This window comes from Marinococcus salis (assembly GCF_054971365.1).
The window spans coordinates 57,672-115,342 of the sequence record NZ_JBQOJB010000008.1; the positions used below are offsets into that span (position 1 = coordinate 57,672).

Here is a 57,671-nt window from a genome sequence, read left to right on the forward strand (position 1 = left end):
GAAATCTTTCCCCGTATTATGTATGACATGGCGATCCGCATGAAAGAAGAGTATGGAAACATCGAATGGTTTATTGCGGAAAACGGGATGGGGGTCGAAAACGAACAGCGATTCAAAAATGAGGAAGGCATTATTCAGGATGATTACCGGATTGCGTTTATTACCGAGCATTTATCGTGGCTGCTGGCGGCCGTCAACGAAGGCGTGAACTGCCGGGGATATATGCTGTGGGCCTTTTCGGACAATGTCTCTCCAATGAACGCGTTTAAAAACCGGTACGGCCTCGTTTCCATCGACCTGGATAACAATCGGGACCGAACCATGAAAAAGTCTGCCTATTGGTTCCAGGATGTAATTAAAACCCGTAAACTTAAGGTGGAAGAAGAACCTTACAAATAAAAAGAACGGGGGATAAAATGAATACGTATCTGGCGGTGGATCTGGGCGGAACCTTTATGAAGTATGCTTTAATCACAGAGGAGGGCACGATTCAATTAAAAGAAAAAACCAAAAGCCCCGTTAGTATCGATGATTTAGTGGAAACAGTGGGAAGGCTCTCAGAAAAATTATTTCCCGTAAAGGCAGTCACGATGAGCTCGCCTGGGGCAGTAACCGAAGAAGGGGTGGTGCAGGGATCCAGCGCTCTTCCCTATTTACATGGTCCGAACATAAAAAACCTGCTGCAGAAACGAGTACAGCTGCCGGTATATATGGAAAACGATGCGAATTGTGCAGCATATGCGGAAGTGTGGAAAGGAGCAGGGTCCGAGGCCCGGAATATGCTGTCGGTAGTTATCGGTACAGGTATTGGCGGGGCGATTATTAAGGACGGGGTGCTGCACCGGGGAAACCATCTACATGGAGGCGAGTTTGGCTACATGCTGTTAAATACAGAGGAGCCGGGGTTTAACCAGACGTGGAGCGGGCTGGCCTCGACACAGGCCTTAGTGCGCCGTTTTGCGAATGCTAAACAGAAAAATTCTGAAGACTATACGGGAGAAGATATCTTTCGGCTTGCAGATGAACACGATCAGGAGGCGGTTGAGGCTGTAGAAAAGTTTTATTATTATGTAGCGGCTGGGATTTACAACCTGCAGTATATGTATGATCCGGAATTAATTACTATTGGTGGCGGCATAAGCGCACGTGAAGACCTCATTACAAAAGTGAATGAAAAATTGGATGTGATTATGGCATCCCTGCCATTGGGAAAAATCAAGCCCGCTATCGCGGCTTTTAAATTCCGGCAGCATTCCAATCTTCTCGGAGCAGTTTACCATGGTCGGCTAGAGGAAATGAAAAAAGAGTAGCTGAAAAACTCCTTAGTATAAAATGTCGGATGTTCGGCAAAAGCAACTGTATAATATTAAAATAAATTGAAGAGCCGGGGAAGGGTTTATTCTCTATCCGGCTTTTTAGTGTATTTGATAAACAGGAGTTTAGGTTATTAACTATTCCAAAAAGGGAAAATAAGTACCGGGTAAAAGCATAACCATATTTCAAGCTGCTATGGAAAGGATGAGTAACTGATGAGCAACTCTATTCCGGAGATCCGCCTGAATGATGGCCTGACGCTTCCGGCTATCGGATTTGGAACATACGCGTTAAATGGAAATGAAGGAGCCAACGCTGTAGACCGGGCGATCCATGCAGGATATCGCCTGCTCGATACGGCCTACAACTATGAAAATGAAGGGACCGTAGGAGAAGCTGTGCGGCGAAGCTCTGTTCCGAGACAGGAGCTTAGGATCACATCCAAGCTGCCCGGGCGTTACCAGGAGTATGAAAAAGCTGTACCAGCGATTCAGGAGTCATTGTACCGCGCGGGGCTGGATTATTACGACCTGTATTTGATCCATTGGCCCAACCCGAAGCAGGGACATTACGTTGAAGCGTGGCAGGCGCTGATTGAGGCGAAAAAATGGGGGCTTGTCCGTTCCATTGGAGTATGCAACTTTTTGCCAGAGCACCTGGAGCACCTTGAAAAAGAAACGGGCGTGAAGCCAAGCATTAACCAGATTGAGCTTCACCCATATTTTAATCAGGAAGAGTCAAGAAAATGGCATGAAAAGCATGATATTCAAACCGAATCCTGGAGTCCACTGGCAAAGGCCAGTGATGTGCTGCAGGATGAAACGATCCGTAAAATAGCAAATAATCATAATAAAACAGTCTCTCAAATTATTCTTCGCTGGCATTACCAATTGGGTACGGTACCGATACCAAAATCAATGTCCCCCCGCCGGCAGATTGAAAACCTTTCGATCTTTTCCTTTTCGCTCGATGAGCAGGAAATGGAATTGCTTGCATCACTAACCCGCCCGGACGGACGTACAAACGATCAGGACCCGGCGGTGTACGAAGAGTTTTAAATCCACGTCATAGAGTAAAAAAGCCGGGAAGAGGATCTGCCTCTTTCCGGCTTTTGCGTAAGAATAGAATTAAACGGTTTTTGGCACCTGGTGGAAGCAGCGCTTGTAGATCCATTCATAGTCGGATACGTTTAAGTCGCGAGGGTTGCCTTCTGTCTGCGGATCGTTCATTGCTTCTTTGGCAAGACGCTCGGTCATGTCAGGATTTACGCCCTGTGCTTCGAGAGAAGGAATATCGAGCTCTTCTGCGAGGTCATATATATACTGAACAGAAGCTTTAGCTGCTTCTTCAGTGCTCATCCGGGCCGTGTCGATGCCAAAGGCCTGGGCAACACGTGCAAAACGCTCGGGTGCACCTTTCCAGTTGTATTCCATGACCGGCCCCATCATAGCTGCTACGCACTGGCCGTGGGCTACTGGAATGATACCGCCAAGTGTCTGGCTCATGGCATGAGCAGCACCTGCAGATTCACTGCCGTAGGAAAGCCCTGCAAGCATTGCTGCCTGGGCCATGCCGTAACGGGCTTCAAGGTCTTCGCCGTCGGCGTAGGCACGGCGGATATATTTTGCAGCGTACTCAATTGCAAGCAGCGCTACTGCGTCTGTGACAGGCTGGGCGAATTTCATTGTATAGCATTCAACCGCGTGAGCTATCGCATCAATACCGGTCATTGCAGTTACATGCGGAGGCATGGAAACATGCAGCTCCGGATCGATAATAGTGACGTATGCCGGAATGAGCGGTCCGCCGGTGTTAAATTTAAATTCGCGGTCTTCGTCTGTGATTACCGCCCACTGGGTTACTTCAGAGCCGGTGCCTGCTGTTGTTGGTACGGTGATGAATGGAGGAATGCGGCGCTCGAGCGGTTTTTTGCCCTCGGCAGCTTCGTAATCGAGAATCGAGCCTTCGTGGGTAGCTTCAACACCGATAGCCTTTGCAGTGTCCATCGAGCTTCCGCCGCCAACAGCGACCAGGCCGTTGCAGTTTTCTGCTGTGTAAAATTTGGATCCTTCTTCAATCAGGCGTACGGGAGGGTTTGGCTCTACTTTGTTGAAGAGAACGATCTCTACACCAGATGCTTCAAGATTTTTGATGACAGGCTTTGTTACACCTGCATTATGGATGCCCGGGTCTGTGACGAGCAGTACTTTGTCAGAGCCGAAGGCTTTGATTTCTTCCCCAATATGTTTAATGGCACCGATGCCGTGTTTGATTGCCGTGGGTACTTCAAATGTATGATAGCTTAACATGCTTTCGACTTTCATATTCATGCTCATGGGAAAAACCTCCTTAATGAATGAAAAAATCCTTTTTTCCAAAGCAAGGGCTTTTACAAAAAGCTGCGCTGGATAAAAAGAATCCTTTTTATATTTTATTTTAGGACTTAATTGTCCCTGCATCCGACGGATCAACACCGTGACGATAAAATTTTGTATTCATCGGTTCGAGCGGCTGTTGCTCAAGAATTAGATCCGCTGCTTTTTCAGCGATCATGAGTACTGGTGCATGGATGTTTCCGTTCGTCACATAAGGCATGACGGATGCATCTACTACGCGAAGATTTTCGACTCCATGCACTTTCATCGTCTTCGGATCAACAACTGCCATTGGGTCTGAAGCAGGTCCCATTTTCGCAGTACCGCTCGGGTGCAGCGCCGTTTCGGCATCATTGGCAACCCATTCCAGAATTTCTTCGTCTGTCTGTACAGCGTCCCCTGGAGCAATCTCTCCGGAATTAAATGGTTTCATGGCTGGTTGTGCCATGATTTCACGGGAAATACGGATCGCTTCAACCCACTCGCGTCTATCCTGTTCCGTGGAAAGATAGTTGTACACCATGCTTGGATGCTCCTTTGGATCCCTGGAGCGGATCTTCAAGCTTCCTCGTGCATCAGAATACATTGGCCCAACGTGCACTTGGAATCCGTGCTTCGTATCTGCTTTCTTGCCGTCATAGCGTACTGCTACTGGGAGAAAGTGGAACATTAAATTCGGATAAGGAACAGTTTCGTTAGAGCGGACAAATCCTCCTCCTTCAAAATGATTCGACGCTGCGGGACCTTTACGGCCAAGAAGCCACTGCAGACCTATCCAAGGCATTTTCAACTTATTCAAGCTTGGCTGCATGGAAACCGGCTGTGGGCAGGAATACTGAATATATGCTTCCAAATGGTCTTGCAGATTTTCACCGACACCCGGCAGGTCAGCTACCGGCTCGATTCCAAGCGAACGAAGGTGTTCTGCGTCTCCGACTCCGGAAAGCTGAAGCATCTGCGGAGAATTGATCGCGCCACCGGAAAGAATGACCTCTCCTGCATTCACCTTCAGCTTTTTGCCATTGTGTTGATATGTTACACTTTCTGCCTTTGTCCCGTTAAAATCTATGCTTTCAACAAACGCACGGGTTCTTATAGTAAGGTTTTTCCGATTCATAACCGGGTGTAAAAATGCACGGGAAGCAGACATTCTTCTGCCTTTATGGATATGCTTGTCAAACGGTCCGAATCCTTCCTGACGGTAACCGTTCACGTCCGGTGTGCGCGTATAGCCTGCTTCTACAGCTGACTCAAAAAACGCTTGGAACAACGGACTCGTTGCTGGCCCCCGTTCCAGCTTTAGCGGACCTTCCTGCCCGCGGAATTCGTCATCTTTTTCAGCCGCTAGCGTGTTTTCCAACCGCTTGAAATATGGAAGACAGTGCGCGTAGCTCCACTCATCCATACCTTCATCTGCCCCCCATCGTTCATAATCGAGGGGATTTCCGCGCTGGTAAATCATTCCATTAATAGAGCTAGATCCGCCGAGTACTTTTCCTCGCGCATGCTTAATGCGGCGACCGTTCATGTATGGTTCCGGATCAGACAGATACTTCCAGTCATAGAGACTCTTTCCTGCTGGAAACGGCAGTGCCGCCGGCATCTGAATCAGTAAGTCCCAAGCATAGTCACTTCGCCCTGCTTCTAGTACAAGCACGCTATTATTTTTATCGGCGCTTAACCGGTTCGCAAGTATAGATCCTGCACTGCCTCCACCAATAATTACATAATCAAATGTTTCACTCATATTGTGCACCCCCAAAGATTTTCTTTGTGTAACGATGTGTGTGAAGCTATATAATAACTTTTGCTCCAACTATGTTATTTCGTAGAGAGTTATTAATAAAATGACACTTACTCAACGGAAAAAACGAGAGATTATTTAGGGAGTTTGTGTGTATTTATTTGTTGCTGTTGATCTAGAAAAAATTCAGAGCTTCCGGATTAGTGTTACGGAAGATGTGTTTTGTTTCGGTATACTCTTCCATGCCGACCTTGCCAAGTTCACGGCCGATGCCGGACTGCTTGTAGCCGCCCCAAGGAGCCTGGGCAAAGTAAGGATGGAAGTCGTTGATCCAGACAGTACCAAGACGAAGACCGGAGGCCACTCGCTCGGCTTTGCTGATGTCTGTGGTAAACGTAGCACCGGCAAGACCGTAAACCGTATCGTTCGCTTTTTCCACGGCTTCTTCTTCAGAGGTGAAGGTTTCCACGGTGAGTACCGGTCCGAAGATTTCTTCCTGCACGATTCTCATGTCGGTGCGGCAGTCGGTAAAGATCGTCGGCAGAAGGAAGAAACCTTTTTGGAGTGTTTCGTCGTTCGGGCGTGCGCCGCCAACAGCAACTGTTGCTCCTTCTTGTTTACCGATTTCGATATAATTTTCGACCTTGCTCAGGTGCTCTGCGGAAATAAGCGGTCCCATCTGTGTTTCTTCATCCTGTCCACTGCCGAGACGAATGTTTTTCACCCGGTCGACGAGCGCGTTGACAAAATCATCATGGATGGACTCCTCCACCAGCAGCCGTGCTCCAGCGGAACAAACCTGGCCGGCATGGAAGAAAGCAGCGTTTAGGGCCTGATCCACGGCAAGGTCGAAATCAGCATCGGCGAAAACAATGTTAGGGTTTTTGCCGCCAAGTTCAAGCGCGATCTTTTTCATATTGGATGTAGCGGACTGCATAATTTTACGTCCGGTCTCAATACCGCCTGTAAAGGAAATCAAGTCCACGTCTACGCTTTCGGAAAGCTCTGCCCCTGCGTCTGTGCCTTTTCCGAGTACAAGGTTGGCAACTCCCGCCGGAAGGCCGGCTTCCTCCATCAGCTGAAATACCTTCACGGTCGTAAGTGGCGTAATCTCGCTTGGCTTCACAATGATGGTGTTTCCGGTCGCAATAGCCGGCGCGATCTTCCATGCTGCCTGCAGAAGCGGGTAGTTCCAGGGGGTGATTTGACCGCATACGCCGACAGGCTCGCGGACAATTTTGCTGTCGGAGTCCGGAAGCGGAGAAGCAATATATTCACCCCCATCTTTGTCGGCCAGGCCGGCAAAGTAATGGAATACCCCGGCGATATCATCCATATCGTCACGGCTTTCACTCATAGTTTTTCCAGTATCGAGCGTTTCGAGTTCTGCGAGTTCTTCTTTATCCCGCTCGATGAGCTGGGCAATTTTTAATACATACGCTCCGCGCTCCGAAGCGGGGATAGAGGCCCAGGTGCCTTTATCGAATGCACGGCGGGCAGCCTGTACTGCTTTTACAGCGTCCTCACGGGACCCTTCCACTGCCTGTGTAATAATGCTTTGGTCAAGCGGGTTAATGATGTCCCGGGTTTCGCCGTTAGCAGCTTCTACCCATTCGCCGTCAATGTACATGCGAATATCCATATATATTTGCCTCCTATGTATTAATTTTGTTAAAAAAATATTTAACGTTTTGAACAAGTTAAATCTAACAGCTTTCAATCATCTTGTCAAAGAACTGCTTGGAAACCTTTTAAAAACGCCGGAAATTGTTACCCTGAAATAAATTTAAAAAAGATTTATGAGGCTCTCTCGCGCGCGTGCGAAAATATCCGAAGGCTTTTTATTTCCCCGGGAATAAACATAAAAAGCACAGGCCAATATTTTTGATTAGGCATTTGACAAGAAATTTTTATACGTTAAGATTAGAGACTGTGAAGAAAATATTTAACAAATTGAATTTTTTTAATAGAAAAGGAGGGGCCCATGACGGATTCTCATCACCAGGATGAATGGAGGGAGTCACTCGAAAGCGCCAAAGACATTATCATTGATTCCCTGGCAGAGACCATGGATTTGTACGGTGTTACAAGAAGCGTTGGCACTTTGTATGGGACAATGTATGTTGAAGGCGATATGACGCTAGATGAAATGAGAGAAAAACTCGGAATGAGTAAACCGAGTATGAGTACCGGGGTGCGGAAGCTGCAGGAGTTTAACGTCGTAAAAAAAACACACCGGCGCGGAAAGCGAAAGCAGACCTACGTAGCCGAAAAGGATTTCTTCCGTTTTTTCAGCAACTTTTTTACCCAGCAATGGGAAAGAGAAGTACGGACAAACTTGAGCGCCATCGAAAGCGCCTGGGAACAACTAGACATGCTGATTCAGTCGGAAGAAGCAGAAGATTCCATAAAAGAAGAAGCCCGGGAGATTCAGCGAATTCTCAGCCAGTCGATTAAGTACTATAAATGGCTGGGTCGTCTCGTGGAGTCTATTGAAACGGGAGAGCTGTTTAAATATATTCCAGTTGAAGAAGACGATGAAAAAGAGAGATAACAGCTTTACATTATCTCTCTAGGGATACTTTTCAAAATATTTAGAATTTTATAAAAAATTGAGGTGTTGCTTGTGATAGAGAAAAATTTAAACTTAATAAAGAGTCTGGGATTCGTCCTTTTGGTAGCAGCGGTACTGATTTACATAATTGCTACTGGTGACGAAGTGATGTGGAGCGGCTTTATTGCCATGCTTGTTTTCTATGCTTTGATGTATTATGTCGGCGCCTATTTTGCCGCTAAAAAATCTGATTCCCTCGACGACATGATGGTGGCCAAACGCAGTCTACCGCTTGTAGTCATGATTTTCACCATGGCTGCCACCTGGGTAGGCGGTGGTTATATTAACGGTACCGCAGAATCAACATACGTTGACGGCCTCGTATGGGCCCAGGCGCCCTGGGGTTATGCCCTCAGTCTTATTATTGGCGGTATTTTTTATGCCAGAAAAATGAGGCGCTACGAATTCAAAACCATTATTGATCCGCTCGAACAGCGGTTTGGGAAGAAAATGGGTGGTCTGCTGTATCTTCCGGCGCTCCTGGGGGAAGTGTTCTGGAGTGGCGCGATTCTAACAGCACTAGGCACTACATTTGGTACTATTTTAGGGATCAATTTTACGACGTCGATTGTTATTTCAGCCATTATTGCGATCGCCTACACCGTATTTGGCGGCATGTGGGCGGTTGCTTATACAGACCTTTTACAGATGATTCTGCTGTTGGGCGGTTTGTTTCTAGTGCTGCCGTTTGCCTTTGGCAGCACCGGCAGCTTGAGCGTAAACTGGAACGAGTATCAGGCAGATCTTGGGTCCTATGCGAACCTTTTTCCGCCGCTTGACGGGTGGAATCATCCGGAATGGGGCAACTATTTCTGGAACTGGTGGGACTATGCCTTTCTATTGATTTTCGGCGGCATTGCCTGGCAGGTATATTTCCAGCGCGTGCTTTCCGCTAAAGATGAAAAAACGGCGATGTGGTTTTCGATCATTGCCGGTGTCGTATGTATTATTGCGGCTGTCCCTGCTGTTCTTATTGGTATAATCGGCTATAATGTTGACTGGGCATCCTTTGGCACTTCAGCTCCGGAAACAGGGGCCATGGTACTGCCGGAGGTGCTCCAGCATCTGACGCCGGGATGGGTAGCAGCGATTGGCCTCGGGGCTCTTGCCGCAGCTGTTATGTCCTCCATGGACTCTTCGATTCTATCCGCATCGTCGATGGCTTCATGGAACATATACCGTCCGCTGATTCGTCCGGAAGCATCCAACGATGAACTGAAAAAAGTGATTAAGACCTCGATTGTGATTATCGGGGCGGCTTCTACCCTGATTGCTTTAAATGTTGGAAGTGTATATACCCTGTGGTACCTTGCATCGGATTTGATTTTTTGTATTTTATTCCCGCAGCTGACTATGGCGCTGTTTTATAAAAATGCGAATGTGTACGGTTCTCTTACGGCATTTATCGTATCTGTCTTTTTACGTCTTGGTGGCGGGGAGCCCGCGATCGGCCTGCCGGTCTTCCTTCCGTACCCAATGATTGAAGACGGGATTGTGCTTTTTCCTTTCCGTACGGTGATTGTGATCATTGCTTTTATTCTCATATTTATTGTTTCTGAAGCTACGAAGAAAAAGGCAGTTCCGAAGCCGCTTCTCATGCCATATGAACGAAATGACAACGAAGCTTTGGAAAAACAGCCATCCAAATAAAATCAAAAAAAAGAGCCTGGAAGCAGCAATGCTTTCAGGCTTTTTGGCGTACAGCGCCGCATATACAGAGAAAAACAGCTTCTACAGCTGTATACTGAAGCTTAGGAAGTTTTCGGGAAGGTCAACATACCTAACGGCGTTCAGTGCATCTATATTAACATATTTCCTTTATTTGTCCATTAAACATAAAAAAGAATAGCTATAATTAATGCTGTTTTTTAGCTGATATGTGCTTTTTATGCCGATGAGAGCCTGTTTTCATATTATTTCATGATTATTTTCATTATATGGAAATATGAAGGTAGAAAATGATTGAATTTCATCAGCATTTCTATAAAATAAGAGAAGTATTTCTACGTGAATTTGATTAGAAGAGGAGACTCTGATGCTTAAACGTTTTTATTCCTATTACCTTCCTCATAAACAGCTGTTTTTCATTGATTTTTTCAGCGCGATCGCTGTTGCGGCTTTGGATCTGGTTTTCCCGCTTGTGGTCCAGTGGTTTATTGATTCCCTGCTGCCTCAGGAGGATTGGAATCTGGTGGTATGGGTGTCGGCCGGTCTGCTTGCTGTCTATCTGTTCAGTGCCTATCTGCAGTATATCGTCAATTATCTTGGGCACAAGCTGGGTATTAATATTGAAACAGATATGCGGCGGGAGCTGTTTAAAAGCGTGCAGGGCCAGTCGTACCGTTTTTTTGATAATACAAAAACCGGCCATATTATCAGCCGGATCACCAATGACTTATTTGATATTGGAGAGCTTGCCCACCACGGGCCGGAGGATTTATTTATTGCCGTTATGACGTTTGCGGGCGCTTTTACGATTATGTTTTCCATTAACCCGCAGCTTGCGCTCGTAGCTCTTGTTTTTGTACCGTTTTTGATTGCGCTTATTACCTATACGAACATTCAGATGAACAAAGCGTGGACAAAAATGTATGCAGAAATTGGCGATGTGAATGCCCGGGTGGAGGACAGCGTCTCCGGAGCAAGGGTCGTGCAGTCGTTTACAAATGAAGCCTTTGAAATCGACCGGTTTGCTAAAAACAACAACCGTTACCGCCAGGCCAAGCTGTCGGGTTACCGGACGATGGGCCACACCACAGCGACTATTTTTTTAACGACCCGTCTCATGATTCTGGCTGTGCTCGTTTACGGCGCTTGGCTCGTTTACACAGGCGCTATTACAAACGGGGAGTTCGTCGGCTTTATTTTGTATGTGAACGTGCTGTTCAAGCCGATCGAAAAAATCAGCGCCATTTTAGAGCTGTATCCAAAGGGCATGGCCGGATTTAAACGGTTTGTACAGATGACGGATGCAGAAAAGGATATTGTCGATCATCCGGAAGCAACAGAAGCTCCGGTACTTACAGGCGACATTAAGCTCGAAGGCGTGACGTTTGGCTATCATCAAAACCAGCCGGTGCTCCGGGATATGAACGTGACGGTCGAGGCGGGGAAAACCGTTGCCTTCGTCGGCTCCTCCGGCGCAGGGAAGACGACTATCAGCTCGCTGATTCCGCGGTTTTACGATGTGGATGCCGGAGCTGTGACCATTAATGGGATAGACATACGTAATATGACAAAGGAATCCCTCCGTTCCCAAATCGGCATGGTCCAGCAGGATGTATTCTTGTTTAACGGTACGTTAAAGGAAAACATTGCGTACGGGCGCTTAACGGCTGAAGAAGAAGAGATTGAAGAAGCTGCCCGGCTGGCGAACCTGGACGGCTTTGTGAAGGAGCTTCCGGACGGGTATGAAACAGAGATCGGCCAGCGTGGGCTGAAGCTTTCCGGAGGCCAGAAGCAGCGGATTGCAATTGCCCGGGCTTTCTTGAAAAATCCGCCGATTTTAATTTTGGATGAAGCAACCTCAGCACTTGATACGGAAACTGAAGCATTGATTCAACAGTCGCTGACACAGCTCGCAGAAAACCGGACGACCATTGTAATCGCCCACCGGCTTGCGACCATCCGGCACGCCGATAATATTGTGGTAGTAACCAGCGGGCGCATTGCGGAGCAGGGAACATACGAAGAGTTGATTCATAAAAATGGTGTTTTTGCTTCATTAAACAGTGTGCAGCTTGAATATCAATAACATGCTTTCCTCTCCTATATACACGGAGAGGATTTTTTTATACCAGTGTGAATGAGAACGATTTCAACACCAAAGAATCACTAGAATACGCCGATAATAGTAGAGGGCAGACATTACATAAAAAAATTATCTAGAAAAAGGGGGACGCCTATGCTGCCATCATTAACATTCCGAAAAAAATTATACGTGTCATTCCTTCTTGTGCTGCTGGTGCCTAGCCTTATTATCGGCTTCAGTGCCTACACTTCTGCCAAAAATGAAGTCAGAAGCCAAATGAACAGCAATGCTGGGGAAAGCGTCAGCTTGATCAATCAGCAGATTGACGAAGAAATGAAAGCAAGAATTGCTGATATTAGTCATTATGCCGGTCTTGTCACCGAAGAATCATTTACTGACGCTGAAGCCGAAGAACGTATGCTCAATACCTTTAATGACTATATTCAAACGCATAACAAGGTTATTTCCATTTACACGGGATCAAATGAGGGAAAAACGCTGTTCATGTCGGATCAGGGGGAGCTGCCCGAAGATTTTGATCCCACGGAACGTCCGTGGTTTCAAGAAGCAGTGGAAGCCGGGGGAGAAGCAGTGCTTACTGACGTTTATGTAGATGCAGCGACCAATACCCAGATTGTAACCATTACCCAGCAGCTGAATGATGGCTCGGGAGTAATGGCTATTGGTTACGATTTATCCTCCCTTGAATCCCTGGCAAAAGAAGTGGATATTGGAAAAGAAGGGTATGTGGTCATGGCAGATACTCAGGGCAATTATATGGTGAATCCAAATGTTGAAGCAGGGGAACCGATGGAAGAACACGTTTACAGCCAAATGGAAGGACAGGATAACGGTCGTTTTTCCTACATGCTGGACGGGGAAGAAAAAGAAATGGAATTCATACAGAACGAAACGACTGGCTGGACGATCGGCGGCACGTTGTATACGAGTGAGTTTCAGGCGGCAGCAGCACCAATTCTCTGGAGAACCGGCATCGTCATTGCCGCTGCACTTCTTGGAGGTCTTTTGTTTGTCTATTTTATTGTGAAAAGTATTCTAAAGCCGATAGGGCGTCTGCAGGCTTCCGCTGAAAAAATCAGCCGCGGAGACCTGACTGAGCAGGTGGAAGTAAATAGCAGCGACGAAATCGGAGCGCTTGCCGCAAGCTTTAATCATATGGTGGAATCTCTGCGGGGCATTCTCACCAAGCTTTCTGCGTCTGTGGAACATATGAGCTCATCGTCTGAACAGCTGAAAGCAAGCTCAGAACAGACGTCCCAGGCGACAAGTGAAGTAGCTGTCGCTACCGAGCAGGTAGCAAGCGGGGCAGAAAGGCAGACGGAAAAAATTAAACATAACAGCGCCGCACTTAAAGAAGTGAGCGGCGGTGTGAAAAAAATTGAGGAACGGACTGACAACGTGCTTCAGCTTTCAGCTGCGACAGCGGAGAGAGCCAGGGAAGGCAGCAGGTATGTAAAAAGCAATCTTTCCCAAATGCAGGACATCCACCAGTCTGTCACTGCCTCCAACCAGGTTATCCAGGCCTTGTCGGACCGCTCCAAAGAAATCGGCGGCATTCTCGAGGTCATTACCGGCATTGCGAGCCAGACCAATCTGCTTGCTTTAAATGCAGCTATTGAAGCTGCGCGGGCCGGGGAACAGGGAAAAGGCTTTGCTGTCGTAGCGGAAGAGGTCCGGAAGCTTGCAGAGCAGTCCTCCGCGTCGGCAGAGCAGATCGGTACGCTGATTAAAAGTATTCAAAACGACGCAAAACAGTCTGTGATTCAAATGGAGGGCGTGTCAAAAAATGCGGAGCAGGGGCTCACCGTATCCGAGGACACGTCCAGGCAGTTTCAGCAGATTCTTGACAGCATGGAGCACATGGCACCAAAAATTGAAGAAGTGACTGGGACGGTCCGCGATATGGCCGGAAGCGTCGAGCGCATTTCCCACTCGACTTCAGATATTTCTTCGATTGCCTGGGAAAATGCTGCTTCTTCTGAAGAAGTGGCAGCGTCTACACAGGAGCAGCTCGCCTCGATGCAGGAGATATCCTCTGCCGCCGAAACGCTCGCTGCCATGGCGGAAGATCTTCAGCAGGAAGTCAGCTGCTTTAAAATATAAAGAAGTATTCTTTGCAAGCAGAAAATCCTATGGGCTTTCTGCTTTTTTTTATAAATTACAGTTAAAACACGTATTACCCGGGAAATAGAAAGAGGCAGCCATTTATAGTCTGAAACTTCAGGAGGGCCAATGAAAAAATTATCGTTCGACATAGGATTGTTTCGTTTTTTTATCTTTTGGTACATATGCGGCCTTGTGCTGCTTACGTTCGACCTGCTCCCGGAATGGCTGGAGTGGGCAAATGCCGTTTTCTTGTATTTAACCGGAGTAATTGGAGCCTTTTTTTTGATTCGATCCTACGGGGGAAAAACCGGGGGAGGGCTGACTGCCGTTATATTTCTGCTTTCGATGTTTCTTGAAGGGATTGGCGTGCAGTTGAACCTTTTTTTTGGGAGCTATGAATACGCCTCTGATTTTGGCGCGATGATTCTCGGGGTCCCACTGACCATTGGGGCAGCATGGGTAGCTATCGTTTCGGGGTCACATGCGTTAATGCTGTACGTTCTGGCCCTGCTTCCACGCCTGCGCGGATGGGGAGCATTTGTTTTTTATGTGCTGCTTGGGGCACTGTTGGTCACCGGAATTGATTTTGTGCTCGATCCTGTAAATTACCTGGTGCAGGGGTACTGGATATGGAATGAAGGCGGCTGGTATTACGATATCCCGTTTTCGAACTTCCAGGGCTGGTTTATTATTGGCTTTCTTCTGCATACAATTATGTATTCGGTGCTCCGCTTTCAGGGGAAATTGTTTCACGTGTCGGCTTATTGGCAGCCGCGAACAGCCGTTTTGTATATGCTGCTCACCTTTATGTTTACCTTGCTGGCGCTGTTAAACGCTCTTTGGCTCGCCGGAGGCATTGGAATTGGTATTATGATTTTTTGTTCTTTTATTTTTACTGTGGGGAAAATAACAAAACATTAACAGGTTCTTCATACAAGCATTACATTAAGGGGCTAACATAAAAGATGTTGATCCCCTAGGTTCATCTCACTGGATAGGGAACCCCTCTTTGTGCCGCTCCGTATCCCGGGGCGGCTTTTTTTATGTCTCTAAAACGTTAAACAGCCTCGGAAGGGGAATGAGCTCAAGCGCCGTGTCTATCCGGGGATCTGTATTGCCTTTTTCTTCTACTCTGCCGCAGTAAATTAATTGCTCCTCTTCGAGAAAATAGAGAGCGTCCTGTATCTTCTGTTCCTGGGTGCTGGTTAAATATACTACGATCGGTTCGTTTCTTTTTAGTGCAGTTCCAGCAGCGGGAGTTGCGTGTTTGTTTAATTTATGAAATGCACGATTTACTTTAATGGCAAGCATGGCCCGGGCCTCCTGTTTTTCATGTATAGATGTGTTTTCCCTGCGAAAAAGCGTATGAAGCTTTATTTTCGTCCCATCTTTATACGAAAAGCTCTTCCGGAAAAGGAAGAGCTTTTCTTGTTATGCCTGCTGCTCTTCCTCCCAAACCTGCTGAAGGGCCTGTTCAAATGTTTCTGCCGGCTGGGCCCCGGAGAGAGTGTACGTTTCATCGAATATATAAAAAGGCACGCCGTCAATTCCTATATAGGAAGCTTCCTGTAAATCCTTCTGTACGCTCGGGGTGTAGGCGTCAAGCTCGAGCAGTTCCCTTGTCTCCTCTTCCACGAGGCCGACGTCGCCGGCCAGACGGACAAGAGTATCGATATCCGCAATGTTTTTAGCTTCGGTGAAATATGCACGAAAAAGACGCTCTGTCATGCGGTTATTTTTGCCGCGCTCTGTAGCGAACTGCAGCAGCCGGTGGGCATCAAATGAATTGGCCGGCACCGCTTCATCCATATTGTATTCCAGGCCAAGGTCACGGGCCTGATCGGTGAGCTGCCGGTGAAAAGAAAGCACCTGCTCCCGGTCCATGCCCTTTTGCTCTGAGAGGAAGGTATGGATATCAGAATCGGGATTTTTCGGCATCTCCGGATTTAGCTGAAAGCTGTGATAAACAACCTGTACCTGGTGCCTGAATGACATGTTTTCCAAAGCGGACTCAAAGCGCCGTTTCCCTAAGTAGCAAAACGGGCACATTACATCAAACCAAATATCTACCTGCATGATTTTCCTCCTTTAAATATGCTGTCTCCAGTATGAAGAAAAAATTTTTTTCTGCCTATAGAAATGCTTATAGAGAGCGGTTTTTTCGATATAAATAATAAGTTAGTAAAAAATATCCTTTTTTCGAACGTACGTTCTTGTATAATGGAGGTAATATACTTCTTTCTGAAGGGGACGTGATGCTGATGAACGAAGAACAGAAAACAATCGCCCGTATGATTGCGGCAGAATGGGAAAAGGAGACAGAGGACTGGAAACAGAAAGAACGTCTTCTCCGTAAAGCCTGGGCTGAAAAACACGAATTGAGACTATACTGGAAAAATGAAGAAAACACTGTAGTTACTATAGGTACCTGTACGTACATCGACCATATCAAACGGCTGATTCATTGGAAGGACGAGCAGGGCAGCTACTACAACGTTTCCTTTGAGCAGATTCTTTCTGTAGAAAAGGGGCGTGGGGATTCTTGAAAAACGAAGAACTCGCAGTGCTCTCCGCTTATCTGGATAAGCAGATCGAGCATTTGGCCTTCCGCACGCCCTACAGTAAAGAAGATGATCTTCTTTGTCTTGGCGGCCGGCTTGCTTACCAGCAAATTCGTGCTGAAGTACAGAAAATAGCAGAACAGAAAGAAAATTACTATAAATGAACTGATGGAAAACGGTGAAGAAACAATTTATGGTATTCTGAGAAAAGAAGGTATTCAAAACCACTATGTGGATTTTGTAACCGCTATCTTGATGAACTCAGGCCCGGGAGGGGACACCATGAAAATAGGAATGATTGGCATCGGAGATATTGCCAAAAAAGCGTATCTCCCCATTTTAAGCAATTTAAAAGATGTAGAACTGCACGTGTACACAAGAAATCCGGATACGTTAAAAGAAATTGCTGATACGTATACGATACCGCATACGTACCAACAGATGGACGAGTGGCTGAGCTGCGGCATGAAAGCAGCATTTGTGCATACAGCCACCGTAGCTCACGAGCCTATCATAGATGCGCTGCTCGACATGGGCATTCACGTGTATGTGGACAAGCCGATTACGTATCATGCCGAATCCGCCCAGCGATTGCTCACTAAGGCTAAAGAGAAGCGGCTTCTGTTAATGACGGGCTTTAACCGCCGGCATGCGCCTTCCTATCAAAAGCTGATGGAAGCAGAGGATACGAATATGATTATTGTACAAAAACACCGGGGCCATCAGGCAGTGGACGCCCGCACGTTTGTATTTGATGACTTTATTCATGTGATCGATACGATTTTGTATTTGTTTCCCGAAACAATTGAAAACATGACAGTGAGCGGTAAAGGAGAATACGATCTTCTTCATCACGTGACACTTCAGCTTGAATCTCCCAATGTGACGGCGCTTGGGATTATGAACCGCGAGGCCGGCACTACTCTTGAACGTGTAGATGTGATGAACCAGGAGCAGACATTAACAGTAAGCAATGTCCGGGATGTCAGCGTGCATAAGAATAAAGATGTCTGGTATCAGGGAGAAAACGACTGGGAATCCACTTTAAAAAAACGCGGCTTTGAAACGATTATTACAACCTTTCTGGCTTTTGTGGAGCAGGACATTATCCCGGAATATATGTATGAACAGGCATGGGAAACCCATCAAATGGCCGAAGACGTTGTCCGGCACCTTACTAGTTCCTAACTAAAAGCTCTGTCTTTCTGCGCCTGCAGAAAGACAGAGCTTTATTATGAAGGGAAAATAACCTCGATCCGATGCTGCTCGAAAAAATCGAGCCACTCCTCTGAAGGTTTTTTGTTGGTTAAAAGACAGTCCACCTGTTCAAAAGGAAACGTTTTAACCAGGGAAACAGCTCCAAACTTCGTATGGTCAACAAGCAGAATAACCTGCCGGGCCTGGTTTTGCATGTACTGCTTTAAATCCGCTTCGGGCTCATTTGTATCCATGATTCCCTGTGTCATTGAAATGCCTTTACAGCTCACAACAGCAGCATCTACATTGTACTGCTGCACCGATCGAATGGCGGAAGGGCCCACCAGGGAGCGTGAATTTTTTCGAAGGCTTCCCCCAGTAGAAAATACATCAAAGGAAGAAAAAGCAAAGTCCTGAAGGATAGAAACACTGTTTGTAATAATAGTGAGATGATCTTTGGACTGCTGAAGCACCTGCAGCGCTTCATATACTGTGGAGCTCGTATCGGCCATAATAGACGAGCCGTCTTTGATCAGCGGCGGCACCAGCTGGGCAATGACCCTTTTTTCTTCTAAATTGATTGTATTTCTTGTCTGATACGGCAGATCCTCGCTCGTTCGTTCATTGAACGTAGCTCCTCCGTAATTTCGGGTAACGATTCCTTCACGTTCAAGCTTTTCAAGGTCACGGCGGATTGTTTCTTCTGTAACGTTAAACGTTGAAGCCAGGGAAGCGACGAATACTTTTTTATCACTGTAGAGAGTTGACAGGATTTTTTCTCTGCGTTCAAAAGCGAGCATACACGGTCCTCCTTGTTGCTTAGCATTTGCTAGTTACACTATAAGCATAAATCATGCAAGAATACAGGTTTTTACGCAAAAATCTTTAAAAAACAAAAATTTTTATACACAAAAGCTGCTTTGTTAAAAAGAAATCGCGGTTTATTTTAGTTTGTGGACATGGAAGCTTGATTAGATGCATAAACGGAAAAGTATGGACGAAAGCTTCTTAACACACAAAAATAATGGTATCATTAAGAATAAATACATAGATAAATGGTAATAATAGTTAAAAGGGAAGTCTTTATAATGATAATAGATAAAAAGGAGAAAATGCTGCTTTGAAGAAGGTCCTTTTTATAACAGTCGGGCTTCTGGTCTTACTTTTGGCGGGGGCAGGGGGATGGTTTGTAATGAAATCAAACGCTTCGCTTGGTAAAAATGCGGAGGAGACCGGACATTATCTCGGGGCTTCGGTGCGCTGGGACCCTCTTACAGAAAACGAAAAGTACGAAAGCCTGCTCGTTGAAGAATTCAGCAGCGTTACGGTGGAAAATGAGATGAAAATGGATGCTGCGCATCCAGCACCGGAGGAATATAATTTTCAAAAAGCCGACGAGATTGTACAAGCTGCCGAACAGAATAACATGAAGGTTCGCGGCCATCCGCTCGTTTGGGGAGAAGCGCTGCCGGAGTGGGTTTATGAAACGGTAGTGGATGAACAAAGTGCCAGGGAGGTGCTGAAAGACCATGTGCAGACCATGGCCGGCCACTACAGGGGACGTGTCAACGAATGGGACGTGGTCAACGAGGCATGGAATGATGATGGAAGCTACAGAGAAACAATCTGGTTGGAGCATATCGGGCCTGAATACATTCCTCTGACTTTCGAGTGGGCACGTGAAGCGGCTCCGGAAGCAAAGCTGTATTATAACGATTACGGTAACGAAATGACAAATGAAAAAACAGAAGCCATGTTTGCAGCTCTGAAAAGGTGGAAAGACGAAGGTGTTCCAATTGATGGTATTGGCATGCAGACTCATATAGATGCTGCCGACCCGAGGTTTTCAAAGGAGAAAATGCAAAAAAACCTCCGGCGCTGGGGGGCGGAGGGCTTTGAGACAGCTGTAACGGAACTGGACGTAAAACTTCAGAACCTGGATGCTTCCCGTGAGGAACGCCTGGAGAAGCAGGCAGATATTTATGCAGATGTGACGAGCGCCTGTATGGAAGAGCCCTCCTGCAAAGGGCTCACCGTCTGGGGTGTCGGTGATACAGAAAGCTGGATCACGGAGCAGGAGGCAGCAAGCGGCGAGCCGTTGCTCTTTGACAGCAGCTGGGAAGCAAAGCCTGCGTACGAACGGATCAAACGCACGTTTATTTTTAATCAAATGCTATAGTAGGGAGGCAGGACATGAGCGACACATTCTGGTATATCATCACCGCAGAAATAATTGTACTAATGCTGCTGTATTTTTCGGCGAAAAGATGGACTTGGTCCCGGCACATACTGCTCTCCCTTTTTCTTATCGTTAATGCTGTTTATCTTTTTTGGCGGGCGGCTGAAACGATCCCGACAATTGGTGTTATCAGCTTCATCGCCGGGATTCTTTTACTGGCTACAGAAGTAATGGGGTATTTCCAGTCAATTGTGTTTACGATTTTATCCTGGAGACCATTCAAGCGAGAACATATTCCACTCTCGGAGCTGGAAAGCCTGCCTACAGTCGATGTGTACATTGCCACATATAATGAACCCGAAGACCTCCTGAAGCGAACCATGATTGCGTGCACAATGATGCGCTATCCTGAAGATCTGCTGAAGGTATACGTCTGTGATGACGGGAAAAGAGAATCAGTGCGCCGGCTTGCGGAAAGCTTAGGCGTGGGCTATATTTCCAGGCCCGGCAACGAGCACGCCAAGGCCGGCAACCTGAACGACGCGTTAACGAAAACTGATGGAGAAATAGTCGTCACGATGGATGCGGATATGGTACCGAAAGCCGAATTTCTGGAGCGTACCCTGGGGCAGTTTAAGGATGAAAAAGTGTCTTTCGTCCAGGCCCCGCAGGTATTTTATAACGCAGACCCTTTTCAGTATAATTTGTTTTTTGAAGACAATATTACGAATGAGCAGGACTTTTTCATGCGCCGGCTTGAAGAAGGAAAAGACCGCTTTAATGCCACTATGTACGTAGGCAGCAATGCTTTGTTCCGTAGGCAGTCACTTGAGGATATCGGCGGATTTGCGACGGGCGTGATCACCGAAGACATGGCTACTGGCATGCTCCTTCAAACCGGGGAACAAAAGACGGTATTTGTAAACGAAACGCTGGCCGTCGGTCTTGCCCCGGAAACATATGCCGACCTTTTAAAGCAGAGAGACCGTTGGTGCCGGGGTAATATTCAAGTTACCCGGAAATGGAATCCGATGAAAATAAAAGGATTGTCCTTCATGCAGCGGCTGTTGTATATGGACGGCATCAATTATTGGTTTTTCGGCGTGTACAAAATGATTTTCCTGCTTGCGCCGCTGCTATTTTTGATTTTTTCCATTTACAGTCTGAATGCAGAGTTTGAAACGCTCGTGCTTTACTGGCTGCCGGCATTTCTTTCGTCCCAGCTGGCCTTCCGGTTAATGTCCGACCAAAAACGGACAGTTCTATGGAGTCATGTTTATGAAGTGGCAATGGCCCCGTATATGGCTATCTCGGTAATTACAGAAGCGTTTATGCGGAAAAACATCAAGTTTAATGTCACCGCCAAAGGAATTCAAAACGACCGCCGCCAGTTTCTATGGAGGGTCAGTATTCCTTATCTGGTACTGCTTGCGCTTACTTTTATTGCCCTGGCGAGAGTGCTATTGCACTTCGTTACACCACTGACACTTTTTCAAAATGAAGACGTGCTGTATATTAACATTTTCTGGATTCTTTATAATGCGGTAGCTCTTGTACTGGCCTTGATGGTTTCCGTGGAACGTCCGCGTTTTCGCGGGGCTGAACGGCACAAAGTAGAACTGGATGGCACCGTTTCTGCCGGAGGAAAAAAGCTTCCTTGTAAAGTACTGGATTTAAGCGAGACTGGGGTGCGTTTTGAAGTAGCTAACCCGGAAGCAAAGGCCTGGCTTTCACAGGAAGAGCAGTTTACGCTAAGCGCCGGGCCGATTAACGGCCTTCGCGTACACAAATTATGGGTCGGCGATCAGGCAGAAAACGCTGCAGCTGCCGGAGGCAAATTTCAAAATGTGACCCTCGAACAGTACCGGAGCTTGATTCAGGTCATGTTTTTGGAGATGACAGATATTTATACGAAGCGAATTTACGAGCGGTCATCCCTCGGCAGAGCCTTCCTGAAATTTTTCAGGGGAACGGAAAAACAGCCGGCTCAGGCAAAACGAATGGCTGTCCGGGAGCAGGTGAATATGTCTGCCACTGTAAAAGTAAACAACGTTATTCATGAAGCAATAGTTAAGGATTACAGTATGAGCGGCTGCCGGGTACAGGTGAAAAACATTAAAAGTATCCAGCCAGGGGATATTGTCTATATTTCGGGAAGCGAAGACCATTTTCCGGATAACTATGCGCGTACCCAGTGGATCCAGCAGCGTGGCCGTAAAACATGGGTGGGAATGCAGTTTTTACAGGAAAGCAGCACTCATCAGGCATCAGCTAAATAAAGCAAAAGAGGAAGGCTTCCTGGTAGCAGGAGCCTTCCTCTTGTTGTTTTTTGCAGTAAAGGTAAAGCTTATTAAGCTTTTAGAAAGAAACGGCACTCCCGGGGTTACGTTTGTTCCGGGGACTCGGAAGAAGAGGAGGAGTTTCCTCGCCGGCGGTGGTAAATAACGTTCAGTTCAGCACCGATCATTAAAATCAACCCGGTCAGGAAAAACCAAAGCATCAGAATAATAATACCGCCAAGGCTTCCGTAAGTGGCAGAGTAGTTGCCGAAGTTGCTGACATAAAAGGAAAAAGCGAGAGATATTAGCTGCCAAAGCACGGCAGCAGTAATAGCACCGGGGAGAATTTCTTTCCATTTTAACGTTTTGTTAGGAGCAAAACGATATAATACGAGAAGCACAGCTGACATCACGGTCAAAGCTACGACCCACCGCAGAATTTGAAACAGCAGCGCCGTCTGTGGTGGAAGGCTGACAGTGGCATTAATAAAATTAATAATCAGATTGCCGAATATGGGAAGAATAAGAGCGGCAGCAAGCGCAATAATCATGCCGAGCGTCAGGGCAATGGAAAGGCCGCGGACTTTAAAGAAGGAGCGTGTTTCTTCGACATCATAAGCTGTGTTGGAGGCATTAATAAAGGCGTTAATACCGTTTGATGCTGACCATAAAGCGCCGATCAGACCAACAGTGAAAAGCCCGCCCCGCGGTGTTTCCACGATACTCAGGATATTTTCCTCGAGAATAGATGTCATACCGCTTGGCGCAGTATTCTGTACAAGCGTGACTACGGCCTGGGAATCAATATTAAGGAAGGGGAGGATAGTGAGTATTAAAATCATCATTGGAAAAATGGAAAGCAGGTAATAGTAGGACTGGGCAGCGGCAAGTAAAGGGAGATCGTCCTTTTTAAATTCGCCCATCAGTTCTTTAATATAAGATTTGATAGTGTTCATATGTTTATACCCCTCTCTTTGCAGCTTGGCGATATATTATATACATCCTTTCCTTACCGTACCACCAGGAGGGCGGGCTTAAACTGCCGGGAAAGCAGAAGGGGCATATTTATTGTGCATAGGGGATTGATGGATCAAAATAAAGTGGAGAATGAAAGGAGGAAAAAATGATTTATATAGACAGCCGGGCGTTTCAGGAGGAAACGTTGCGGAGATACGATCGTACGGAAGAAGGAAAACAGCTTGTTGAATTTACGTTTCTGGTCACCCATGAGGAATACCATGATGTAACGGTACTGCTCTACGAAAACGATTTTAACGTGCAGGTTGGGGAATCAGAACCATTCCAGGCTGAAATTCTGCAGTATTCTACGGATACGGTGAACCTGTACGAGCCCGGAAGCAGGAGCCGTTATACGCTGGCATTGATTGAAAAATAACCGAAGAGCCGCAGCTCTTCGGTTAGCTTTTAGAATAGTCCTTAATATGATAAGCTTCTGCAAGTTTTTCATTATCCTCCTGATACTTCAGCTGCAGCACTTTTTGAAGATTTACCGGAAGGGTGTAGCGTTTATAATGAAGAGCAAAGCTGGCGTTATTTTGAAGCAGCCGACGTGGAGACACAATGCCGACCTTTGGAATATTGGCGATGGGAATTTTTCCTTTTGGGTTCAGCGGCGTTTTAACGAAATAGTTCAGTTTGCGGGCGATTACCGCCTGCATGACGCCATAGCTCCGGTTCAGCTTGGAGCGGTTGTATTTTGGCACGCGGTCGATGCCCATATACTGAAGCAGCTGCAAAATCTGACCGTATTCATCATTGCGGAAATTTTCGTACTGGAGGAGATAATAATTCTCCGGGCCGAAAATCTCTTCAACCTTCTGAAGATAGTGGTAATAATGGTAATGATCCAGAATGCCGTGGTCTTCCCAATCTTTAAATAAGGTTTTGGCACTTTTGTACCCACCCTGATGAAGATATTGTACATAAAGGGAAGTTAACAGGTCAATCTGATCCCGGACGCCGACGATAATATGGGTGTCATATGTATCTGCTGGAAACGTGCGGCGGAGGTCTTCAAGCACCTTTAGATTATTTTTTGATTTCTTTTGGGAAAACGGGCTGCCCGAAAGGCCCTCATAGGAGATAAGCACCGGCTTGTCCGGCTCCATAAACGCTTCAATGTTCGTGCGGATTGTATGAATGTTTTCGTCGTTCAGCCGTTTCAGCCGTAAATCATACAGTTCCTGATTAATTCGTTTTTTCCGTATGTATTTGATTTCCTGCTTTAGTTTAGGATATACATTCTGCTGTAGAAATGTAGTTGCTGTTTTATGAAAACCGATATGTATAAACACTTTTTTTCGCATAGGTTCCTCCGCATAATTTGTTTAATTATTATTATCATAACGAAAAAAATGAAGCTCCGCAAAGCGTTTAGCCGAGTGAAGTGCTAATGGACAAAACGAAAGCGCAGGCCCGGCCGTGCGCCTGCTACTCGTAGGATTTCTTTTCAGCCCCGGCGCTTTCGCAAAGCTGTTGAAGAAGTTCCTTCGGAGAGGAGGAAACGATAACTTTATCGCGGTGGTCAGCAGGGAGGAACTGCTCTTGTTCCATATGATTGAAAAACTGAAGCAGATGATCGTAATAATGGTGAATATTTAAAAGGGCGCACGGTTTATGATGCAAACCTATTTGGGCCCATGTAAACATTTCAAAAAACTCTTCGAGAGTACCGGGGCCGCCTGGAAGTGCAATGAAACCATCGGCGAGCTCTGCCATCCTGGCTTTTCGCTCATGCATCGTAGATACCGTATAAAGTTTGCTTAAAGACGTATGGGCAATTTCGCGCTCGATAAGTTTATCGGGTATGACTCCAATAACTTCACCGCCTGCTTCAAGGGCGGCATCCGCCAACCGGCCCATGGTTCCGGCATCGGAGCCGCCGTAGACCAGTACACAGCCGGAGGAGGCTATCTCCCGGCCAAGAGCTTCTGCCGAGTCTTTATACACAGGGTCGCGTCCGAGGCGGGAGCCGCAAAATACAGCAATGCTTTTCATCGGGCATTTCTCCTTTTATATCTCAATCACTGAATAGTATAGCACGAGTAAAAAAAGAGAAAGAACAGGCAAATTTTCATGTTAAGATAAAAAGGTAGATGAAAAGGGGGCGTAAATAACATGACTTCCCAACAGGATCAGCCTATTGTACGCATGGTACAGCAGCATATTAAGGGCCAACCGGCGTCCTTTCATGTACCGGGGCATAAAAACGGCGCTGTTTTCCCAGTATCATTGCGGGAATGGGAAAGAATACTTCCTTACGACCTTACAGAAATCACCGGACTCGATGATCTGCACGAGCCTGAAGAGGGGATTGCAGAAGCCCAGCACCTGGCGGCGGAAGTGTTCGGAGCCGAAAAAACCTGGTTTTTAATTAACGGGTCTACAACGGGAAACCTTGCGATGGTGCTGGCCGCTTTTTCCCCGGGAGAGCAGGTGCTCGTGCAGCGTGACGCGCATAAGTCAGTAATGAACGCATTAAAGCTTGCCGGCGTGCAAGCAGTATTTGCGCGCCCGGAAATAGACGAACGCACCCAGATGCCCATCGGTATTTCCCGGGAAATATTAGTGGAGGCATGGGCTCGTTACCCGGAGCTAAAAGGGCTGATTATCACCTCCCCCTCGTATGAGGGATGGAGCAGTGATATTGCCTCCCTTGCAGAGTTTGTGCACCAGAAGGAGGGGGTGCTGCTGGTGGACGAAGCCCACGGAGCCCACTTTGCAGCAAGTCCGCTGTTCCCAAAGGGAGCTCTTGCCCAGGGGGCAGATGTGGTCGTCCAGTCCGCGCATAAAATGCTTCCGGCTCTTACCATGAGCGCGTATCTGCATGTCTCCGGCGCCCGGGTCTCCCGCGAACGTTTATCGCATTATTTGCGAGTACTGCAATCGAGCAGCCCCTCTTACCTGCTGCTTGCTTCCCTCGACGCTGCCCGTCATTACGTACATACGATACAGCATCAGGGCTGGAACGCTGAACAGCTTTCGTTTCAAAAGCAGCAGCTCGAAGCAGCCATTGGCCGCAGACTGATACAGCCGCCGGATGCTGTAGCCGCTGACCCACTAAAATGGGTGATACCAGTGCCTCCAGGATACACGGGATGGGAAGTGCAGCAGGCTCTCGAGCAAGAGCATATCTATTCCGAGCTGGCCGGAAGCAGTTATGTGCTCTGGACACTCCCTTTAACCAACGCTGACATTAATTTCCCCTGGCAGGCTGTTAAAAGGGTGTGGGAAGGACTTGAACGCCGGCCGGAACATCGGAACCAGGCTTCTTCTATGCTTGCATTATTTCCGCGGTTTTCCGAAGGAGTACGGGAAGAAAAGCGAGGTGAAGAAGAGTGGGTGAGGCTTGAAAACGCAGAGGGAAGAATCGCCGCAGCGCCGCTGATCCCCTATCCTCCGGGCATTCCTCTTTGGCTTGAGGGTGAAAGCTTGAAGGCGGAGAGAATCCGATATGTCCGTAATCGTTTGGAGGGCGGAGGACGCCTGCAGGGTGGCAGGAAAGAAGAAAATCGTTTTTTTGTAAAAGTGAAAAAGACGAAGAAAGGATAGAGTTATATGCAGGATACCAGCAAAGGAAACTTTATTACATTAGAAGGGGGGGAAGGCTCCGGAAAAACGACGGTTATTACAGCTCTTGAAAAATGGCTTCAGGAAAACGGGTTCAAAGTGGTAAAAACAAGAGAGCCCGGGGGCATTCCGATTGCTGAAAAAATTCGGAGCCTGGTGCTTGAGCCGGAATATTCAGAAATGGATGCACGTACTGAAGCACTTTTATACGCTGCTGCAAGACGCCAGCACCTGGTGGAACGGGTTTTTCCGGCTCTTGCCGAAGGTGCTGTAGTACTCTGTGACCGTTTCGTCGATAGCAGCCTCGCCTACCAGGGGGCCGCAAGAGGCCTCGGCATGGATGCAGTGGCAGCTGTCAATGATTTTGCTATTGAAGGATGCATGCCGGATCTCACGCTGATGCTGGACGTGGACCCTGAGGAAGGGATAGCAAGAATCCAGCGGGCTGAAGAAAGGGAATGGAATCGCCTGGACAATGAAGCCGCCCGGTTTCACTCAAAAGTACATGAAGCGTATATGACGCTCGCAGAAAAATATCCGTCACGCATTAAAAGAATTGACGCCGAGCAACCGTTGGAAAAAGTGTTTCAGGACTGCCGGGAAAAAGTCCAGAATTACTTAAATGCAAAAAATTAAGGACGAATATAAATTCAGTACATACTATAAAATAAAAACGGGAAAAGGTATTTAGGAAAATATCGCAAGAAAGGAGCCGGACAGATGATTGCTATTTTATATGTAAGTATCGCTATTATTGTTTTGGCACTTGTCTGGTTAGTTATCGGTGTAGTGCAGGCTGTTAAAGCAGCATCTTCCCAGATGAAAACCATCAATGAAACAATGGAGCGCATTCAAAAGAAAACAGATGGTTTAATTAATGAGTCAGAGACACTGACCCAGCGCCTGGAGGTTATTAATGATTCCGTCAATCGGGATATGGAGACGATCCAGGAATTTACAAATACGCTGAAGGAGTCCAAAGAAGCTGTAGGTAAATATCATATAGCGACGCGTGCAGTAGCTACAGAAACACTTCACGAAAATCAAAAGCGTACGAAAGAAAATGAACAGGTGGCCCAAATACGCGATATTGGCGACACGGTGGTCGACCTGTATGCGAAATGGAAAAACCGTAAGCAGGCATAGATAAAAGCAGCCGGAGATATTTCTCCTGGCTGCTTTTTTACTGGGAGGAAGCTTTATATTCACGGATATTCAGACGATACGACTGGATTAACCCGAATAGAAATAAGATGCCGGTGCAGATTAAAAGCGGCACTATCAGCCCTGAACAGACAGCAGCAAGCCACGGGTAAGAGGCTTCCCCAATACGGCAGAAGACCCACACTCCCAGGACAGCTACGGTGCTTGCCGCCCCGACTAGAAGCGGGCGGTATTTTTTATGCGCAGCAATAATGAACCAGCTGCCAAACAGGGTATAGAAAAAACCAATCACATATACATTAACGGCTTTCTGGGCTGCCCCAAGCCCTGCTGCAAGAAGCGAATCACCGGCTTGATTCATATTGACGGGCACCACTTCATCAGCCCCGGTTTCGCTATTTACGATACGCAGTTCAAACTCCGCCGGTTCCTCCGGCCAGTTTTTCTGGTGCATGTAGGCAATATCCTTCGAGTGATGAAAGAAAGAGGGAGATTCAATGTTACTTTCATGATTGGTCAATCGTTTAGCCTGCATCTCTTCAAGATCATACAAAAATAAATCGTACTGGTAGCTTGGCTCCTGACTCGAAGCGACATTGGTTGTGTAGGCATAGAGGCTTTCTGACGGCGAAGCTGTCGGGTTGTACAGTCCTCCGGGGAGGTTATTCGCAAATTCAATATGTTCTTCGTATACTTTGTTATTCAGGGTTTTCATCCCTACGTGTATTTCATCTTCAGGGCCTTCGGTGTATGTGTATAAAAGCATGTTTCCCGTAGCGTCAGGAGAAATATTCCCCATCAAATACTTGCTTTCACTGGTAATTTTTTTATAAGCTCCCCCGTCCGCGGGCATGGAGTAAATATTAAATCCTTCCTCCGTGTTTCGGCCTGCCGATTTCCATGCCTCCGCTGGCATGCCTAAGAAGTAAATGAGCGTGCCATCCGGGGAATAGGCAGCATCACGCACATGAAGTTCACTGCCGGTTAATCGTTCAACCTGGCTGCTTGGTGTCTCTGCTGTATAAAGAGAGCGAACCGAGTTTTTCTGTTCGGATAAGAACAGAATATCGTCCGGTGAATGCGGATGAAAAGAGGGCGAAAACTGCGGCTGATCAAGGTCAGTAACCGGTTCGGGTTTTTTACCGCCAGTGGTGGAAGTGTAAATTTTTTCCTGTCCGTCCTTAATGTAAGTAAAAGCTAATTTATCATCAGAAGGAGCAACAGAGACACTGCTTCCCATTCCATTAAAGGACCGGTAAGGGTCTTCGGCCTTGGAATAACCGATAGCTGTTGAACCTATTAATAAGACGGCAGTAATAAGGACGGCCCGGATCAGCCAGCGGGGAAAGCGCATGAGTCTAACTTCCTTTCTTCGTTAATCTAATAGATCAGCAATGTCATAAGTAGGAAACTGTTACTTGAAGTATTCCATATTTTATATCTGGCTTCAATTCTGGTGTATTTGTTCCTGTATATTGATAAAAAAGTCGTAGGCTTAAGGGATCGATCCCGTGTGTAAAAAAACTGCTGTTTTGCTGGCATGCTTCACTTTTTCCTGTATATACAGTAAAATAAAAGTAATAAATATTGTGGAATTGGACGAAATAGGAGGTACGGAGCATGAAGCTGTTAGTAGCTGTGGTGCAGGATAAAGATAGTAACCGGTTGTCTAATGCGCTCGTAGAAGCAAATTTCCAGGCAACCAAGCTCGCGAGTACTGGTGGTTTTTTGAAAGCCGGGAGCACTACGTTTTTAATCGGCGTGGAAGATGAGCAGGTGGATGAAGTAAAAAAAGTCATCCAGGAAAACTGCAAAACCCGGGAACAGCTCGTCGCTCCTGTTTCACCTATGGGCGGAAATGCAGATTCCTATGTACCGTATCCTGTCGAAGTGCAGGTTGGCGGAGCGACTGTGTTTCAATTAAACGTAGAAGAGTTTGAAAAATATTAAAGACGGAGAGATCAATATGAGTTGGGAAGCCATGCAGGAAGAACAGCCTACAGTAATGTCGCTGTTGGAAAGAAGCATGAACAAAGACCGCGTGGCCCATGCTTATATATTTGAAGGAAAAGCGGGTGCCGGCAAGCGCGAAACAGCGCTTTTAATGGCACAGCGCTTTTTTTGCGTGGGAAAAGACGTCCCTGCGCCGTGCGGAGAATGCCGGGAATGCCGCAGGATCACGCACGGGAATCATTCGGAAGTAATGTTTTTACAGCCGGAAGGTGCTTCGATTAAAAAAGCACAAGTGGAGATGCTTCAAAAAGAATTCACTTACAAAGGAATGGAAGCCCGGTTAAAAATTTATATTATCGAAGACGCGGACCGGATGACGGCAAGTGCGGCCAACAGCCTGCTGAAGTTTCTCGAAGAACCGGAAAGCCCGACACTGGCAATTTTATTAACAGAGAATGCGCATTTCCTTTTGGACACTATCCAGTCCCGTGCCCAAAAGATTTCGTTCTCTCCCCCATCCATTGAACGGCGGCGCCGTCTGTTTCAGGAAAGGGAGGGCACAGGGGAAATTTCAGCCGGCCTGCTTGCAAAGCTTCCTCATGTGCCAGAGCGTGAAAACGAGGCGGCACAGGCTGAGTGGATTGTACAGGGCCGAAATCTAGTGATACAATTAACGGAAGAGGTGCATCAGCGCCTTCACAGTGCATTATTGACACTACAGGATAAATGGCTTGGACATTTTTCAGATAGAGAAGAACTGGACATCGGCTTAGATATGCTGCTTTTTTGGTATCGCGACCTCCTGTCGATCACATACGGTTCGGATGACATCACATACTTCGATCAAAAAGCGACGTTGGAACGAGTAGCCCTTCGTTTTTCAGAAATGGAGGTCGTTGCCCGACTGCAGGCAATTTTAGAAGCAAAGCGCCGGCTCCGGGCCAATGCGAATGCGCAGCTTCTAATGGAACATCTGCTGATCCAGTTACAGGAGGGATCATGACATTGCATGATGTAGTAGGCGTTCGGTTTAAAAAGGCGGGAAAGATTTATTACTTTTCCCCAAATGGTCATGACGCACAGGTAGAAAGCTGGGTCATAGTAGAAACGGCGAGAGGAATTGAGTACGGAAAAGTAGTGCTTGAAAATAAACAGGTCAGCGGCGACGACGTCGTGCTGCCGTTAAAAAAAGTCATGAGGCTTGCCAACGAAGATGATCATGCTGCTGTTAAAGAAAATAAACAGTTGGAGCAGGAAGCATATGATCTTGGCTGCGATAAAATTGCCACACACCAGCTGGATATGAATCTGGTAAACGTGGAGTATACTTTTGACCGAAATAAAATTTTGTTTTACTTCACGGCTGAAGGGCGGGTGGATTTCCGCCAGCTGGTGAAGGATTTAGCTTCTCAGTTTCGTACAAGAATTGAACTCCGGCAGATCGGTGTTCGGGATGAGGCCAAAATGCTCGGTGGCATAGGCCCCTGCGGAAGAATGCTGTGCTGTTCGACGTTCCTTGGAGATTTTGAACCGGTTTCCATTAAGATGGCAAAAGATCAGAATCTTTCCTTAAATCCGGCAAAGATTTCCGGTCTGTGCGGAAGGCTTATGTGCTGTTTGAAATATGAAAATGATCATTATGAAACAGCTAAGCGTGAAATGCCCGACGTAGGAGAACATATCAACACTCCGGAAGGCAAAGGAAAAGTAGCCGGCATCAATATTTTAGAACGCCTCGTCCAGGTAAATTATGCAGAAGAAGAGAGAGTGTTGGAATTTTCGCTGGACGAACTGCTGGATGAAGGCTTCATCGCAGGATAACAGCCATACGGACGGAAAAGGGGGGGTGCGAGTGGATAAAAAAGAAATCTTTTCCCAGGTGATTCATATGGAAGAGCGGATCGGAAGACTCCATGATGAATTGGGGGAGCTCAAAGAACAGCTGGCGATGCTGATTGAAGAAAATCAGGCACTCGTACTCGAAAATCAGCATCTGCGCCAGCGCGTGGAGGACAGCGGCGAAGAGGTGCAGGAAAAGGAATTAGCCGGGGGTACCTCTCAGCCAGGCCCGAGCCGCATTCAGGCAAGCAGTATGGGAGAAGGGTATGACAACCTTGCCCGCCTGTACCATGAAGGCTTCCACATTTGTAATATGCATTATGGGAGTCTGCGTACGGATGGAGACTGTTTATTCTGTCTTTCCTTTTTGAACCAAAAATAAAGCATAAGCTATCTGAAACCGCCTGTCTGTAAAGACAAGCGGTTTCGTTTATATCTTCAGGACGTTCAGGAAGACGTTTCTTAAATAGGAGGACATAAAGTGATCAGGCTAGTAGAAGATGAAGATTATGAAGCGGTGCGCCGGGTAGCTGAAATAACGTGGGAGCACACATATGAAAATTTAATCCCGGCCTCGACAAGGCAGGCGTTTATGGAAACTGCATATTCTAAAAAAATGTTCGACGTTAAACGCAGGGAATCCATTTTTTTAGCGGCTGTTACCGGGAGCAGGCTGATTGGCTATATCAATGTGGTGCAGCAGGAGGAGGCAGAGCTTGCAGCTCTTTACGTGCTGCCGGAGCATCAACGGGCTGGGTGGGGCCAGAAGCTGTTCGATGTTGGGATGGAATATGTTTCTGTCGAAAAAAAGTTAATGACGGTTTATGTGGAGGAGGGCAATGCCGGCGCCGAAGCTTTTTACCAGAAGCAGGGCTTTCTGGAAACGGAACGCTTCACAGAATTGTTTATGGAAACGCCGTTAAAAACGATAATAATGAAAAAACAGCTGCACAGGTAAAAAGTTTGACTTGCTTTTAAAGAAGCTCCCGGTGGTACAAAAAACAGAGTGAAAGGATGGATGACCCATGAGCAGCACCTCGAATACTATTAAAGAATATGTACAGGCGTGTACGGTAACTCTCCGGGATGGCACTATACTGCCATCACTTGGCCAGGGCACTTGGCATATGGGTGATGATTCCGGTTTAAGGCATCAGGAAATAGAAGCTCTTCGTACAGGTCTTGATTGCGGAATGACGGTCATCGATACAGCGGAAATGTATGGCGGCGGTAAAGCAGAAGAGCTTGTCGGAGAGGCGGTGAAAGGCAGGAGGGAGGAAGCTTTCCTCGTTTCTAAAGTTCTCCCGAATAATGCCGGCGGCAAAAAACTTGAAGAAGCCTGTGAAGGATCTCTCAGTCGTCTCGGTGTAGATCAGCTGGACTTGTATTTACTTCACTGGCGCGGGAGTATCCCTCTCAAAGAGACCGTAAGGGGTATGGAAAAATTAAAGGCAGACGGAAAAATTAAGCGTTGGGGTGTTTCTAACCTGGACATAAGGGATATGAAAGAACTGCTATCGCTCGAGCACGGAAACAACGCCGTCTGCGATCAGGTACTGTACCATCTGGCTTCAAGGGGCATTGAGTTTGATCTGATGCCGTGGATGAAGGAGCAGCAGATGCCGGTAATTGCCTATTGCCCGCTCGATCAGGGAGGAGGGCGAACGCTTGGGGAAAGCCGTACCTTACAAGAAATCGCTGAACGCCGGAGTATGACGCCGCTTCAGATTGCCCTCGCCTGGACCATTCAATCCGGTATGGTGTTAAGCATTCCGAAGACGTCCAATCCGGCACATGTGCGGGAGAATGCCGGGGCGGCAAGTGTGACGCTGGCAAATGAAGAACTGGAAATGCTGGACCGCGCTTTTCCAAAGCCGCAGACAAAACAACCACTCGACATCGTGTAGCTGCCAGCCGGCCTTTTCTTAGGAGAAGGCCGGTTTTTGTGCCGGACAGAGAAGAAATTAATCATAGGCATGTGCTAAAATATAAATAATTCATTACGCGGGCAGAAATGTGCAAGGAGTCTTTTGATGAAAACTATTTTACGTTACGTTCGTCCTTATAAAGCAGCAGCGGTGTTGTCTTTTTTTCTGCTTTTGATTGAATTGTCGGTTGAATTGTTTCAGCCGCTTCTGCTTGCGCGACTGATCGATGAAGGTCTCGCAAACAATGACCTTGGCCTGGTTGTGAGCCTTGGACTTTCGATGGCAGGCCTAGCCCTGCTCAGCTTTGGTGTTGGGGTACTGAACTGTTTTTTCGCTGACCATGTCGGGCACAGTACCGGCTTTGATCTGCGCAATGAAATGTATAAACGTCTCCAGGAGTCAAGTCTGGAAAAGCTGCAGGGCTTCCCGCAGTCCTCTTTACTTACCAGGCTGACCAACGATATTACCCAGGTCCAAAACATGATTGTAATGCTGTTGCGGTTTATGCTTCGTTCACCGCTTCTGTTGGTTGGCGCGACTATCATGGCTTTTGTGGTAAACGCCCGTATGGCTCTCATTCTGGTGGTTTTTATTCCTTTTTTATTGCTCATACTCGCATGGCTGATGAGAAAAGGAATGACTTATTTCGGCAGTTTGCAGCAGCGTATTGATGCAGTAAACAGAGTAATGAAAGAAAACCTTGGTGGTTTGAGGCTCGTTCGGGTATTTGGCCGGGAACAGCATGAAATTAAACGCTTTTTTATGGAGAATGAAGCCCTTCAGGCGAGCGCTCTTAAAGCATTTCGCTATACCGCTCTTACCTCGCCAATTCTGTTGTTTTTAATGAATGCTGCAATTGTGCTCATGCTCTGGATTGGAGGAGCTGCTGTGCAAAACAATGAAGCTCAGGTAGGCGAAGTGGTTGCGGTAGTTAATTACGCCACGCGAATGACCGGGGCTCTTGGTGTTGTGGGTATGCTAATCACGTTGCTGGCCCGGGCAAGAACTTCTGCTTCCCGGATTGAAGAAGTACTTGAAGGAACTGAAAAAGAAAATTCGGGGGAGTATAACGTGAAGGATGAAGGAAGCATAGATGTTCAGTTTGAGAATGTAACTTTTGCTTATAATGAGAGCCGGGTTCCGGCTTTAAATAATGTGACGTTTCACGTGAAACGCGGGGAACAAATGGCAGTTCTTGGGGCGACAGGGGCCGGCAAGTCTTCTTTGTTTCAACTGATGCTTCGTTTGTATGAGCCGGCCAGCGGCCAGCTTCTCATCGATGATTCGGATGCCCGGGAGCTTAATATTACTTCTTTAAGAAACCAGATTGGCTATGTGCCCCAGGAGGCAAAATTGTTTTCAGGAACGATCCGGGAGAATATAGAATGGGGACTGGAGGGAGCGGAAACTGAGGAAATAAACAAAGCACTGGAAACGGCCCAGCTCGGGGAAACGGTGCGTGCGCTGCCGGAGCAGGAGGAGACATTGATCGGACAGAACGGGGTGAATCTATCCGGTGGCCAGAAACAGCGGGTGACAATTGCCCGGGCGTTGCTTCGCAACCCTGGCCTCCTGCTTCTGGATGACAGCACGAGTGCGCTGGATGCGGAAACGGAAGCAGAATTTCTGGGCGCGCTTGAAGCGTATTCTTGTACTTCCATTTTAGTGACCCAAAAGCTTTCCACAGCGCTGAAAGCAGATAAAATGCTGCTTCTCGAGCACGGGGAAGTCATTGGTTTTGGCACCCATGAAGAACTATATGGAGAGTCTGCATTCTACAGGCAGCTGTATCAATCACAGTACGGGAAGGAGGCGGCGACATGAAAAAGCACTGGCTCACTTCACCGTTTCGGTATAAACACCCGGACATTGATCCTTCTAAGAAAGACAGCCATCCCGGGACCGACAGGGTACAGAACTGGAAACAGACGACAGCCCGGCTTTGGTCTTATCTGGCCATTCAGAAATGGCGGCTTACCGCTGTTTTTATCTGTGTAATTTTTACTGCTGCCTTTATGCTTTCCGGCCCGCTGCTCCTTGGCCACATTGTTGATCATTATTTAGTCCCGCAGCAGCTCGACGGATTTGGAACGGTTTTATTACTATTATTTGCCGTGTATATTGGCTGGGGAGTCATGAGCACCGTCCAGACCTATGTGATGATCTCTCTCGCCCAACAGGCAGTTTTTAAGCTGCGTTACCACCTGTTTTCCCACTTGCAGACACTTCCGATTTCGTTTTTTGATAAACGAAAGCACGGAAATATCATGAGCAGAATGACCAATGATATGGATAATATATCGACAACGTTAAACACTTCAGTAGTACAGATCATGACCAGCCTGCTGACGTTTACAGGGATTCTCATTATTATGCTGGTGATCAGTCCTTTACTTACCTTTTTTACGCTCCTGTTTTTACCGATCATGTTTGTTGGCCTTCGCTGGATTACGAAACGGACCAGGCTGTTGTTTCAGAAACAGCAACAGGCAGTGGGAGCAGTAAACGGATATGCTGAAGAAACCATTTCCGGCCAGTCGATCGTAAAGGTGTTTTCTAAAGAACCGCGCGTGATGCAGGAGTTTGAGCAGGAAAGTGAAAGCCTTCGCCATGCAGGTTTCTGGGCTCAGACATATTCCGGGTTTATTCCGAAGTGGATGAACTTTTTAAACAATATCAACTTTGCGGTCACCGCAGGCGCAGGAGGCATTTTGGCGTATTACGGTATCGGGACAGTTACTATCGGTACAATCGTTATTTTTGTGGAGTATTCCCGTCAGTTCACCCGTCCGCTGAACGATTTAGCCAACCAATTTAATGCCCTTTTTGCAGCGCTTGCCGGAGCCGAGAGGATTTTTTCGTTTTTGGACGAAAAAGGGGAGGATCACCGGATAAAAGAAGGAACAGCAAAAACTGTTTCTGGAGAAGTGAAGTTTCAGGACGTTTCATTTGGCTATGAAAATGAACAAGTGCTTCATGGCGTTGATTTTCACGTAAATGCCGGAGAAACGGCTGCGTTTATAGGTCCTACCGGTTCGGGGAAAACGACCGTCATGAATTTAATTATTGGTTTTTATACGGCAGAAGCCGGCGAGGTCTACGTGGATGGGACTCCTCTTTCCGAGTGGAATATCAAACGCCTGCGGGAGCAGATGAGCGTGGTGCTGCAGGATGATTTTCTGTTTGAAAAAACTGTAATGGAGAATATACGCTACGGTAATTTGGAGGCTTCAGATGAACAAGTCATAGAAGCGTCGAAAGCTGCCAACGCCCATGCGTTTATTGAGCGGCTTCCGGAAGGCTACCAGACGATGCTTGGAAAAGAAGGCAGCGGGTTCAGTCATGGCCAGCGGCAGCTGCTTTCCATTGCCAAGGCAGTGCTGTCCGATCCGAAAATTTTAATTCTCGATGAAGCAACGTCAAGTGTGGACACAGTAACAGAAATGAGAATACAAGAAGCGCTGGGACGCTTAATGGAGGGGCGTACATCCTTCGTAGTGGCCCACCGCTTAAACACTATCGAAAAAGCAGACACTATTTATGTAATGGATAATGGAGAAATTGCAGAACAGGGCACACACAGTGAACTTCTTCAAAAACAGGGGCGCTATGCGGCGTTTCAGCAAGCAAATCAGCAGAAGGTAGACATATGAGGTGGGTCCTGGGAATAAGTATAAAATCAGGGGGCGGAGGCAGTGAAAGAAACATTACAAAAGGGAGAAAGAATCGATCACACTCCCTCCAAAAAGCCTATTATCCAGCAGGACAATGCTTTTGCGTTCTCCATTGATTCGGTGCTGCTAGCGTATTTTTGCTCTGCACCGAAAACTGTTGGAAAGATTATCGATCTTGGCACTGGAAATGGGATTATTCCTCTTTTATTGACAGAGCGCAGCCGTGTCCCTATTACAGGGGTAGAGAGGCAGTCCGTACTTTGTGATATGGCGAGACGAACGATGGCCATGAACGGGGCAGGCGGGCAGGTTACTGTCGAGCAGGCGGACGTGCGGGAAGCCCGTGCCAATTATCATGGAGATCAGTGGTCACTGGTAACATGTAATCCTCCTTATTTCGATACTCGTCAGGAAGCGCTGAAAAATAAACAGGCAAAAATGGCTAATGCCCGCCATGAAGAGCATGGAAGTCTGGAAGAATTCGTTCAGGCGGCTGCTTTTTTAGCCAAGCAAAAAGGCAAGGTGGCTATGGTTCTCCGTCCGGAGAGGATTGCGGAACTGTTTGATTATTACCGGAAATATCGTCTCGAGCCGAAGCGGATGCAGCTTATTCATCCAAAGGCAGAGCGAGCGGCAAACATTGCGCTGGTCGAAGGAATAAAAGCAGGGAAGCCTGGTTTGGAATGCCTGCCGCCGATTATTGTGTATAATACTTCCGGCGAATATACAGAGGAGTTTCAATCGTACTATGGAACAAAATAAGCACGTTGTCTATATGCTTCAATGTCGGGATGGGAGTCTGTATACAGGCTATACGAACAATTTGCGAAAACGTCTGGAGGCGCACAATGCAGGCCGGGGGGCAAAGTATACAAAGGGCAGGGGGCCGGTGCAGCTCGTTTACCTTCGGCGGTTTACGACAAAAACAGAAGCGATGCAGGAAGAGTACCGCCTTAAGAAGCTTCCGCGAAGTCAAAAACAACGATTAATAAAGGAGGCGCACGATGACCCAGCAGTTCAGCTTTCAAGCTTCTGAGAGAACGGGCATGCTCTATTTAGTGCCAACGCCAATTGGGAACCTGGAGGATATTACTTTTCGTGCTGTCCGTATACTTCAGGAAGCGGACTATATTCTGGCTGAAGATACCAGGCAAACGAAAAAGCTTACCCAGCACTATCAGATAGAAACCTATTTAGAAAGCTACCATGAACATAACAAACGCCAGAAGCAGGAAAAAATTCTGCAATGGCTCAAGGAAGGAAAACAGGTAGCGATGGTAAGTGATGCGGGCACTCCGCTTGTGTCCGATCCCGGGAATGAGCTTGTGCAGGAATGTATAAAAAAAGAGCTGCCGGTGGTGCCTCTTCCTGGCGCAAATGCTCTTCTGCCAGCTTTAACCGCTTCCGGACTTGGAGGAGGAGGCTTTTATTTTCATGGCTTCCTGCCGCGAAAGAAAAAGGATATACGTTCAGTTCTGCACCGTCTCCCATCCGGTGTGCCGGTTATTTTGTATGAATCGCCGTACCGCCTGCTCGGTACAATTCGTTTTCTCCATGAAGAATGGGGAGATGGGCCCGCTGTCGTGGCAAGGGAATTAACGAAGAAACACGAAGAGTTTGTCCGTGGAAGCCTGCTTGAAGCGGCGGCCGCATTTGAAAACAGAGAGGTCAAAGGGGAATGTGTATTAATTGTAGAAAAGCCTGATTTGCATGAACCTGAAGAAGACGTGCCGATGGAGGAGGAAGTCCGGAAGTATGTGGAAGAGGGGGCTTCAAGCAAAGAAGCTATTAAAAAAACAGCCCAGCGCCGAAATGTTAAAAAGCAGGAAGTATATGCGGCATACCATGGGTTAAATAAATCCTAAAAAAAATCTTTCCCCGAAAGGAAAGAATTCTTATGAACTTAAGCGTTCGATTTATGATTTTGCACGTATTCCTGAAGATCCTTAATAATGGACTCAGCTCCTTCAGGAGAAAGAATGATTTTACCGTCGGCAAGGGAAAGGTTGTCATCAGACACTTCTCCGGTTACCTGGCAGGTCATGTTTGGTTTGTATTTTTTTAATACAATGCGGTCATGGTCCACATAAATTTCAAGAGCGTCTTTCTCTTGGATTTCAAGTGTGCGGCGGAGTTCAATCGGAATAACTACACGCCCTAATTCGTCAACCTTACGTACGATACCTGTTGATTTCATTGGTAGGTCCTCCTTAATTTTAGCTTTATTCGTCAAAATTCGACATTTTCTATCTGTATGCTAACAATACCAATGTTTTCTAATACCGTCAACGAATTTGAATCATGATTTCTGTGAAATTTAACAAAAATTTCAAAGTAATTTATTTAAATAATTCAATATTATTTATCATTTTTATACTTATTTTTGAAATAAAAAACTATAATTCAGGAATAAGAAAGAAATTTTTCATAATAAGGAAATATTTACTGTGTTAAAAACATTTTTGTCGAATTGTCGAATAAAAATATTTTTGACGAAAAGGGAAAAAACACATAGTATATTATTGTAGAAAATATATGGTCTGAAGAATGGATAAGTATCTATGGAGGTCGGCACAGAGAACCGGGAAGGCTGGAAACCGGTGCGGCATAAATGGAGAAAATGGTCCGGGAGGACGTCCGTGTGAGCTGAAACAGTAAAGACGGGCCGTCGGCGGCGTTAACGCTGAACTTCCGGGGCCGGGTGTGCCTGGAAATAAGCCGTTATTTGTAAAAATAGCGGAAATTTGGGTGGTACCACGTGAGCGCAGCTTTCGTCCCTTTGGCGGACGGGAGCTTTTTTATATTGGAAGGACCTTTACACACTTTTAAAGGAGGACATAAACATGCCAGAAGAAAAGAACACGTTTTATTTAACGACACCGATTTATTATCCGAGTGGGAAGCTTCATATTGGACACGCATATACGACAGTAGCCGGAGACGCCCTTGCCCGCTATAAACGCCTGAGGGGCTACGATGTAAAATACTTAACTGGTACCGATGAACACGGGCAGAAGATTGAAAGAAAAGCGGAAGAAAACGGGGTCAGTCCGCAGCAGTTTGTCGACGAGGCAGCACGAAATATTAAACAGCTTTGGGATAAATTAAACATCACCTACGATGATTTTATCCGCACGACTGAAGACCGCCATCGTGATGCTGTACAGATCATTTTTGAAAAACTAAAGGACAACGGGGATATTTATTTAAGCGAGTATGAAGGCTGGTATTCTGTGCCGGATGAGACCTTCTATACAGAAACCCAGCTTGAAGACAAACAGTACGATGAAGCTGGCAGTGTGGTTGCCGGCCTCAGTCCGGAAAGTGGCCATCCAGTAGAGAAGGTGCGGGAAAAATCGTATTTTTTCAGAATGAGCAAGTATGCGGACCGCCTGCTGCAGTTTTATGAAGATAACCCGGAGTTTATTCAGCCGGAGTCCCGTAAAAATGAAATGATTAATAACTTTATTAAACCGGGGCTTGGAGATTTATCGATTTCGAGAACAACATTTGAATGGGGCATTCCTGTCAAAAGTGACCCTGAGCACGTGGTATACGTATGGATTGACGCACTGAGCAACTATATTACTTCGCTCGGTTATACGACAGATCACGATGAAGAATATCAAAAATACTGGCCGGCAGATGTGCACATTGTTGGTAAAGAAATCGTGCGCTTCCATACTATTTATTGGCCGATTATGCTGATGGCACTCGATCTGCCGCTGCCGAAAAAGGTGTTTGGCCATGGCTGGCTGTTAATGAAAGATGGAAAAATGTCGAAATCCAAAGGGAACGTCGTTGATCCAATTCCTCTTGTTGACAGGTACGGTCTGGACGCCGTGCGCTACTATCTGCTCCGGGAAGTGCCGTTTGGCTCGGACGGGGTATTTACGCCAGAGGGATTTGTGGATCGCCTAAATTATGACCTTGCGAATGATCTGGGTAATCTGTTAAATCGGACTGTAGCGATGGTGAATAAATATTTTGACGGCTCGATCCCGGCCTACGTAAAAGATGCAAGCCCATATGACGCTTCTCTGCTTGAATTGATAGATTCTACTGTCGTCAAAGTGGAAGATGCGGTGGAAGAAATGGAATTTTCGGTAGCTTTAACAGCTATCTGGCAGCTTATTAGCCGCACAAACAAATATATTGATGAAACCCAGCCATGGATTCTTGCACGAGACGAGAGCGAGCGGGAAGTGCTCGGTTCTGTGCTTTACCATCTAGCAGAGTCTCTGCGGGTAATCAGCATACTGATTCAGCCGTTTATGACAGAGACACCGAAAAGTATTTGGTCGCAGCTTGGAATAAATGAAGAAATTATGGACTGGGAGACGACAAAATCCTTCGGGCATATAAAAGAAAGCACCAAGGTAGCCGCCAAGGCCACTCCGGTCTTCCCTCGTCTCCAGCACGAAGATGAAGTGAAGTATATTATCGAGTCGATGGGCGGAACGGTAAAAGAGGAAGAAGACCAAGAGGAAGAAGCGGAAGAAAGCAATGAAATTACGATTGATGATTTCGGAAAAGTCGAGCTGAAGGTAGCAGAAATCATCGAAGCAGAGCCGGTGAAAAAAGCGAATAAACTGCTTAAAATCCAGCTCGACGTAGGCGATGAGAAGCGCCAGGTCGTTTCCGGCATCGCAGAGCATTATGCCCCGGAGGACTTGAAGGGCCGGAAGGTGATCTGTGTTACCAATCTGAAAGCAGTGAAGCTTCGGGGAGAATGGTCGGAAGGAATGATTCTGGCTGCTTCCAAAGGAAAAGAGCTTACGCTTGCTACCATCGACCAGGCTCTTCCAAACGGGTCGGTCGTAAATTAAGGAAAGGACGAGAACGTGATGCTTTTTGATACACATGTTCATTTGAACGTAGAACAATTCGAAGGAGAAGTCGCAGAAACCATCGAACGGGCGAAAGAAGCCGGGGTTGGATACATGACGGTCGTCGGCTTTGACAGGGAGACGATCCCTAAAGCGATAGAACTCGCGGAAACGTATGATTTTATTTACGCAGCAGTCGGCTGGCATCCAGTTGATGCTGTCGACATGACCGAGCAGGACCTGGTCTGGCTGGAAGAGCTCACCGCCCATCCACGGGTGGTGGCTCTCGGGGAAATGGGACTCGATTACCACTGGGACAAATCTCCGAAGGACGTGCAAAAAGACGTATTCCGCCGGCAGATACACCTGGCGAAGAAAGTAAATATGCCGATCATTATTCATGACCGCGAAGCTCATGATGATATTGTCGATTTGCTGGAGGAAGAAAATGCAGGAGAAGTCGGCGGTATTATGCACTGCTTTGGAGGAACCGCCGAAACGGCTAAGCGCTGTATGGATGTGAATTTTTATATCTCCTTTGGCGGACCGGTTACATTCAAAAATGCCAGACTGCCAAAGGAAGTAAGCAGAGAAATCCCTATGGACCGGCTGTTAGTGGAAACCGACTGTCCATTTTTAGCGCCCCACCCGTACCGTGGCAAACGAAACGAACCAGCTTATGTAAAGCTGGTGGCTGAAAAAATCGCAGAATTAAAGGGAATTCCGTACGAAGAATTGGCTGAACAAACGACGAAAAACGCTAAACAGCTTTTTCGTCTGTAAAAGAGGACCCGGCCCGCTATTTCCATAAAATGGGAAGGCGGGCTGTATCATAGAAATAGACTAAAATGGTTTCAAAGGAAGGTAGCCGTGCGTATTTATGAATGTATCGTAGTGGAGGGCAAATCTGATACCGCAGCTGTCCGTAATGCTGTGGAGGCGGACACAATTGAAACGAACGGTTCAGCAGTAAGCGAGGAGGCACTGCGGCGGATTGAACTAGCTCAGAAACGGAGAGGAATCATCATTCTAACCGATCCAGATGTGCCGGGCGAGAGAATCCGCCGAATCGTCAGCCGGCGTGTGCCGGGCTGCAGGCATGCTTTCTTAACAAAAGATAAAGCATCCGGGCGCCCGGGCGAGAGCCTGGGTGTGGAGCACGCCTCGGCGGAGACGATCCGGGAGGCGTTAAGACACGTTCGTAGTGAGAAGGAGCACCCAGAAGTGACAGCCGCAGTAACAAGGCAGGATCTTCTGGAACTGGGATTGTTTGCCGGAAGAGGCTCAAGAGAGAAACGGGCCCGCCTGGGGGAAATACTGAACATTGGTTATGCCAATGGGAAGCAGCTTCTAAAAAGGCTGGAAATGTTTCAGATCAGTCAAGCTGAATTCACTGCAGCTTATGAACAATTAATGAAAGAGGAGGAAAAGGAGTGAAGGATATAGCGACCCCCGGCCGCACAAAAGACATCTTGGAGCGACACGGATTTTCGTTTAAAAAAAGCCTGGGACAAAATTTCTTGATCGACGCAAACATTTTAACGCGTATCGCAGAAGCAGCAGGTATAGAGCGGGAAGACGGAGTCATAGAAGTAGGGCCCGGCATTGGGGCCCTGACAGAGCATCTCGCAAAACAGGCAGGCCAGGTGGAGGCGTTTGAAATTGATCAGCGCCTGCTTCCGATTCTGGAAGAAACGATGGCTCCTTACCCGCATGTGCACGTGCACCACCACGATATTCTGCAGGTGGACCTCGGGCCGTTTATTAAAAACCGCATGAGTGAATGCCGCAGTATATCCGTGGTGGGGAACCTTCCGTATTACGTTACGACTCCTATTCTAATGGCTTTGCTTGAACAAAGGCTGCCAATTAAAAATATCGTAATCATGCTGCAAAAGGAAGTGGCAGAGCGGATGGCGGCCGTGCCGGGCACAAAAGCCTACGGCTCCCTGTCCATAGCGGTGCAGTATTTTGCAGAAACAGAGAAAGTAATGACTGTTCCTAAAACCGTATTTATTCCGCAGCCGAGAGTCGATTCACTGATCCTTCGTTTGAAAAAGCGCGAGGCGCCGCCAGTGCACGTAGTAAACGAGGAATTCTTTTTCCAGGTGGTGCGGGCGTCATTTACGCAGCGTCGAAAAACTCTTTGGAACAACCTGCTTCACCAGCTCACTGGAACAGAAGGGAAAGACAGGCTGATGCAGGTATTTGAACAAACCGGCATCGATTCCGGCAGGCGGGGCGAAACGCTTTCTATGGAAGAGTTTGCGCTTTTAGCCAATGAACTTGCTCCTTTTTCTCAAGAATTTTAAGACCTTGCCAAAAAGAAAGATTTAGTAATTGACATTCAAATTAAAGAATTGTTATAATGAAAAATTTTTGACAACTAACCCGAGTTATGTTAACATGATTTTTAGTGAGGTGGGTTAGACAATGGGAAAAACATTGGTGGAGATTAAAGAAGCGTTGGATTTAAAAGTAGGTAAACGAGTTACGGTGATTGCTAATGGCGGACGCAAGAAAACCGTCGAACGTTCCGGTTATTTAGAGGAAACATATCCTTCCGTCTTTATTGTCAAACTAGACAGAGCCCAGCATCCTGTCGAACGTCTTTCTTACAGCTATACAGATGTACTCACCCAGACAGTCAAACTGTATCTAACGGAAGAAGAAGAGCTTCAGGCTTAACTAACACATACGAATGCAGTCCCCGGACAGCATACAGGCTTTCTGCGCTAAGCGGAAAGCTTTTTTGCGTGGGCAGAGCCCTGCTGAAGTGGGCGTAAGACTTTAGTTTCCCGCGCTCCATGCTCCAGTCGCATCCTGGAGAGCTTTTCCTGCTGTACATGCTGCTGTTTTTCCACTAAAATGTTAGAAGGTTGAAAGTACGGTAAACGTGGAGGAAGATGAGAGAAGGAGAATGATGGTGAAGTTATCAAAAAAGGCTCCGGCGAAAATAAATCTGACGCTCGACGTTTTAGGTAAACGGGCGGACGGCTATCACGAGGTGAAAATGGTGATGGCTCAGGTGGATTTGGCTGATCGACTGGAGTTTGAGCGAAGAAAAGATGGAAAAATTGTCGTGCAGATGTCAGAAGGTTTTCTTCCGGAAGACCACAGAAACCTGGCCTACCAGGCTGCAAAACTGTTAAAGGATAAATACCAGATTGCTTATGGCGTATCGATCTTCATACATAAAAACATTCCTGTGGCTGCCGGGCTTGCCGGAGGAAGCAGTGACGCTGCAGCTACGCTGCGGGGGGTTAATGAGCTGTGGGAGATCGGTGCAGATACGGAGGAGCTGGCGAAAATAGGAGCGCTGATCGGATCAGACGTATCCTTTTGTGTGCACGGAGGAACGGCGATCGCTACCGGACGGGGTGAGCGAATTGAACACATTGATCCGCCCCCGTCCTGCTGGGTAATTTTAGCTAAGCCTCCTACAGGTGTTTCTACCGGGGAGATTTACCGCAGAATCGACGCGGCTAAAAAACGTAAGGAAATGACGCCGGCAATGGTGGAAGCGATTCGGAACGGCAATTATGAACAACTTTGCCAGTCTTTATCCAATGCCCTTGAAGAGGTCACTCTTCCGCTGTATCCCGAAGTGGGCCAGATCAAAGCCCGTATGCTTGATTCGGGAGTGGATGCTGCGCTGATGAGCGGCAGTGGCCCTACCGTTTTCGGGCTGGTAGATAAAGAAAGTAAAGTGAGCCGTGTGTATAACGCGCTTCGCGGCTTCTGCTCCCAAGTGTACGCGGTTCGACTGTTGAACAACCGAAATGCTTGATAAAATCCGTATAAAAATGGTATATTCTTGCTAAATATTCGGATTTTACGGAGGTAAGCATGAAAAAACTGAAACGAAGCGGCCGATTGGTGGATATGACCAACTTTTTGCTGCAGCATCCACATGAACTTATCTCTCTTGGTTATTTTACAGAGAGGTATGAATCCGCCAAATCCTCGGTAAGTGAAGATTTGACTATTATTAAAGAAATTTTTGAAACGCAGGGCGTGGGGGCCCTGCGGACGGTGGCAGGCGCGAGCGGCGGTGTGCAGTATGTGCCGAAAGTGGAAAAAAGCACTGCAGAATTGTTTGTCGACGGGCTGTGCGAGAAGCTTGAAAACAAAGAACGGCTGCTCCCGGGAGGGTATTTATACATGATGGATATCCTTGGCCGTCCGCGCACGATGAATGAAGTAGGAAAGATGTTTGCTTCTGTTTTCGCGGACCGGCAAATTGATGCCATTGTTACTGTGGCAATGAAAGGTATTCCGCTTGGCTATGCAATTGGTACATACTTGGACGTTCCTGTAAGCATTGTGCGAAGAGATCACCGGGTTACGGAAGGATCGACGGTGAGCATCAATTATGTATCAGGATCATCGAGGCGTATCCAGACGATGTCTTTAGCGCGCCGGAGCCTGCCGGAAGGATCCAATGTCCTTGTAGTAGACGATTTCATGAAAGCAGGCGGCACAGTAAGCGGAATGATAGAACTACTCCAAGAGTTCCGGGCGAATGTGGCAGGCATTGGTGTGCTCGTAGAAGCTGAAGGCGCAGGCGAACGGCTGGTGGACGACTATGTAAGCATTGCTCGGGTAGAAGAGGTAAACGAAAAGACGAAAAACATCCGCGTAGTGCCCGGAAACTTTCTAACAAAGCTGGAAAAGGAGAGATCGAGATGAAGGAAGTATTTACTAAGCAGGCACCAGAGGCCATTGGGCCGTATTCCCAGGGGATTAAGGTAAATAACGTATTTTACAGCTCCGGCCAGATTCCTCTGACGACCGCAGGCGAAATTGTAAGCGGCGGCGTGGAAGAACAGACGCACCAGGTTTTTCAAAACCTGCAGGCGGTACTCGCTGAAGCCGGCTCTTCGCTGAATCATGTTATTAAAGCCACAGTGTTTATAAAAGATATGGATGAATTTCCGGTTATTAACGAAGTGTACGGATCTTACTTCCAAGAACATCAGCCGGCCCGCTCGTGTGTGGAGGTGGCCCGCCTGCCGAAGGATGTAAAGGTGGAAATCGAAGTTATTGCTTTACTGTCTTCATAAAAAAACAGCGCTCTTTGCTGCCTGCGTGAATCGCGCTAATGGCAGCTGGAGCGCTGTTTTTTTATGATAAGGGTAGAAAAGGCCACAAGATAAGCCGATAAGAGTTATAACGAAAAAAATTTTGAATACAGGACTTTTAGCTCGCGTAAAAAGATGTGGTAACATAATTAAAACATCGTTATACTGGATATATGTTTATATACTTAAAAATTAAATATATTTGCGGGTGATTACAGACCCAGGCAGGATTTTGCAGAGCAATATAGAAGTCACTAATCATCCTCTCCATGTTCAGCTGGAGAGATACATAGAGACAGGTGAGTTAATAAATCAAAGGTGGTGAAAACATGCAGGTAACAGACGTCAGGCTGCGCCGGGTAAATACTGATGGACGAATGAGAGCCATTGCTTCGATTACATTCGATGAAGAGTTTGTTGTTCATGACATCCGGGTCATTGATGGAAATAACGGTCTCTTTGTTGCTATGCCGAGTAAACGCACCCCTGATGGGGAATTTCGTGATATTGCCCATCCTATTTCGTCAGCGGCAAGAGAGAAGATCCAATCCGCTGTATTAGCAGAATATGAAGAGCAGGATGAACAGCCTACAGAAAAAAATTTTAACGAAGCCGGCGCTTCGTAACATTATAACGTACCACCGCAGCAATAACGGTCTCACAGAGGGACCGTTATTTATTTTGGGCTGTAAGCGAAATCAGGTGGATAGGCGGGCTTTCATTATGTAGAATAGGTAATAGTGTATTCTTGAAAACCTACAGCTTTTAAGATATTATTCTTAATGGACAAAAATGCGCATATGGAGGAACCTACATGAACAATCGCTATGCCGTTATTTTAGCTGCCGGGAAAGGCACCCGTATGAAATCCAGTCTTTATAAAGTACTCCATCCTGTTTGCGGAAAACCGATGGTGGAGCACGTCGTGGATGAGCTCGAAGAAGCCGGTGCCGATCAATTAGTCACAGTGACCGGCCACGGGGCAGAAGCTGTCGAGGAGCGTTTACAAGAGCGTACTTCTTATGTGCTTCAGGAGGAGCAGCTCGGAACTGCTCATGCCGTGATGCAGACTAAAAAGCTGCTTGAAGGCAAAAAAGGCACAACCATCGTCGCTTGCGGAGATACCCCTTTGATCCAGGGGAGTACGATGCGGGCACTGATGGACCATCATGAACAAATGGAAGCAAAAGCAAGCATCCTGACAGCCATAGCAGATGAACCTGCCGGATACGGACGGGTCGTCCGGAACAGCAGCGGAGAAGTCGTGCGGATCGTGGAACATAAAGATGCAGACGAAACGGAAAAAGGGATACGGGAAATTAACACAGGCACATACTGCTTCGATAACGAAGCATTATTTCATGCGCTCAGCCAGGTAGATAACAATAACGTACAGGGGGAATATTACCTTCCTGATGTCATCGGCATACTTCAGGAAAAGGGCGAAACAGTAGCCGCCTGGACCACTCCGGATTTTTCTGAGACAATCGGGGTGAATGACCGGGTAGCTTTATCCCAGGCTGAGAAAGCTATGAGGCGCCGCATTAATGAACATTGGATGCGCCAGGGGGTAACTATTATCGATCCGGAGAATACTTATATCTCTAAAGAAGCCGTGATCGGTGCTGATACAGTCATTGAGCCGGGAACAATTCTTCGTGGCAGTGTGCATGTAGGAACCTCCTGCCAGCTCGGCCCTCATTCAGAAATCAGCAACGCTGTCATTGGCAGCGAAACGGTGGTCCGGCAATCGACAGTGACAGACAGCGAGGTAGGGAACTTGGTACAAATCGGGCCTTACGCTCATGTCCGCCCGGCCTCATTAATTGGGGACGAAGCTAAAATCGGCAACTTTGTTGAAATTAAAAAAGCGTCTATCGGCCAGGGAAGCAAAACCTCCCACCTAAGCTACATTGGAGATGCAGAGGTAGGGAAAAATGTGAATATCGGCTGTGGTTCCATTACTGTTAATTACGACGGTGCGGGTAAGCATTTAACGAAAATCGAAGATGAGGTATTTATCGGATGCAATTCCAATCTTGTAGCGCCGGTAAACGTGGGGAAAGGCGCTTACGTAGCGGCTGGCTCCACGATCACTTCGGATGTTCCGGAGGATGCCCTTTCTATTGCGAGGTCAAGGCAGACAAATAAAGAGAACTATGTAAGTGAAAAATTAAACACAGGTAAAAAGCAAAACAAGTGACGGAGGGAATTAAAAAATGTCCACGATGGATCGCTCCAATTTGAAAGTATTCACCCTGAACTCGAATCCAAGGCTGGCCGAAGAAATTGTTGAGCAGATCGGCACAACAATGGGGCTTAGTTCTGTAAAACGATTCAGCGACGGAGAAGTGCAGATAAATATCGAAGAAAGTATCCGCGGCTGCGATGTCTTTTTGGTCCAGTCGACCTCAGACCCGGCCAATGAGCATATTATGGAACTGTTAATCATGATTGATGCCTTGAAGCGGGCGTCGGCAAAAACGATCAGCGTTGTGCTACCTTATTATGGTTATGCACGGCAGGACCGCAAAGCCCGGGCTAGGGAACCTATTACAGCCAAGCTGATTGCCAATCTGCTGGAGACAGCTGGAGCGACAAGGATTTTAAGCCTGGACCTGCACGCAACACAAATTCAGGGATTTTTTGATATTCCGGTGGATCAATTGCAGGGAGAACCTATTTTATCCCGTCACTTCAACGAAAAAGGTTTGGAAGACCTCGTTATTGTTTCACCAGACCACGGGGGCGTGGTGCGAGCGCGTAGAATGGCAGACCGCTTAAAGGCGCCTATCGCAATTATCGATAAGCGCCGGCCGCGGCCGAACGTTTCAGAGGTCATGAATATTGTCGGTGATGTAAAAGGCAAAACGGCGATTATTATTGATGATATTATTGATACTGCCGGAACGATTACGCTCGCAGCAGACGCATTAATTGAGTCAGGCGCAAACCATGTGTACGCGTGCTGCACTCATCCGGTACTTTCCGGCCCGGCCATAGAGAGAATTGAAAACTCTAAGATTGAAGAACTTGTAGTAACGAATTCCATTGTGCTTCCGGAAGAGAAAAATATTGATAAAGTAACTCAGCTCTCCGTCGGCCCGCTTATGGCTAAAGCGATTATTAATGTCTTCGAGCAGACTTCGGTAAGCCGTTTGTTTAATTAATCGACAAGAAAATCAATGGTTTGAATAAGCCATTGATTTTTGATGTGGATTCTGGTATAATTCTGTCTCAAGTGGGCAAAATTACGCGAACACGTGAAAATAAAATTTAACTTATGAGGTGAATACCATGGCTACGCAGTTAACTGCAGCTCGTCGTCCTGAGACAAAACAGTCAGTGACGAAAAAACTACGCAGAGAAGGCACAATCCCAGCCGTTATTTATGGCAAGAAAACGGAAAGCCAGCCTATTTCTGTCGACAACATTACATTCTTAAAAACGATCCGTGAAGCTGGAAAGAACGGCATCATTGATCTGACTATTGAAGGCGAAAACAAAAAACACCAGGTCATTGTGCATGATATGCAGGTGGACTCTATTAAGGATTACTTTATCCATGTTGACTTCTTTGAAGTAGACATGACTTCCGAAATGGAAGCAGACGTTGCTGTAAACCTCGAGGGCGAAGCGCCAGGGGAAAAAGAAGGCGGCGTTGTCTCCCACATGATGTTCAATATTACTGTCAGCGCACTGCCTGCTGAAATTCCTGACAGCATCAGCGTGGACGTTTCAACATTGAACATCGGCGACTCCATCCAAGTAGCAGATCTGCCAGAAGGTCTGAATTACACGATCACGAGCGAGCCGGAAGAAACGATTGTTACTGTTCTTGTACCGGAAGAAGAGCCGGAAGAGCCAGGCGAAGAAGAAGTAGAAGAGCCTGAGCTTGTAGATGCGGATGAAGAATCCGAAGAAGGCGGCTCTGAAGAAGGCGGCAACGACAACAACAATTCATAATTTCTGTATCAAAGCGACGGAGGGCTTCAGGCTCTCCGTCATAAATAAAGATCGCAGGCAACGCTGCTCGACAGGCGCCCTGCGATCTTTATTTATGCTATGCTGTAAAGCTGAAATATCTTAAAATAAGACAAGCACTGCAATCGTTTCGAACGTCAAAAATCAGTTTTTTTAGTATAATACAAAGAAGCAGTCCAACCTATATGTACGAGGCAGAGCGGGGGTCCAGCATGAAATTTATTGTCGGGTTAGGCAACCCGGGAAAAAAATATAAAAAAACACGCCACAATATCGGATTTGAAGCTGTAGAAGAGCTTGCTTCCATGTGGCAGCTATCATGGAAAAAAAGCAAATGGAAGAGCGAAACTGCCGAAACAATGGCAGGGGGCGAAAAAGTAATACTGGTAAAGCCGGTAACTTATATGAATTTATCAGGAGAAGCAGTAGGCCCGATGCTTGATTTTTACAAAGCCGCGCCAGAGGACATTTTAGTAGTATATGATGACCTGGACCTGGCGCCCGGTACGGTCCGCCTGCGCAAGAAGGGCGGTCACGGAGGCCATAATGGTATACGGTCATTAATTGAACATTTAGGTACGAAGGAGTTTAAGCGCCTGCGTATTGGTATCGGGAAACCGGAGAAGGCGTCTGTCATTGACTATGTTCTGGGTACTTTTCCGCCCGGGGAGCGAAAGCAGATGGATGAAGCTGTGAAGAAGGCGGCAGCGTCAGCAGAAGCGTGGAGCAGTAAATCATTTGATGAAGTAATGAACGAGTTTAATTAATAGAGGGCCGGAGTGGGACTGAAGCGTTCCGCTCTCCTTTTGCGTGATAAAAAAATAACATCATGAATAGGGAGGAATGAGCATGAAGGGTTTACCATCAATATTGGTCTCCAACCCAGAGATCGAAGCAGTTGTCAGTGATCTCCAAAACGGTGTGCCGGAGCAGCTGATTTCAGGGCTCAGCGGCTCGGCAAGAACATTATTTATGGCGCTTGCCCAAGATAAGACACAAAACCCTCAGCTGGTTGTGACACATACGCTGTATCAGGCGCAAAAACTGTACGATGATTTGTTGGAATGGTCGGAGAAGGAAGTGCTGTTATACCCGGTTAATGAACTGATTTCTGCTGAAATTGCGGTGGCGAGCCCGGAAATGAGATCGCAGCGGATCGAAGTGCTCGACCGTCTGGTCAGCGGCTTTGATGGAATTGTCGTAAGCCCGGTTGCCGGCCTGCGCCGCCTGCTGCCGCCTGCTGCCGTGTGGGAAGCAGCCCAATGGCCGCTGCATACTGGGGAGGATCTTGACCTGGATAAGTTTCAGCAGTTTCTTTATGCATCGGGGTATCAGCGGGCCGATATGGTAGCTGCACCCGGAGAATTCAGCATACGGGGCGGTATTATCGATATTTATTCGCTTACGGCGGATAACCCGGTGCGTATGGAGCTGTTTGATACAGAAATTGACTCCCTCCGCTTATTTAACCCGGAAGACCAGCGAACAATTGAGCAGATCACCGAAGTGAATATCAGTCCTGCCCAGGAAACGATTCTTTATTCGGAGCAATTTCAGCGTGCAGCAATGGAGCTCGAAGCGGGACTCAGCAAAACGCTGAAAACGGTTAAAGACGAGACAGTAAAGCAGAAGGTGCAGGAGCGCCTTTCGGAAGAAAGGGAGCAGCTGCTGCAGCACGTACGTTTTCAAAGTTTATACAAATATATGCAGTTTTTCTATGAACAGCCGGCTACCTTGAGCGAGTACTTTCCTCAGGAAACAATCCTTTTTATCGATGAAGTGAGCCGGGTGCAGGAAACCGCAGAACGGTTAGATGAAGAAGAAGCCGAATGGCGTACAAATATGGTGGAACAGGGAGAGCTGCCAGTAGAGATGCAGCTTTCATTACCGTTTCATACGCTGATAAAAAATATTGATTTTCCGAAGGTGCTTTTTTCTTTATTTACCCGCAGTTTATCCTATTTTCATCCGCGCCGGGTGGCCAATATCACGAGCAAGGCCATGCAGCAGTTTCACGGCCAGCTGCCGGTGCTGAAAAATGAAATTGAACGTTGGCAGAATGGCGGATTTCGTATCGTCTTTGCTGCTGAGACAAAGGACCGGCTCGAACGGCTGCAGAGAATTCTTGATGACTACGGAATAGAGGCCGAACGGGCTGCGAAAGACGGACCATTTACACCGGGGCGCCCGGCCATCGTGCAGGGACGGCTCGACAGCGGGTTTGAACTGCCGCTTGAAAAGCTTGCTGTTATCACAGAGCAGGAGACGTTTACAAAGCAGGTGCGCCGGTCAAGAAGACGGGAAAAGCTGAATAATGCTGAACGCATTAAAAGCTATTCAGAGCTTCAGGTGGGAGACCTGGTCGTTCACGTAAACCACGGCATCGGGAAATACCTGGGAATGGAAACGCTTGATGTTGGGGGCGTGCACCAGGATTTCTTAAATGTATCCTATGCGGGTAACGACAAACTGTATGTGCCGGTCGAGCAGATTGACCAGGTTCAAAAGTATGTAGGTTCTGAAGAAAAGGACCCTAAAATCTATAAGCTCGGCGGCAACGACTGGAAACGTGTTAAACGCAAGGTACAGTCCTCGGTGGAAGATATCGCTGACGACCTGATCAAGCTGTATGCAGAGCGGGAGGCTACAAAAGGGCACGCCTTTAACCGGTACGAGATGGAGGAGCAGGCATTTGCTGCTGCGTTCCCTTACCAGGAAACCGAGGACCAGATAAAAGCAATTGAAGAAATCCGCGAAGACATGGAACGCGAACGCCCGATGGACCGTCTTTTATGTGGGGATGTTGGTTACGGAAAGACAGAGGTGGCGATACGGGCAGCGTTCAAAGCAGTGATGGATGGCAAGCAGGTGGCCATTTTAGTGCCGACAACGATTCTGGCCCAGCAGCATTTCGATACGCTGACAGAACGTTTCGCCGACCAGCCGATCAACATCGGCTTAATGAGCCGCTTCCGGACGAAAAAACAGCAGAACGAAACGACCCGCGGACTGAAAGCAGGAAGCGTTGATATTGTGATCGGGACGCACCGTGTACTTTCCAAGGACGTACAGTTTCATGATTTAGGGCTGCTGATTGTCGATGAAGAGCAGCGGTTTGGGGTTACTCATAAAGAAAAAATCAAACGGCTCAAGGCAAACATTGATGTGTTAACGCTGACGGCGACACCGATTCCAAGAACGCTGCACATGTCGATGCTCGGCGTTCGTGATTTATCAGTAATCGAGACGCCTCCGGAAAATCGTTTTCCTGTTCAGACGTATGTGATGGAATATAATCCAACGCTTGTCAAAGAAGCCATAGAACGCGAAATCAGCCGCGGCGGCCAGGTGTATTTTATGCATAACCGGGTAGATAACATCAGTCGGATGGCAGACCAGATTTCTATGCTTGTGCCGGAGGCGGAGGTTGCTTACGCTCATGGACAGATGAATGAGCAGGAGCTTGAGTCGGTCATGGTGGAATTTTTAGAGGGAAATAAAGATGTGTTGGTTACGACAACGATCATAGAAACAGGGGTCGATATCCCGAACGTAAATACGCTTATTATTAACAATGCAGACCGGATGGGGCTCTCCCAGCTATATCAGATCCGCGGCCGGGTCGGTAGATCTAATCGCGTAGCGTACTCGTATTTCACGTACCAGCGTGACAAAGTGCTTTCTGAAGTGGCAGAAAAGCGTCTGCAGGCAATTAAGGAATTTACGGAACTCGGCTCCGGTTTTAAGATTGCCATGAGAGACCTCTCCATCCGCGGGACGGGTAACCTGCTCGGCGCGGAGCAGCATGGCTACATTGAATCCGTGGGCTTTGACTTGTATTCGCAAATGCTCAAAGAAGCTATTGAAGAACGTAAGGGCGATCAGCCAAAGCAGCAGGAGCCGGAGATGGAAATGAATATGAAAGCAGATGCCTATATCCCTGATTTCTATATTGACGACTCCAAGCAGAAAATAGAGATGTATAAGCGCTTCCGGGGGCTTGAAACGCTTGATGATATGGAAGACCTGCAGAGTGAAATGATGGACCGCTTCGGGGAATACCCGGTGGAGGTGGAAAAGCTGTTTATTCTCAGTAATATTCGTCTGCGCGCGGTAGCTTCCGGAGTGGAATCCATTTCCCAGGAAGCAAACAAAACCATTATTCTGGTAGGTGAAGCAGCAAGCAGTGAAGCAGATGGCGCTTCGCTGTTCGGACTTGTAAATGAGCTGGGACGTCATATCGGTATTGGCACCAGCGGGAAAAAGATTCAAATATCAGTACAGCACCAGCGGCTCGAAGAGATGAAAATTCTCACCTCTGTGCAGGCGGTCGTTAAAGGCGTACAGGAAGCAAAAAAAGAGCCGGAAGAAACAACGTCTTCGAAGTAGAGCGGGAAGATTGAGGGGATAGAAGATGACAAACGACAGACGCTCGTTCGCCCATCTGCTGAAAAGCGTTTCTCTGCTGACAGCAGCTGCCCTGATTGGAAAAGTATTCAGCGCCGTTTACCGGATTCCATACCAGAACATGACTGGAGATATAGGGTATTATGTGTATCAGCAGGCGTATCCGTTTTATGGTATAGCAATGATTCTTGCTCTCTACGGGTTTCCGGCGGTACTGGCCAGGGAAATGGCACAGCAGAAAAAAGCATTTGACCGGCTGGAAACAATGAAAGCAGCCGGGGTGGTGCTGACTTCTGCGGGTGCTGCGGCTTTTATGCTTCTTTTTTTTCTTGCGCCGGCGGTGGCGGCCAGCATGGGGGACAGGCAGCTTACGCCGGTGCTTCGGATAACTTCGTTCGTATTTCTCCTCGTGCCAGTGCTTTCACTTGGACGTGGATACTATCAGGGCATAGGGAAGATGGAGCCGACCGCTATGTCGCATGTAGTGGAACAGGTGTGCCGGGTAAGCTTTATTTTGTTATTTGTTTGGGCGGCCGTGTCAGCCGGCCAGGGAGTATATGATATAGGAGCTGGAGCGATGGGGGCGTCCGTAGCCGGCGCTGGCGTCGGAGCGGTGATTCTGCTGCTTCTCTGGTGGTCTCACCATCGTCGTGCATCGTTGCCTTTTCATTTTCGGAACTTTGTCGCAGGTTACAAAACTATGGTAAAGAAACTGCTCGTGCCTGGCGTAGTCGTATGCCTTGGGGCAATGGTTTTTATATTTTATCAGTGGATCGATGCATTTACTGTAGTTCCTGGCCTCGAGGCGCACGGTGTTTCGGGCCGGGAGGCGAAAGAAACAAAAGGCGTACTAGACCGGGCACAGCCGCTTCTTCAGTTCGGCACGGTGGTATCTACGGCGCTAGCAGCAGCTGTACTCCCGTCGTTGCGCGGAAACGAAGGAGTTTTTCTTGGTGGACTTTCACTCCGGATCAGCCTGGTTATTGGTGGAGCGGCAGCTGTGGGCCTGTATATGGTGGCTGATTTTGTGAACGTGATGCTGTTTGAAAACAGCAAAGGAACAGAGCTTATGGCTGCACTCGCTGTGTCACTTTTATTTAGTGGATGGATTGTAACCGCGAACGCGATTCTCCAGGGGGCGGACCACGTCCGTACGGCGGCGGGGGCAATATTGGCCGGAGGCGGACTGAAGCTTGTGGGAAATATAGTGCTTATTCCGGCCTTCGGCGCTATGGGGGCAGCTGCGGCTACGATTGCCGGGCTTGCTATGACGAGCCTTCTGCAGGTAGTGCTTTTACAGAAACACCGGCTGGTCTTATGGCCTTCCAGCAGATGGTGCTTTCGATGGCTGGTTCTTCTAGTTTTACTTAGTGCTGTTCTATGGTTGTTGCAGCTGCCTGCCGAAAGCGTCCGTGGGCGTCTGGATGCAGGTGTATGGTCTCTTGGCCTTGCCGGGTCCGGAGTAGTGCTTTGTCTTGTTCTCGTCAAAGGCTTAAAACTGTTCGGGCACCAGGAGTGGAGCATGTTTTCCGCAGGACAGAAACACGAATGAAACGAGGGAGATTTCCTAATGAATGATACAAACATACGACCGGTTATTACTGTCTTAGGACTTGGAGCCGGAGATGCTGGACAGCTTCCCCTGGACGTTTACCGTCGTCTCCGTGCAGCTTCACCTTTATATTTACGTACCAGAGAACACCCGGTGGTCAAGGAGCTTGAAGAAGAGCTTCCGGAATATAAAACCTTCGACCAGATCTACGAACAGACAGATTCATTTGAACAGGCGTACGGTTTCATGACGGAAGAATTGCTGAAGGCTGCCGGGGTGTCCGGGAACATCTGTTATGCTGTGCCGGGTCACCCGCTGGTGGCGGAGATGGTGGTCCAGCAGCTGCTTGAGGCAGAAAAGGCAGAGAAGTGCCGGGTGGTTATCGCAGGCGGCCAGAGCTTCCTGGATCCGGTTTTTGCGGCACTCCGGCTTGACCCGAGTGAAGGGTTTCAGCTGTTGGATGCAACAGCGCTGGAAAGAGAGGACGTACAAGTCTCCACCCACCTGCTGCTTACACAGGTGTATG

The 57,671-nt window shown here is 47.3% G+C and carries 55 protein-coding genes (2 of these 55 cut by a window edge); 44 read left to right on the forward strand and 11 right to left on the reverse strand.

Annotated features, from left to right (window positions below; genetic code table 11):
* From ACTTK6_RS09070 to ACTTK6_RS09080, 3 genes are all read left to right on the forward strand, one after another.
* Window positions 1-399, forward strand: partial view of a glycoside hydrolase family 1 protein gene (locus ACTTK6_RS09070; protein WP_462833233.1) — the final stretch only. Its footprint begins 1,038 nt before the window's first position; only the last 399 of its 1,437 coding nucleotides appear in the window; the start codon falls outside the window, past its left edge; the stop codon is at window positions 397-399.
* Window positions 400-416: 17 nt separating this feature from the next.
* On the forward strand, window positions 417-1,310 hold the full coding sequence (locus ACTTK6_RS09075) for an ROK family protein (protein WP_462833234.1): 894 nt from the start codon (window positions 417-419) through the stop codon (window positions 1,308-1,310).
* Between the two features lie 219 nt (window positions 1,311-1,529).
* Window positions 1,530-2,372: an aldo/keto reductase gene (locus ACTTK6_RS09080; RefSeq protein ID WP_079474439.1), complete on the forward strand. Its 843-nt coding sequence runs from the start codon at window positions 1,530-1,532 to the stop codon at window positions 2,370-2,372.
* A gap of 69 nt (window positions 2,373-2,441) precedes the next feature.
* Here the strand turns inward: ACTTK6_RS09080 and ACTTK6_RS09085 are convergent, their stop codons facing one another.
* From ACTTK6_RS09085 to betB, 3 genes are all read right to left on the reverse strand, one after another.
* Window positions 2,442-3,650, reverse strand: coding sequence for an iron-containing alcohol dehydrogenase (locus ACTTK6_RS09085; protein WP_462833235.1), 1,209 nt, complete (start codon window positions 3,648-3,650; stop codon window positions 2,442-2,444).
* Window positions 3,651-3,750: 100 nt separating this feature from the next.
* On the reverse strand, window positions 3,751-5,436 hold the full coding sequence (betA, locus tag ACTTK6_RS09090) for a choline dehydrogenase (RefSeq protein ID WP_462833236.1): 1,686 nt from the start codon (window positions 5,434-5,436) through the stop codon (window positions 3,751-3,753).
* A 172-nt stretch (window positions 5,437-5,608) separates the two neighbouring features.
* The gene (betB, locus tag ACTTK6_RS09095; protein WP_462833237.1) at window positions 5,609-7,075 is read right to left on the reverse strand and encodes a betaine-aldehyde dehydrogenase; all 1,467 of its coding nucleotides are present in this window, start codon (window positions 7,073-7,075) and stop codon (window positions 5,609-5,611) included.
* Between the two features lie 342 nt (window positions 7,076-7,417).
* Here betB and cudC point away from each other — a divergent pair, with 342 nt between their 5' ends.
* The 5 genes from cudC (at window position 7,418) to ACTTK6_RS09120 (ending at window position 14,846) form a co-directional block, all read left to right on the forward strand.
* The gene (cudC, locus tag ACTTK6_RS09100) at window positions 7,418-7,987 is read left to right on the forward strand and encodes a choline uptake/conversion transcriptional regulator CudC (protein ID WP_079474436.1); all 570 of its coding nucleotides are present in this window, start codon (window positions 7,418-7,420) and stop codon (window positions 7,985-7,987) included.
* A gap of 120 nt (window positions 7,988-8,107) precedes the next feature.
* Complete coding sequence (locus ACTTK6_RS09105; protein ID WP_371862278.1) at window positions 8,108-9,697, forward strand: high affinity choline transporter 1; 1,590 nt, start codon at window positions 8,108-8,110, stop codon at window positions 9,695-9,697.
* 385 nt (window positions 9,698-10,082) lie between these two features.
* Window positions 10,083-11,801, forward strand: coding sequence for an ABC transporter ATP-binding protein (locus ACTTK6_RS09110; protein ID WP_462833238.1), 1,719 nt, complete (start codon window positions 10,083-10,085; stop codon window positions 11,799-11,801).
* A 150-nt stretch (window positions 11,802-11,951) separates the two neighbouring features.
* Window positions 11,952-13,922: a methyl-accepting chemotaxis protein gene (locus ACTTK6_RS09115; RefSeq protein WP_462833239.1), complete on the forward strand. Its 1,971-nt coding sequence runs from the start codon at window positions 11,952-11,954 to the stop codon at window positions 13,920-13,922.
* 129 nt (window positions 13,923-14,051) lie between these two features.
* Entirely contained in the window at window positions 14,052-14,846 is a 795-nt protein-coding gene (locus ACTTK6_RS09120; protein WP_079474433.1) for a carotenoid biosynthesis protein, read from the forward strand.
* 120 nt (window positions 14,847-14,966) lie between these two features.
* Here the strand turns inward: ACTTK6_RS09120 and ACTTK6_RS09125 are convergent, their stop codons facing one another.
* Both ACTTK6_RS09125 and ACTTK6_RS09130 read right to left on the reverse strand, forming a co-directional pair.
* Complete coding sequence (locus ACTTK6_RS09125; RefSeq protein ID WP_462833240.1) at window positions 14,967-15,236, reverse strand: hypothetical protein; 270 nt, start codon at window positions 15,234-15,236, stop codon at window positions 14,967-14,969.
* Window positions 15,237-15,356: 120 nt separating this feature from the next.
* Window positions 15,357-16,001 (reverse strand): DsbA family oxidoreductase, encoded by a 645-nt coding sequence (locus ACTTK6_RS09130; protein WP_462833241.1) that lies wholly within the window; start codon window positions 15,999-16,001, stop codon window positions 15,357-15,359.
* Between the two features lie 185 nt (window positions 16,002-16,186).
* Here ACTTK6_RS09130 and ACTTK6_RS09135 point away from each other — a divergent pair, with 185 nt between their 5' ends.
* From ACTTK6_RS09135 to ACTTK6_RS09145, 3 genes are all read left to right on the forward strand, one after another.
* Window positions 16,187-16,471: a hypothetical protein gene (locus ACTTK6_RS09135; RefSeq protein ID WP_462833242.1), complete on the forward strand. Its 285-nt coding sequence runs from the start codon at window positions 16,187-16,189 to the stop codon at window positions 16,469-16,471.
* Window positions 16,468-16,650: a hypothetical protein gene (locus ACTTK6_RS09140; RefSeq protein WP_462833243.1), complete on the forward strand. Its 183-nt coding sequence runs from the start codon at window positions 16,468-16,470 to the stop codon at window positions 16,648-16,650. The genes ACTTK6_RS09135 and ACTTK6_RS09140 overlap by 4 nt, the downstream gene beginning before the upstream one ends.
* A 118-nt stretch (window positions 16,651-16,768) precedes the next feature.
* Window positions 16,769-17,674, forward strand: a complete 906-nt coding sequence (locus ACTTK6_RS09145; protein WP_462833244.1) for a Gfo/Idh/MocA family protein — start codon at window positions 16,769-16,771, stop codon at window positions 17,672-17,674.
* A 44-nt stretch (window positions 17,675-17,718) separates the two neighbouring features.
* On the opposite strand, the gene ACTTK6_RS09150 is transcribed toward ACTTK6_RS09145, so the two are convergent.
* On the reverse strand, window positions 17,719-18,483 hold the full coding sequence (locus ACTTK6_RS09150; RefSeq protein ID WP_462833245.1) for a DeoR/GlpR family DNA-binding transcription regulator: 765 nt from the start codon (window positions 18,481-18,483) through the stop codon (window positions 17,719-17,721).
* 392 nt (window positions 18,484-18,875) lie between these two features.
* Here ACTTK6_RS09150 and ACTTK6_RS09155 point away from each other — a divergent pair, with 392 nt between their 5' ends.
* Window positions 18,876-19,862: an endo-1,4-beta-xylanase gene (locus tag ACTTK6_RS09155; protein ID WP_462833246.1), complete on the forward strand. Its 987-nt coding sequence runs from the start codon at window positions 18,876-18,878 to the stop codon at window positions 19,860-19,862.
* A gap of 14 nt (window positions 19,863-19,876) precedes the next feature.
* Window positions 19,877-22,141 carry a glycosyltransferase gene (locus ACTTK6_RS09160; RefSeq protein WP_079474425.1) on the forward strand — a complete coding sequence of 755 codons (2,265 nt, stop codon included), beginning with the start codon at window positions 19,877-19,879 and terminating at the stop codon, window positions 22,139-22,141.
* 104 nt (window positions 22,142-22,245) lie between these two features.
* On the opposite strand, the gene ACTTK6_RS09165 is transcribed toward ACTTK6_RS09160, so the two are convergent.
* A complete protein-coding gene (locus ACTTK6_RS09165) occupies window positions 22,246-23,097 on the reverse strand; it encodes a YihY/virulence factor BrkB family protein (RefSeq protein WP_079474424.1) in 852 nt (283 codons plus the stop codon).
* A 167-nt stretch (window positions 23,098-23,264) separates the two neighbouring features.
* Here ACTTK6_RS09165 and ACTTK6_RS09170 point away from each other — a divergent pair, with 167 nt between their 5' ends.
* Window positions 23,265-23,537 (forward strand): DUF3219 family protein, encoded by a 273-nt coding sequence (locus tag ACTTK6_RS09170; protein WP_079474423.1) that lies wholly within the window; start codon window positions 23,265-23,267, stop codon window positions 23,535-23,537.
* A gap of 22 nt (window positions 23,538-23,559) precedes the next feature.
* Here ACTTK6_RS09170 and ACTTK6_RS09175 read toward each other — a convergent pair whose 3' ends face one another.
* Together ACTTK6_RS09175 and ACTTK6_RS09180 are read right to left on the reverse strand one after the other, a co-directional pair.
* Window positions 23,560-24,468 carry a sulfotransferase gene (locus ACTTK6_RS09175; protein WP_462833247.1) on the reverse strand — a complete coding sequence of 303 codons (909 nt, stop codon included), beginning with the start codon at window positions 24,466-24,468 and terminating at the stop codon, window positions 23,560-23,562.
* A 124-nt stretch (window positions 24,469-24,592) separates the two neighbouring features.
* On the reverse strand, window positions 24,593-25,159 hold the full coding sequence (locus tag ACTTK6_RS09180; protein WP_079474421.1) for an LOG family protein: 567 nt from the start codon (window positions 25,157-25,159) through the stop codon (window positions 24,593-24,595).
* A gap of 120 nt (window positions 25,160-25,279) precedes the next feature.
* Here ACTTK6_RS09180 and ACTTK6_RS09185 point away from each other — a divergent pair, with 120 nt between their 5' ends.
* The 3 genes from ACTTK6_RS09185 to ACTTK6_RS09195 all read left to right on the forward strand — a co-directional run bounded on the left by ACTTK6_RS09185 (window position 25,280) and on the right by ACTTK6_RS09195 (window position 27,877).
* Window positions 25,280-26,713, forward strand: a complete 1,434-nt coding sequence (locus ACTTK6_RS09185) for an aminotransferase class I/II-fold pyridoxal phosphate-dependent enzyme (RefSeq protein ID WP_462833248.1) — start codon at window positions 25,280-25,282, stop codon at window positions 26,711-26,713.
* Window positions 26,714-26,719: 6 nt separating this feature from the next.
* Complete coding sequence (gene tmk, locus ACTTK6_RS09190; RefSeq protein ID WP_079474419.1) at window positions 26,720-27,367, forward strand: dTMP kinase; 648 nt, start codon at window positions 26,720-26,722, stop codon at window positions 27,365-27,367.
* 84 nt (window positions 27,368-27,451) lie between these two features.
* A complete protein-coding gene (locus ACTTK6_RS09195) occupies window positions 27,452-27,877 on the forward strand; it encodes a DUF948 domain-containing protein (RefSeq protein ID WP_079474418.1) in 426 nt (141 codons plus the stop codon).
* Window positions 27,878-27,914: 37 nt separating this feature from the next.
* Here the strand turns inward: ACTTK6_RS09195 and ACTTK6_RS09200 are convergent, their stop codons facing one another.
* On the reverse strand, window positions 27,915-29,249 hold the full coding sequence (locus ACTTK6_RS09200) for a TolB family protein (RefSeq protein ID WP_462833249.1): 1,335 nt from the start codon (window positions 29,247-29,249) through the stop codon (window positions 27,915-27,917).
* A gap of 266 nt (window positions 29,250-29,515) precedes the next feature.
* Here ACTTK6_RS09200 and ACTTK6_RS09205 point away from each other — a divergent pair, with 266 nt between their 5' ends.
* The 11 genes from ACTTK6_RS09205 (at window position 29,516) to rsmI (ending at window position 39,154) form a co-directional block, all read left to right on the forward strand.
* On the forward strand, window positions 29,516-29,845 hold the full coding sequence (locus ACTTK6_RS09205) for a cyclic-di-AMP receptor (RefSeq protein ID WP_079474416.1): 330 nt from the start codon (window positions 29,516-29,518) through the stop codon (window positions 29,843-29,845).
* A gap of 16 nt (window positions 29,846-29,861) precedes the next feature.
* Entirely contained in the window at window positions 29,862-30,851 is a 990-nt protein-coding gene (holB, locus tag ACTTK6_RS09210) for a DNA polymerase III subunit delta' (protein ID WP_462833250.1), read from the forward strand.
* 2 nt (window positions 30,852-30,853) lie between these two features.
* Window positions 30,854-31,669 (forward strand): PSP1 domain-containing protein, encoded by an 816-nt coding sequence (locus ACTTK6_RS09215; protein ID WP_079475040.1) that lies wholly within the window; start codon window positions 30,854-30,856, stop codon window positions 31,667-31,669.
* Between the two features lie 31 nt (window positions 31,670-31,700).
* Window positions 31,701-32,069: a DNA replication initiation control protein YabA gene (yabA, locus tag ACTTK6_RS09220; protein ID WP_079475039.1), complete on the forward strand. Its 369-nt coding sequence runs from the start codon at window positions 31,701-31,703 to the stop codon at window positions 32,067-32,069.
* 99 nt (window positions 32,070-32,168) lie between these two features.
* A complete protein-coding gene (locus ACTTK6_RS09225) occupies window positions 32,169-32,645 on the forward strand; it encodes a GNAT family N-acetyltransferase (RefSeq protein ID WP_462833251.1) in 477 nt (158 codons plus the stop codon).
* Between the two features lie 67 nt (window positions 32,646-32,712).
* Window positions 32,713-33,594: an aldo/keto reductase gene (locus ACTTK6_RS09230; protein ID WP_462833252.1), complete on the forward strand. Its 882-nt coding sequence runs from the start codon at window positions 32,713-32,715 to the stop codon at window positions 33,592-33,594.
* Between the two features lie 126 nt (window positions 33,595-33,720).
* Complete coding sequence (locus ACTTK6_RS09235) at window positions 33,721-35,439, forward strand: ABC transporter ATP-binding protein (RefSeq protein ID WP_462833253.1); 1,719 nt, start codon at window positions 33,721-33,723, stop codon at window positions 35,437-35,439.
* The gene (locus tag ACTTK6_RS09240) at window positions 35,436-37,268 is read left to right on the forward strand and encodes an ABC transporter ATP-binding protein (protein WP_094908851.1); all 1,833 of its coding nucleotides are present in this window, start codon (window positions 35,436-35,438) and stop codon (window positions 37,266-37,268) included. The genes ACTTK6_RS09235 and ACTTK6_RS09240 overlap by 4 nt, the downstream gene beginning before the upstream one ends.
* Before the next feature lie 42 nt (window positions 37,269-37,310).
* A complete protein-coding gene (locus ACTTK6_RS09245) occupies window positions 37,311-38,051 on the forward strand; it encodes a tRNA1(Val) (adenine(37)-N6)-methyltransferase (RefSeq protein ID WP_079474410.1) in 741 nt (246 codons plus the stop codon).
* Window positions 38,038-38,325, forward strand: a complete 288-nt coding sequence (locus tag ACTTK6_RS09250) for a GIY-YIG nuclease family protein (RefSeq protein ID WP_094908852.1) — start codon at window positions 38,038-38,040, stop codon at window positions 38,323-38,325. Before ACTTK6_RS09245 ends, ACTTK6_RS09250 begins: the two co-directional genes overlap by 14 nt.
* Window positions 38,294-39,154 carry a 16S rRNA (cytidine(1402)-2'-O)-methyltransferase gene (gene rsmI / locus ACTTK6_RS09255; protein ID WP_462833254.1) on the forward strand — a complete coding sequence of 287 codons (861 nt, stop codon included), beginning with the start codon at window positions 38,294-38,296 and terminating at the stop codon, window positions 39,152-39,154. Before ACTTK6_RS09250 ends, rsmI begins: the two co-directional genes overlap by 32 nt.
* A 38-nt stretch (window positions 39,155-39,192) precedes the next feature.
* On the opposite strand, the gene ACTTK6_RS09260 is transcribed toward rsmI, so the two are convergent.
* On the reverse strand, window positions 39,193-39,486 hold the full coding sequence (locus ACTTK6_RS09260; protein ID WP_079474407.1) for an AbrB/MazE/SpoVT family DNA-binding domain-containing protein: 294 nt from the start codon (window positions 39,484-39,486) through the stop codon (window positions 39,193-39,195).
* Between the two features lie 646 nt (window positions 39,487-40,132).
* On the opposite strand from ACTTK6_RS09260, the gene metG reads away from it, so the two are divergent.
* The 16 genes from metG to yabN all read left to right on the forward strand — a co-directional run.
* The gene (gene metG / locus ACTTK6_RS09265) at window positions 40,133-42,118 is read left to right on the forward strand and encodes a methionine--tRNA ligase (protein WP_462833255.1); all 1,986 of its coding nucleotides are present in this window, start codon (window positions 40,133-40,135) and stop codon (window positions 42,116-42,118) included.
* Window positions 42,119-42,136: 18 nt separating this feature from the next.
* A complete protein-coding gene (locus ACTTK6_RS09270; RefSeq protein ID WP_462833256.1) occupies window positions 42,137-42,901 on the forward strand; it encodes a TatD family hydrolase in 765 nt (254 codons plus the stop codon).
* Window positions 42,902-42,988: 87 nt separating this feature from the next.
* Window positions 42,989-43,555 carry a ribonuclease M5 gene (rnmV, locus tag ACTTK6_RS09275; protein ID WP_462833257.1) on the forward strand — a complete coding sequence of 189 codons (567 nt, stop codon included), beginning with the start codon at window positions 42,989-42,991 and terminating at the stop codon, window positions 43,553-43,555.
* Window positions 43,552-44,430, forward strand: a complete 879-nt coding sequence (gene rsmA / locus ACTTK6_RS09280) for a 16S rRNA (adenine(1518)-N(6)/adenine(1519)-N(6))-dimethyltransferase RsmA (RefSeq protein ID WP_462833258.1) — start codon at window positions 43,552-43,554, stop codon at window positions 44,428-44,430. Before rnmV ends, rsmA begins: the two co-directional genes overlap by 4 nt.
* A gap of 121 nt (window positions 44,431-44,551) precedes the next feature.
* On the forward strand, window positions 44,552-44,806 hold the full coding sequence (locus ACTTK6_RS09285) for a Veg family protein (RefSeq protein ID WP_022792872.1): 255 nt from the start codon (window positions 44,552-44,554) through the stop codon (window positions 44,804-44,806).
* A 238-nt stretch (window positions 44,807-45,044) separates the two neighbouring features.
* Window positions 45,045-45,908 (forward strand): 4-(cytidine 5'-diphospho)-2-C-methyl-D-erythritol kinase, encoded by an 864-nt coding sequence (ispE, locus tag ACTTK6_RS09290; protein ID WP_462833259.1) that lies wholly within the window; start codon window positions 45,045-45,047, stop codon window positions 45,906-45,908.
* A gap of 59 nt (window positions 45,909-45,967) precedes the next feature.
* Window positions 45,968-46,810 carry a pur operon repressor gene (purR, locus tag ACTTK6_RS09295; RefSeq protein ID WP_079474402.1) on the forward strand — a complete coding sequence of 281 codons (843 nt, stop codon included), beginning with the start codon at window positions 45,968-45,970 and terminating at the stop codon, window positions 46,808-46,810.
* On the forward strand, window positions 46,807-47,184 hold the full coding sequence (locus ACTTK6_RS09300) for a RidA family protein (RefSeq protein WP_079474401.1): 378 nt from the start codon (window positions 46,807-46,809) through the stop codon (window positions 47,182-47,184). The genes purR and ACTTK6_RS09300 overlap by 4 nt, the downstream gene beginning before the upstream one ends.
* 347 nt (window positions 47,185-47,531) lie before the next feature.
* A complete protein-coding gene (gene spoVG, locus ACTTK6_RS09305) occupies window positions 47,532-47,828 on the forward strand; it encodes a septation regulator SpoVG (protein ID WP_079474400.1) in 297 nt (98 codons plus the stop codon).
* Between the two features lie 188 nt (window positions 47,829-48,016).
* On the forward strand, window positions 48,017-49,405 hold the full coding sequence (gene glmU, locus ACTTK6_RS09310) for a bifunctional UDP-N-acetylglucosamine diphosphorylase/glucosamine-1-phosphate N-acetyltransferase GlmU (RefSeq protein WP_079474399.1): 1,389 nt from the start codon (window positions 48,017-48,019) through the stop codon (window positions 49,403-49,405).
* A gap of 16 nt (window positions 49,406-49,421) precedes the next feature.
* Window positions 49,422-50,372, forward strand: a complete 951-nt coding sequence (locus tag ACTTK6_RS09315) for a ribose-phosphate diphosphokinase (protein ID WP_079474398.1) — start codon at window positions 49,422-49,424, stop codon at window positions 50,370-50,372.
* Between the two features lie 127 nt (window positions 50,373-50,499).
* Window positions 50,500-51,168 (forward strand): 50S ribosomal protein L25/general stress protein Ctc, encoded by a 669-nt coding sequence (locus ACTTK6_RS09320; protein WP_079474397.1) that lies wholly within the window; start codon window positions 50,500-50,502, stop codon window positions 51,166-51,168.
* 230 nt (window positions 51,169-51,398) lie between these two features.
* Window positions 51,399-51,953 carry an aminoacyl-tRNA hydrolase gene (pth, locus tag ACTTK6_RS09325; RefSeq protein WP_079475037.1) on the forward strand — a complete coding sequence of 185 codons (555 nt, stop codon included), beginning with the start codon at window positions 51,399-51,401 and terminating at the stop codon, window positions 51,951-51,953.
* An 82-nt stretch (window positions 51,954-52,035) separates the two neighbouring features.
* Window positions 52,036-55,575, forward strand: coding sequence for a transcription-repair coupling factor (mfd, locus tag ACTTK6_RS09330; RefSeq protein WP_462833260.1), 3,540 nt, complete (start codon window positions 52,036-52,038; stop codon window positions 55,573-55,575).
* Between the two features lie 25 nt (window positions 55,576-55,600).
* Window positions 55,601-57,145 (forward strand): polysaccharide biosynthesis protein, encoded by a 1,545-nt coding sequence (locus ACTTK6_RS09335; protein WP_079474395.1) that lies wholly within the window; start codon window positions 55,601-55,603, stop codon window positions 57,143-57,145.
* 18 nt (window positions 57,146-57,163) lie between these two features.
* On the forward strand, window positions 57,164-57,671 hold the beginning of the coding sequence (gene yabN, locus ACTTK6_RS09340; RefSeq protein WP_462833261.1) for a bifunctional methyltransferase/pyrophosphohydrolase YabN. Its footprint extends 977 nt past the window's final position; only the first 508 of its 1,485 coding nucleotides appear in the window; the start codon lies at window positions 57,164-57,166; its stop codon lies off the right edge, out of view.

Bases quoted from the DNA above. Each gene is read 5' to 3' on its own strand.
- ACTTK6_RS09075 (WP_462833234.1), top strand. From the start codon at position 417: ATGAATACGTATCTGGCGGTGGATCTGGGCGGAACCTTTATGAAGTAT.
- ACTTK6_RS09080 (WP_079474439.1), top strand. From the start codon at position 1,530: ATGAGCAACTCTATTCCGGAGATCCGCCTGAATGATGGCCTGACGCTT.
- ACTTK6_RS09085 (WP_462833235.1), bottom strand. From the start codon at position 3,650: ATGAGCATGAATATGAAAGTCGAAAGCATGTTAAGCTATCATACATTT.
- betA (WP_462833236.1), bottom strand. From the start codon at position 5,436: ATGAGTGAAACATTTGATTATGTAATTATTGGTGGAGGCAGTGCAGGA.
- betB (WP_462833237.1), bottom strand. From the start codon at position 7,075: ATGGATATTCGCATGTACATTGACGGCGAATGGGTAGAAGCTGCTAAC.
- cudC (WP_079474436.1), top strand. From the start codon at position 7,418: ATGACGGATTCTCATCACCAGGATGAATGGAGGGAGTCACTCGAAAGC.
- ACTTK6_RS09110 (WP_462833238.1), top strand. From the start codon at position 10,083: ATGCTTAAACGTTTTTATTCCTATTACCTTCCTCATAAACAGCTGTTT.
- ACTTK6_RS09115 (WP_462833239.1), top strand. From the start codon at position 11,952: ATGCTGCCATCATTAACATTCCGAAAAAAATTATACGTGTCATTCCTT.
- ACTTK6_RS09120 (WP_079474433.1), top strand. From the start codon at position 14,052: ATGAAAAAATTATCGTTCGACATAGGATTGTTTCGTTTTTTTATCTTT.
- ACTTK6_RS09125 (WP_462833240.1), bottom strand. From the start codon at position 15,236: ATGCTTGCCATTAAAGTAAATCGTGCATTTCATAAATTAAACAAACAC.
- ACTTK6_RS09130 (WP_462833241.1), bottom strand. From the start codon at position 16,001: ATGCAGGTAGATATTTGGTTTGATGTAATGTGCCCGTTTTGCTACTTA.
- ACTTK6_RS09135 (WP_462833242.1), top strand. From the start codon at position 16,187: ATGAACGAAGAACAGAAAACAATCGCCCGTATGATTGCGGCAGAATGG.
- ACTTK6_RS09145 (WP_462833244.1), top strand. From the start codon at position 16,769: ATGAAAATAGGAATGATTGGCATCGGAGATATTGCCAAAAAAGCGTAT.
- ACTTK6_RS09150 (WP_462833245.1), bottom strand. From the start codon at position 18,483: ATGCTCGCTTTTGAACGCAGAGAAAAAATCCTGTCAACTCTCTACAGT.
- ACTTK6_RS09155 (WP_462833246.1), top strand. From the start codon at position 18,876: ATGAAATCAAACGCTTCGCTTGGTAAAAATGCGGAGGAGACCGGACAT.
- ACTTK6_RS09160 (WP_079474425.1), top strand. From the start codon at position 19,877: ATGAGCGACACATTCTGGTATATCATCACCGCAGAAATAATTGTACTA.
- ACTTK6_RS09165 (WP_079474424.1), bottom strand. From the start codon at position 23,097: ATGAACACTATCAAATCTTATATTAAAGAACTGATGGGCGAATTTAAA.
- ACTTK6_RS09170 (WP_079474423.1), top strand. From the start codon at position 23,265: ATGATTTATATAGACAGCCGGGCGTTTCAGGAGGAAACGTTGCGGAGA.
- ACTTK6_RS09175 (WP_462833247.1), bottom strand. From the start codon at position 24,468: ATGCGAAAAAAAGTGTTTATACATATCGGTTTTCATAAAACAGCAACT.
- ACTTK6_RS09180 (WP_079474421.1), bottom strand. From the start codon at position 25,159: ATGAAAAGCATTGCTGTATTTTGCGGCTCCCGCCTCGGACGCGACCCT.
- ACTTK6_RS09185 (WP_462833248.1), top strand. From the start codon at position 25,280: ATGACTTCCCAACAGGATCAGCCTATTGTACGCATGGTACAGCAGCAT.
- tmk (WP_079474419.1), top strand. From the start codon at position 26,720: ATGCAGGATACCAGCAAAGGAAACTTTATTACATTAGAAGGGGGGGAA.
- ACTTK6_RS09195 (WP_079474418.1), top strand. From the start codon at position 27,452: ATGATTGCTATTTTATATGTAAGTATCGCTATTATTGTTTTGGCACTT.
- ACTTK6_RS09200 (WP_462833249.1), bottom strand. From the start codon at position 29,249: ATGCGCTTTCCCCGCTGGCTGATCCGGGCCGTCCTTATTACTGCCGTC.
- ACTTK6_RS09205 (WP_079474416.1), top strand. From the start codon at position 29,516: ATGAAGCTGTTAGTAGCTGTGGTGCAGGATAAAGATAGTAACCGGTTG.
- holB (WP_462833250.1), top strand. From the start codon at position 29,862: ATGAGTTGGGAAGCCATGCAGGAAGAACAGCCTACAGTAATGTCGCTG.
- ACTTK6_RS09230 (WP_462833252.1), top strand. From the start codon at position 32,713: ATGAGCAGCACCTCGAATACTATTAAAGAATATGTACAGGCGTGTACG.
- ACTTK6_RS09235 (WP_462833253.1), top strand. From the start codon at position 33,721: ATGAAAACTATTTTACGTTACGTTCGTCCTTATAAAGCAGCAGCGGTG.
- ACTTK6_RS09240 (WP_094908851.1), top strand. From the start codon at position 35,436: ATGAAAAAGCACTGGCTCACTTCACCGTTTCGGTATAAACACCCGGAC.
- ACTTK6_RS09250 (WP_094908852.1), top strand. From the start codon at position 38,038: ATGGAACAAAATAAGCACGTTGTCTATATGCTTCAATGTCGGGATGGG.
- rsmI (WP_462833254.1), top strand. From the start codon at position 38,294: ATGACCCAGCAGTTCAGCTTTCAAGCTTCTGAGAGAACGGGCATGCTC.
- ACTTK6_RS09260 (WP_079474407.1), bottom strand. From the start codon at position 39,486: ATGAAATCAACAGGTATCGTACGTAAGGTTGACGAATTAGGGCGTGTA.
- metG (WP_462833255.1), top strand. From the start codon at position 40,133: ATGCCAGAAGAAAAGAACACGTTTTATTTAACGACACCGATTTATTAT.
- ACTTK6_RS09270 (WP_462833256.1), top strand. From the start codon at position 42,137: ATGCTTTTTGATACACATGTTCATTTGAACGTAGAACAATTCGAAGGA.
- ACTTK6_RS09285 (WP_022792872.1), top strand. From the start codon at position 44,552: ATGGGAAAAACATTGGTGGAGATTAAAGAAGCGTTGGATTTAAAAGTA.
- purR (WP_079474402.1), top strand. From the start codon at position 45,968: ATGAAAAAACTGAAACGAAGCGGCCGATTGGTGGATATGACCAACTTT.
- ACTTK6_RS09300 (WP_079474401.1), top strand. From the start codon at position 46,807: ATGAAGGAAGTATTTACTAAGCAGGCACCAGAGGCCATTGGGCCGTAT.
- spoVG (WP_079474400.1), top strand. From the start codon at position 47,532: ATGCAGGTAACAGACGTCAGGCTGCGCCGGGTAAATACTGATGGACGA.
- glmU (WP_079474399.1), top strand. From the start codon at position 48,017: ATGAACAATCGCTATGCCGTTATTTTAGCTGCCGGGAAAGGCACCCGT.
- ACTTK6_RS09315 (WP_079474398.1), top strand. From the start codon at position 49,422: ATGTCCACGATGGATCGCTCCAATTTGAAAGTATTCACCCTGAACTCG.
- ACTTK6_RS09320 (WP_079474397.1), top strand. From the start codon at position 50,500: ATGGCTACGCAGTTAACTGCAGCTCGTCGTCCTGAGACAAAACAGTCA.
- pth (WP_079475037.1), top strand. From the start codon at position 51,399: ATGAAATTTATTGTCGGGTTAGGCAACCCGGGAAAAAAATATAAAAAA.
- mfd (WP_462833260.1), top strand. From the start codon at position 52,036: ATGAAGGGTTTACCATCAATATTGGTCTCCAACCCAGAGATCGAAGCA.
- ACTTK6_RS09335 (WP_079474395.1), top strand. From the start codon at position 55,601: ATGACAAACGACAGACGCTCGTTCGCCCATCTGCTGAAAAGCGTTTCT.